This is a genomic window from Bacillus sp. ok061, from assembly GCF_900108285.1.
Classification (GTDB): Bacteria; Bacillota; Bacilli; order Bacillales; family Bacillaceae_G; genus Bacillus_A; species Bacillus_A thuringiensis_S.
In genome coordinates this window covers 1-57,289 of sequence record NZ_FNUW01000020.1, presented here as the reverse complement: position 1 = coordinate 57,289, position 57,289 = coordinate 1, and the positions used below count along the sequence as shown (strand labels likewise).

Sequence of the window (57,289 nt, the reverse complement as noted above, 5' to 3'; positions counted from 1 at the left end):
TAACACTTCGCCTTATGTAACTGCTACCGCAAGGTGGATGGTTGCTAAAAAAGAGTTTGTTTTTTCTTAGAATCACCCTTCAAACGCTTGCCGGCATTGTGGGTGGTTCTTTTCGTTTTTCGTCGCTTTTTTTGTGTTTGTTTCCAAGACGTTGATAGGGATTTCCCTACTCGTTTTGCTACAAATACAGCGACTTCTCTAGCAATTACTTTCAAAATTTCAATTGCTATCATGAAAAGTATATCCATTCGATCACCTCCTTTCTCCATAAAATGAAAGAGAAAGGATAGCAACCGACCACCCTGAAATATTCAGTTACGTTATATTAATTATACCATATTTATAGTTGGGTTAACACCTTAAAAACCTTGATATGACAACGTTTTTAAGGTTTTTTAAGTTTTGGGATCAGAGATTTGAAATGGTAAAAACAATATTTTTTTTAGAAATGATTGACATGAAACTCTATATATCATAATATTGAAATTGTAATATTAAAGAAATCAAATCCAACATTTTCATATAGACTTTAGATTAGCTAAAAGGACACACCTAAGGCGCATTATGCCATAGGTGTGTCCTTTTTTTGCGTTTAAAGGCTACATAAGGAGGAATACAAACATTGAAGCCATCTAAGTTTCAAAAGAAGCAGATTGCTGCGGTAGGTTTAGCCGCTGCAACAGTAGCGGGTATCTATGGATACAATCATTTTGCAGTCGAAAATGCAGTAAAACCAACAAAGATCGTTGTAGCCGCAAAGGATATACCTGCACATACAGAGATTAAAGAAGACATGCTAGTGGAACGAACATTACCTGGTGATGCCATTCCACCAAATGCATTACGTGTAAATAAAAAAGAGGTTGTAGGTAAGTGGACAAATGATGGGCAGCCCATTACAGAAAATAGCTATCTCTTTAAAAACAAAGTAGTAAAGAAAGAAGAGTTACCGGACTCTGCTATTTTAAATTTGAAAGATGGAGAGGTTGCTTTCCCGTTACTCGTTGATTTGGAAACAAGTTCAGGGAATAGTATTATCCCAAATACGTATGTGGACTTGTATTTCAAACAAGTTGTTAAAGAAGGAGACAATGAGAAGGTTGTTTTTGGTGGTCTGTTCCAACGTGTACGTGTTACGGCTGCAAAAGATAGCAATACAGAAGATGCATTTGTGTTAGAAAAGAAAGAATCAAAAGAGGAACAAGAAGGAAAACAAAAGCCAAAAGTAACGCGATTATATACACTGGCTGTTTCACCTGAACAACTTCAATATCTAAACCGTGCGAAAACGCTTGGAGATGTCATTCCAGTTGCAGTTGGACAAAAAGTAGAACAAACAGGGAAAGAACTAGAACCTGCTGAAGGATTCTCGCAAATATCTGATCAAAAGAACATTTTAGACTATGTAGAGAAGCATTCGACCAATCCCATATCTAAAAACGTAAAAGAGTATGTAGCGCAGTATCTGAACGAATCTAAGTAAGAAAGGAGTTTTTAAGATGGATCGGCAAGTAAGAATCATTGCCTTTTATGCCACAAACGAAAACGTAGGAAAAAGTACGTTAAGTATTACGATGGCAAATGAGTTAGCTCATCTAGGGAAAAAGGTGCTTTATGTAGAAGCGGACCAGGTAAGACCAAGTTTTGCGGTTGGAACTGGTCTTAGCCATGAGAGTAAAAACATGTTAGAGCTTGTAAGAAAAGAAAATGAATACAATCTCTTGCAGTATATTTGTACGAAGCAAGATTTACTAGAGAAAAAAGTAAATCCAAGGTTGATACAAAAATTACACGATAAGATGGATTTTCTTGTATTTCCATCAGGATATAACCTAGCTCAATTCCCTGAGATTCAAAACAAAGAATTGTTTGTAACGACATTTATTGAATCACTTGTAGACACTGAATACGATTATATCATTCTATCGGTGCCGACTGAACTATCGGAGGTGTTGAGTTATCCAATCCTATACCAGGCAGACCTTGTTGTTCATGTGCTAAATGGCAATCCTCGTGGTGCATTAGCTATCAAACGTGAATTACAACTAATAGAAGATGCAAAGTTAACATTACCTCAAATGATTCATGTGCTAAATATGGCAGATGAGAATTATGTAGAAGATATTGAAAAGCTTTCTTCCCAAAAAATTGCGGTGACAATTCCGTATGACAGGGATCGTACGAGTTATGAATGGGGGATGCAATTTGGTTCCCCGCAAATTAATACAAAGGTCCATCACATTATGGAAGTAGCTGGTCTTAATAGTCCATCTCAGCATACATCCTCTATGAAAAAGGGTCTCTTTGGTTTACGAAGTTAAAAGGGGGGACAAGGAGTATGTGGGGCTATGTACAGGAAAAACAAGTCGCCTTAAAGCGCAATCGAGTGGATTTATATCATTTTGGTTATAGAATTCGTGCCAAAACAGCTCGAAAGTTAGGTACAACTACAGCTCAGCAAATAAAAGATATAACGGATGAAATTCGTGCATTTTTGGTAAAAGACCATCGTGATATCTTAAGTGAATCTTTTATGAATAAAGAAAAGAGAACAGCTGTAGAACAAATTATTAAAAGCTTTCTATTAAGCAATCAAGTCGTCATTTCAGAGGTACCTTCTGAACAGTTACTAAATATGGTGTGTGACGATATTGTGGGGTTTGGGATTATAGAACCTTTAAAAGAAGATCAGGATGTCACCGATATTTATATCAATGGCACAAAAGAAATCATTTACGAAAAAATTGGAGAGGGAGAATGTACCTTCCCTTACCGATTTGAGACGGAAGAAGAAGTGAAAGCTCTGGCTTATAAGATGGTAAACAGTACATCAGAGTCATTAAATACAGCAAAGCCATATGTTGACTGCGTGTTTCCGTATATCCGTATCAATATTGCGTTAGATGAACTTGGGGGACTCGGAACAACAATAACGATTCGTAAGAATGCAGATCACCTCCGTGCCTCTGAAGAACGTATGTTAACTACCAATCAAGCATCGAAAGAAATGCTGAACTTTTTGGCCGCAGCTGTGAAAGCCAAAATGAATATTCTAGTTGCTGGAGCTACAGGTACCGGAAAATCAGAGTTTATGAAATATCTTGCCTCTCACATTCCGAAAGGAAAGAAAAAAGAACGTACTCTTGTAGTAGAAGATAACCCTGAATTATATTTGCATCGCATTTTTCCGGAACATCATTTTGTTCCGATGCAGTGTAGGGCATCCGAGGTTGAAGAAAATGCAATCGATTTTGATAGGTTGTTAACAAATGCTTTACGTCAAGGACCAAAACGTTTAATCGTAGGGGAATCGAGGGGGAAAGAAGCATTGAAAATGATTAACTTCTTCCAAACAGGACATCCTGGCTTTACCTCTGTCCATGCAAGAAGTGCAAAAGAAGCAGTTAGACGTTTAATGCTCATGTGTCTGCAGAGTGGTGCGAATATCGATGCTCAGTATTTATATGAATTAATTTCTCAGACATTTGATGTGATTGTCTTTTTAGAAAAGAAAGATGATGGTAATCGCTATATTACAGAGATGATTGAATTGTTAGATTATCAAGATGATATACAGTTCAATCAGCTTTCTCAATTTATTCCTTCAGGTGAGGAATTCGATGAAATGGATGAGAGAGTAGGAAAGATTCATGGGGATCATATCGTTACAGCAAAAATGTCAGCCGAAATGGAGAAGAAATTCCGTTCTTCTACTGTAAATCCAGCTCTTTATGCGCCATTCCTTTCACAACAGGAGGTGCAGTATGCATAGTTTGTTAGCCTATGGATGCATATTTTTAATCTTTATTAGTGTAGGATTGCTTGTTTTACTTTTTGCAAAATCGAAGGGTTCTGCTCTTTCTCAATTTGTACAAGAAAATGAGAAGGAAGAAAGACGCTTGGAATTAAGGAATATTAAAGGGATACGAATGTATCTACCGCAATCCGTTATCCAAGAAGCTCAAAAGTACGAATGGAAATTGACGAAGAGTATGTACTGGATATATACGATTCTTTCTGGGATGAGTGTTGCAGCGGTGTTCTATTTTTCATTTGGACAAGATCCTTATACACTGATTACCGTTTTATGCGGCTTTTTAGTTCCAAGATTTCTTCTTTATCGAAGAAAAAAACGTTACTACTTGGTTGTCATAGACCGTCTTTCTATTTATATGAAGGCAGTTGCAAATGCACTTCAAATTAGTAACAATGCAAAACGGGTGTTAGTTCAGGTGAAGCCAATGATGCATGAAAGCATTCAAGAAGAAATAGAGAAAGTTTCTCTTTTATTAGAAGGTGGAACCACAATGCATCGTGCATTTAGAGGATTCAATGAAACGTTTAACTTTAGAGAATTGGTATTCTTTCATGAAATGTTGGAAGTGTGTAGCCGAGAAGGTGGTGCAAATTCGGTGCAAGTCTTACTGGATATTGCAGAAGATTTCGAAAAACAAAAGCTATACCTGGCAAGGTTACGTTCTAGTTTGTCGCAAGCACAACGTGCTTTTGTACAGAACTGCTTAATCGTTATTGCCATGCCGATTGTGATTATGTTGATGTCAAAAGAAGCATATGGATTTTTAGCAGGTTCTATGATGGGTAAAATCGCATTAGCGGTAAATATGTTCATTGTCTTTTTCTTAGCAACCCGTGTAGAAAAGATTGCAAATTATAATCCAACAGAAAGAGGGGAATAAAGTGGCTGCGATTTTAGGTGTAGTGGTATTCGTTGTCATGTACTGGGTATTCTCTACCTTTCTACAAAGTAAAAAAGATAGTGGTAGCCTACTTACAAACTATGTAGAAAATGCAAAACGAATTGAAAAGAAGAATTTAAATCAAATGATGCTCGCGCCCTTCCAGTCGTTATCACATAAGTACCTGACAGAAGAAAAGAAAGAGCAGATCCAGAAAAAATTAGAAGAGGCTGGTTTGGATACGAAACCAGAAGAATATTTGAAAATGAAGGTTGCATATCCGATCATTTTCACCTCTGTTTTCTTGATATGTACGGTGTTCCATGATTACTACTTATTTAAAGTGGGCGTTTTGATTTCACCACTGCTTTATTTCTATCCTGATTATTTATTAAGGAAAAGAATCAAGCAGGCGATAGAAGCAAGGAAGTTCGAGTTACCAGAGTATCTAATTCCGATGCTGCAGTTGTTAAAAACACATACAACATTAGAAGCAGTAAAAAAGGCACAGATATATGCCGGGAGACACCTTCGTCCGTATGTATCTACACTTACTGCGGAGTTAGAAATGTATGCGGGATCGGATCAACCATTTCGAAACTTTGCAGCAGCCTTAAATAGTCCAGAAGTAAATACTTTTACGATTGCATTGCAACAAGCGCAAAAAACGGACAAGGTACAGAGTCTTCGTATTATGGATGCACAGATTAAAATGATGCGTGAGTTAAAACATGAGAACTATAACCGTCTCATTCAAAATAAACCAATGGAAATGAATAAATTTAACGTCGCAGTTATTGGATGTATTGTGATTTATCCAATGGTGATTGTTATTCAATCCTTAATGCAAGGATTTGCAAGTTTATAGAAGATGTTATCAAAAATGGAATAGGAAAAGGAGTAATACACATGTTAACAAAAATGAAGAATTGGTTAAAAAACGAAGACTCACAATTATCATCAGAAAACGGTATGTTAATCGCGTTAGCGGTGATTATCGTATTAGTAATTGGCCCGTTTGTATGGAAAGCAATTCAAGGCGGGTATGATACAATTCTAGCTCGATTTACAAAAGCATCAAACAATGCAGATGTGAATTCTTGGAACAAGTAATAGAAGTTTTAAATGAATGATGTTTATTACGTATAGCTCAAATAAATGGATAAGGGAGATTCAATCATGTTAGCAAAAATGAAAAATTGGTTAAAAAATGAGGATTCGCAACTATCATCAGAAAACGGTATGTTAATTGCATTGGCGGTGATTATCGTATTAGTGATTGGCCCGTTTGTATGGAAAGCAATCCAAGGTGGTTATGATACGATCCTGGCACGATTCACAAAAGCATCAAGCAATGCAGACGTAAATTCTTGGAATAAGTAATTAAAGATTTAAATAGATAGGTTCTAATTTTAATAGATTCTTAAAATCGATATATAAAGGAGACGAAATGAAATGTTAGCAAAGATGAAAAGTTGGTTAAAAAATGAGGATTCACAGTTATCATCAGAAAACGGTATGTTAATCGCTCTGGCGGTAATTATCGTATTAGTAATTGGCCCATTTGTATGGAAGGCAATCCAAGGTGGCTATGATACGATCCTGGCACGATTCACAAAAGCATCAAGCAATGCAGATATTGATTCTTGGAATAAAAAATAAATGTAAAAATAAACGAGGGGGCTACTCTAAAAGTGGTTCCCTTTTTTACACAGCATTTTTTATGAAATTAAGAGGGGAGTAAAGAAAATGGGTCTGTATATTGTGGGATTATTACTAAGTTATATGTTCCTAAATGTATTTACTGATTTGAAATATAGAAAAACAAAGAATATGTGGCATCTACTATTCTTAATAGTAGGGATAGGAATCACGTACCTTGCCGGAATAAGAACAGGGAAAGAGATTGCAATTGTACTAGTCATGGCCTTAGTGTGTGGTTTATTGTTAGAGGCATTTAAATTTTCTTCACCCGGTGATACCAAAATGCTTGTGGTGGTAGGTTTATATGTTAGCAATGTAGTAGAAGAATCGGCTATGCTTACTGCCATTACATTAACAGCTTTCCATTTGCTATTCTTTTGGATTGCTAGTGTGTATCGATTAATTAAAATTTTAGGGTTTGTGGGAGCGATTAAAGACCAATTGGAGCATGCTGCTTCTATATTTGGGGCAAAACTACCAAAGAAAGAAATAAAGCTGATACAGAGCTTTCCTGGGGCTTGTTCTATTTTACTAGGGGCAATGGTGTATATTTCGTTCACTATCTATCAAAACGGAGGTATGTTAGCTTGAATAGTAGAATTATTCATCAAAGAGAAACATATATTTATTTCACGATATTCGTACTAGTAGGGGTGCTTATTGCAAATATGTTTATTCATATGGTGTTTGTATTAGCGTATCCGTTACTTATCGGATTAATTGTGCAGGTTATCTTGTTGCAGAAGATAAAGAAGCCATTTTATCGGAGCGGAAAAGAATTAACGGAACAATTAAAACTAAAAAATATATTTCTAGTAGAATCAAATATTTTAGGAGATGAAGAAGGAGCTGTTTATGAGGTGCATCAAATGCCTTTTGGATTCTCTAATGGATTAATTAATAAAGATAAGAGTTATAAAGTCATAAAACAAGAGTATGATAGAAAAGTCAAAGAGGATTTAACGAAAATTGCAAAATGGCAAGTTACAACAAAAGCTAGACTTGTTACGACAACACACTTTCGTTTATATACAATTTGGCAGAAAAATAGTACAGGTTATCAATTGAAAAAATTAGAGGATTGTGTTGATCCGTATGCAAAAATGAATCTCATACAATGGATGATTGCATCATTCTGTACGACTGGTCGTATCAAATATGATAAGAAACCAAAAGAGTGGGAAAGCTACGAATGGATTGCGTTAAAATAAAAAGACAAAAGTACATGACTTTTGTCTTTTTATTAATTTATACAGCTCAATGAACTATGCATTTTTTTTAGCTAGTTCTAAATATGCTTCATGTTTAGTTATTTCACTGATATCAAGTCCGAAATCAAAATCATCCTTTTTTGATTGGTAACCATAAGATACTAAACCGGAATCTTTATGATTCTCAGGGAAGTAAATTAGTACTTTTGCATTTTTATAGTCTTTTAAATGCAATAATTCGTACAGTTTTTCAATTAGATATTCGCTAATTAGGTTAATAGCACTTGTTCCGCCAACAATAGTATAAAGGTCATCATAAATGTGCAATGCATGATTTTTTCTATCAACGAATAGTAAAAAGTGATTGTAACCTACGTGGAAGTTTTCTATTACTAAATGGTATTGCTCCTCATGGCTAGTAGGAAATAAGAAAATATCAAATGAATCTTTAGTTACCAAAATAGCTGTTTCTTCATTTTTTGGGTCCTTTTTGAACATTTTAAACATGAAAATCCTCCTCTAAAGAACGTGTGTTTGTTCTGATTGTAACACGAATTGGATTTAGTTAATAGTAAATAAAGGAAGAATAAAAAATAAGGCCTTATTTTATATATAGGCCTTATTAAATGACGAATGAGATATGACTCAATATCTCGTGTAGGGTAATTTTATTATACATAATTTTCGAAAAAAAACTAAAATAAATAAGTTCATTTCTGTGATAAAATATAAAGTTATTGAAATTTAGATACGAATTGATTAATATAAATATATATTTAATGTTTAATTGATTCCGTTTATTCCCACACCTTATTGTGTTGTGGTTGAGTTGTAGAAGCAAGTTGCGTCTTGTTTCATTTATGAAAGGGCTTCTTTGAGCCGATTAGTGTATATATAGCTTATTTTGCTATGCACATTATTAATCGACTTGAAGAGGCCCTTTTTGTGTTGTCTTCAAGTTAGGAATCACTTGTAAAAAGGTCTTTGAATTTAAGTATACAAATAAAAAACACTGTGAGAAAAACACAAGATTTGTGCTTTTTTGCTTTGGAAGGGGATCATTATAATGAAATACGAACATGCTATTACACTTGATAAACCATTACTACCATTAGAGACAATAATAAAAATCTTTCAGAGGAATGAAGTTACTCAACCAATTCGAGGGCGTGATTCTAGCATTTTTCGTGATACAGAAGATTATATTTCAGAAAAAATGACAGCCTTACACATCAACTCAGATGAGTATTACAATACGATTTTTTTACCAATTTTACGCCATGATTGTGAAGAAGATTGTTATTTTCCATTTGAAAGGAAGTACTGTTTAGAGGTGTATGGCTATCCATGTACGTTAGAAGATGCGTTTAAGGAATGGGGTCTTTATATTATTAACAAAATGGATTGTACATTAGAAACAGTAATGTCTGAGTATGTAGAGGTTACAAATCCTTTATTTGATCCGACTGTAGAAGAATTGGCCAGAATTATTAAATATAACAAAGAGCGTACTAAGGAGTGTAGTAGATTATTTAATATTTCTCTTGAACCATTGAAGAAATTATTAAAGGAGTCCCCCCATACCGTTATTGAGATCATTCAAAACATTGAAATGGAGGACATATCAAAACTTCCTACACACTTAGGTGTTCAATTTGCTTATAGAAGGGAAACGAAAGAACTTTACATGTATTATGGAGGAAAACATTTGCCGTGGCTTTATCGAGTATTACTTTTTCTTCATATTTTTGAGTTATCTATTCTAATTGTAAAGTAATCAATTGTTGTGAAGTAGAAAAATAATAAATATATAACCAGGGGGAAATTCAAATGAAAATGAGTTATGAAGTATCTATATTTTGTTCTGCACATCCAGAAGATTTTATGCCAAATTTGCGTGCATTACGAATGAGAGTAACAAAAGAAGGAGCATTCTGGGAACGCGATTGTTATCAGTTTTCCATTAAACCATCAAACTTGTCACAGCAAGCAGCCAAACAAGCAGGGGAAATCTATTTGTATCATGTCTATTTCAATGGATGTATACGAGATTTCCTTTTTTTATTGGAGCGATGTTTCAGGGGGACAAGTTATCGCTTTACTGCGATCCGCGGTTTCTTAGAAATAGAAGGGTATTCCCTAAAGAAATGGAAGCCAATTTTACGTAGTCATCATATAAACTCTACTGATGAAGATTGTATTTTCAAGAAAAATGATCTTACAATGATTGTACATCACCATGGAGGTTTAGAGGTGGTTAAGCGTGCGGAGAAAGGCGAGCAATTAAAAAAAGTAAACTTTCTAACGGTAGATAGTTGGTTACAGGCACTTAACCCCACAAAAGAAGATCTATTCTCTTTAACGGGTGTGAGTGTATCTTAATGAGTAATTTGCAAAAACGTATGAAAGTATACAGGCAGAGGAAAAGACAGAAATCCGTAGTTAAAACGACTATGAATTTCTGTCTTTTTATTTTAATAAGGAGGATTTTAGCATGGATTTATTTGAACTTTTTGATTTAGAGGTAAGAGAAAACATAATAGTACAAGATGTGAGGACAGATAAACAAGTTCGCAATCGATACAGCTATGATGTTGGTGAGAAATTAGTAGGAGCTAAGAAAGAGCTACGAGCCTTAAAAGAATCATTTTTAGCATCATTTTTAGCATCATTTTCTTTAGATATTTTAGCGGAAATTGAAAAAGAATCTCCAGTAGAAGCGCTCAATACATTGGATCGAAACGCATTAATTACATTCTCTTTTGAACATGAAAAAGAAAATGATGTCCCGCCACGTGTTGCAAAGTTAAAGCAACTGCTAGTGGGCAGAATTAATAAGAAGCCAATTGTAGATACACCGACTGCAAGGAAACTATATGTTCAGGCATGTAGAAGAATATGGCATAATTTACAGTCGATACATACCTCAGAACAATGGGTAGATCTTGTTGTCTCTTATGGTATGGAAATGAGCAATGGCTGGTCTGCATTTAGAAAAAATAAGAATGTAACATACACATTTAAAAGAATGGTAGAGGAATATTTTGATGAGTTTGTTGATGCAGATGGTATGGAATTATTAATATTAGGTAAGAAATTCATATCACTTTGCACAAATTCCAAAAGTATTAATTCTACGTACCTTCGTGTATCACATGAACTAACATGGAATGATTTACTTACGAAAAAGGTTACGACTCGTAAGAAATCCACAGCTGCTTGGAGTAGGAAACTGCCAGATACCCTCCAAAGAAAAGGACCAGAAATAGAATTTGCAACCAAACCTGAAGACGTAGTTACTATGTTTGGATTGAAGGGGATGCAATTTGGTCATTATTGCACCGAACAATATGCAAAAGAGCATATTAGTCATGTATCTGAAGCGTTACATGATGTAGCCCGTATATTGGGAATTCCACCTGAGTATATAGGGCTAGGGGGACGCTTAGGTCTGGCAATTGGTGCGAGAGGAAGCGGCAATGCATTAGCACATTATGAACCTTCTACCCAAGTCATTAATTTAACTCGTGATAATGGAGTCGGGGCATTGTGTCATGAATGGGGACATTCACTGGATCATTTCTTATATGATTGTAGTCATGATTTTAAAAATGGTAGCCTTGCTTTCCTATCAAGTGGGAAGAGTATCGGAAATGTCTTGCCTGCTATTATCAAAGATAGGGTGCAAGCTGTGCTAGATGCTTGTAAACAAGGAAAAGTGGCCAGAGTAATTAATGTGGAAAATGCCCATGCTAGAAAGTGGTATTTCTATGGTAGCGTCATTAATAGTTATGATGTATATAAGGGGAATGTGTCAGGTATTCTAGAATCCTATCACTTAAGTTCGTACAGAAAGCTGGATACCTTATCAGGGGCAGCTAAGACGCGTATGGAACGTAAAGTTGAAAAAGAATTTGAGAAAACCGCACAAATGTTGGCTGCTTATCACTATAAAAAAACAGGCGAGAAACTTAATGAAATATCGTATCAAGCGAAAGGGTCTGTATACTTTGATACAGCCATTCAGTTAGATAAGAAGAGAACCAAAAAGTATTGGTCTACGAATCATGAGATGTTTGCTAGAGCATTTGAAGCATATGTAGAATCAGCTTTGCTAGATCAAGAACATAGAAATGATTATTTAGTTTGTGATACATATTCTTTTGTATATCCGTTAGGAGAACAAAGAGAATATCTGAATAGGAGTATAAAGAGTTTAATGGAAGTAGTAATTCCATATATAATAAACAGTATACAAGGAGTGGGGAATAATGAATTATAACATTCAAAAAGGTCAATTTCGTTTAACAAGTGCTTATCCAAGAGGTAGCTGGTGGGAATTTTACCGTGTTACGTGTCCGATTTGTCATGATACAGGTAATTGCATGCTTCATATTTCGCAAGAGAAGGTAGCATGTACGCGTGTAGAAAGTAAATGGATTTATGGAAAAAATACGGGAAATCCAAGCTACATTCACTACATAAATGAAAAAGATAAGTATCAATTGCCTGAGGCGGATGAAGTTCAGATTCATGATAAGAAAAGCAATGAGAAATTAGATGTGTTTAATCGTAAGTTAATGGATTTCATACCATTACAGGAGCATCATCATACACATTTATTACGAGATAGAAAAATGACTGAAGAACAAATACAAGTACGTCAATATCGATCTTTCTTAAAACAACAAATTGTGCTAGAGGAGGATAATACGTATACGACTGTTTGGGAGCAGCTATTTAAACAGATGGGGAATAAAAACTGTTGGCAGGGGGTTCCGGGTTTTTATGAGATGAGGAAAGGTCAACTTTCTCTTCGTTTGATGTCAGGATCTCCTGGTATATTGATTCCTTTTCGAAACCAGTGCAATCAAATTGTTGGGTGGCAGGTTCGTGTGGATGAAGTGAAAAACTCCGTTCATGTGAAATCGGCACCTACTGGAGTTCAAGCGGAATTAATCGAGCAGCCTAACGTTGTAAAGATAACTAAAGATGGTGATTGTATCTTTGAAGGCGAACTAGAAGTGAGCAAAAAGGTAGAGATTCCATTTCAAGAGGGACAAATTGTTGTAAAGATTCATAAAGGACAAAAGTATCTATGGCTCTCATCAGCAAACAAAAATCAAGGGACTGGGGCAGGCGGTAGTGAAAATCCACTTCCAGTGCATGTTGCGGTACCAAGTTCTCATTTAAAACATTGGAAGTCTGGTACATTGCATCAAACGAAATCAGTAATGATCACAGAAGGACCCATGAAAGCTGATTTGATTGCTGATTTAATTCCAAAGCGATTTAATAAAGCAGAACTTATTGAAGTAGGAACGACAGTTCTTGCGATTCCTGGTGTAAACGCTTGGCGAATTACTATGCCTGTATTAAAGGATATGGGTGTAGAGAATGTCTATTTAGCGTTTGATGCCGATTTAGTAGAGAATCAAAAAGTAAGAAAAGCTCTTATAGACTTTGCAACAGAGTTAAAGCGAGTAGGCTATAACGTAATCATAGCTGCATGGAACCCAACGCAAGGTAAAGGGCTGGATGATACAATGCAAGCGGGATTTAAACCTGTATTTCAGAGATTGTGAAAGTCATATAGTAGGTTGATATTTTCATAAATAGATAGATTAAAAAAGATAGAGTTTGTAATTCTATCTTTTTCTTATATCCAATTACAAAGAGGATTTAAATTAACTAAAAGAAAGGTAGAAGAGAATATGAATACATCTATGAAAAAAAATCTAGTAAATTTACGAGTTGATTATGCTTTTAAGCGTTTGTTTGGAGTAGAAGGAAATGAAGATATATTAATTGGGTTTCTTAACGCGGTACTACAATCATCTATTAATGAAGAAATTACATCTTTGCATTTAGACGATCCGCATCTTCCAAGAGAGCAGAAGGATGATAAATTGTCTATTTTAGATTTGCGAGCTACACTAAATAATGGTATAAAAATTAATATAGAGATTCAAGTTCGAGACAAAAAAGATATGATAGAGCGCTCTTTGTTCTATTGGTCAGGCATGTATTATTCCCAAATGACTCAAGGGATGAAGTACACAGAATTAAGACCAACCATATGTATTAATATAGTGGATTTCATTTTGTTTCCAGAAGAGCATGAGTTTCATAGTGTTAATACAGTGATGAACAAAAAATCTAAGCGTATCATTACAGAAAATATGCAGTTGCATTTTCTTGAAATTCCAAAAGTGATTCAAGAATGGCAAAGAGAACGAATGAATCCATGGGAAGACTCTTTAGCGCGTTGGTTATTATTATTTCCCGCGCATGAAGATGAGAGATTAACAACAATCCTGGAGGCGATAGCAATGGAAAAAGATCCAGTTTTGAAAAAGGCAATAGAAGATTGGGAGCGTTTAAGTAGCGATAAGGATTTTTTACGCTTATATGAGGCTAGAGAAAAAGCAATAAAAGATAGAATATCAGAAATAGAAACGGCGGAAGAAAAAGCTGCGAAAAAAGCTGCAGAGATAGCCACCAAAAAAGCTACAGAAGAGACTAGAATTGCAACTAAGATAGAGATGATTCACAATTTAATTAATGTCGGCGTACCTATTGAGAAAGTAGCGGAAGCCACTGAATTAAGTGTGGAAGAGGTTAATGAAATTTTAAAAAATTAATAGTAAATATATATGATAAAAAATAGGTAATTGTGATTACAAACAATTACCTATTTTTTATTATTTTTAATTGATGCCCATTTTGTGATTACAACTATATTTTTTCTTGCTTTAGGATTCCCTCTAATTCATAACGAAATTCATTAGTCTTCTTAACATCCTTTAAGATTGCCTCAAGATCCTCTTTTTTAACAAATTCTCTAATGGAATGGTTAAATACCATTAATCTACCGTATCTTTGTTCAATCTCTTTAAACCACGTTTCTTTTTTCAATAATTTAAAGTTTTTACGAATCATTTTTTCCTTTTTTGAAGGAATGGACATAATGAGCCCTCCAAATACATCACTGATTAAGTCACCCATGAAGAAGTCTCCTTTTTCCTTTATTGTACCATTCAGAAAAAAAGATATGTCGTAAAAAATTGAATATAGCTAGTTATTTAGAATACATTTTAATGAACTATTTTGATTTTTGGTGTAAATAAGGGGTTGTATTTTCAAAATCGTATTGCTATAATATAAACGTAATAAGATTTTACAATAAAATATAAAATGAATCAGTTCGCATATAAGAGAAGACCTCAATATGCGCCATGTCCTTAGGGGACGTGTGCGTGTATTGGGGTCTTTTTGCGTTTTGCGAGCAAAAACATCCGGAGGTGCAGGAATTATGTTGAATTGGTTGTCTGCAAAACTTATGACAACATCAGTAGGAGATTTCTTACTGGCAAAAAATAGTTTTTCGAAAGGGCTTGGTGGTAATGGTGGTGGCGGTAATGCTGAAACCGTTCAAAAAAGCATGAACACTTTGGTGAAAACCTTAATTGGTTTTGGGGGAATTTGGGTAGCAGCTTGCGTTGTATTTGCAGCTATTAAACTATCTGGAGCACAAGGGAAGAACCCTGAAAACCGTACACAAGCTATGATTGGTTTAGCTTGCGCGGCAATTGGAGGCTTTGTCATGATCAAAGCGTACGACATCGCTGCTTGGGTTACAACAATCTAATATAAGAGTTTGTACAAGCTCTCCTCCATTTGGGGAGAGCTTCTCTTATACAAGGGAGGAAACAAAATGAGAAAAGTAACTGTTCCTGTTGATATGACTTCGGAACAAAAAACGCTGTTAGGTGTATTAAGTAAGCGCCAATTGATTTATCTATTAGGTGGCGGGGCCGCCCTTTATTTATATGTTCCATTTTTATGGCGGTTGTTTGCACCTATTGATGCGGTAGTAGCATTTTTTATTTGCTTAATTTTGGCACTACCAACGGTAATAGGTGTAATAGCATTTGCGTTTATTTATAAAGAAAAACAACACATGTATCTAGATAGATTTTTACTTATCAAAATGCGTAGCCGCTCCGAAAAAGGAAAGTGGAGAAAAGGGTACGAGCCAACTACATGGGCAAAGGAGAATTTATAAATGTTGGAAATGATATATTTTGCGGCGATAGCCATTGTAGGGTTTTTCTTTTATCGGAAAATGAATGGAAAACCGCTGTTTGGTTCTAAGAAAAAGGGGAAAAAGCAAGGTGGAGTAGAGAAACATACTGCTGAAAAATCTGGAAAGAAAAACAAAAAGAATACGCCTGCTGAATCAGAGATTGATGAGGATAATGTTGATTTTTTTCGGGATTTTGTAGAAGACATTAAGGAAATTGATAATCACATGATTCGGTATCATGATGACACATTTGTCCTAATTGCGGAAGCACATCCGGTTAACTATTACTTACTTTCCAATATGGAACAAGAAGCGATTGATATCAAAATTGAATCCTGGTTAACCACATTAGAGTTTAATACGAAAGTATATATTCAAAGTAAGTTCGTAGATTTAACAGATCCTGTACGAAAAATGACAGAAACGATGAAAGGTGCGAAGGACCTTACACCAGAGACGGTTCTATATGGACAAGAAGTTATCGATAACTTAGAGTACTGGCAGCGTTCACAACCTCGATATGAACAAAAACGTTATTTAATTTATCCATACAAGGTTGATATTAGTACGATTACGGCTGATACAGAGGACGAATTAGAAGAAAAGATTGTAGATAAGGCATTTAACGAACTATATCGTCGTTATAATGCATCCCGAAATCTACTATCGAAAGCAAAAATTAATGTAGAAATGTTAACGAAAGATAAATTAATAGAACTTTTATACGTAGCATTTAACCGTCGGAAAGCCGTAAAAGCTCGTTTCCAGGATTTAATTGAAAACGAGAATTTCTCGCTCTATTCAACAGGGGAAACAAATGAAAGAAAACTAGAGTTAATGAAGAAATTGCTAGCAGAAGAAAAAGCAGAAAAATCAAATAATGGGGTGGCGTAAACATGAAGTTATTCGGAAAAAAGAAAAAGGAAAAGAAAAAAGAAAAGAAAAAAGTAGAAGCCGAAGAGAAGGATGAATTGGAGCTAGAGGAGGAAGAGCTGGAAGAAGAAGTACCGACGCAATTAGACAATCAAACAACAGTGTTTGATGTTATTGCGCCAGAAGGAATGAAAATTGACGCAGAAGATTATGGAGTAATTAAGCAGTCTTTAGGAAGTAATACGTTCTTCCGTCCATTTTATATTCCACGTGATGGATATCCGCGTATGATGCAAACCAATTGGCTCAACATGTTAACTTCGGCTGGGGAAGTGGATGTCATGATCGACATTCATAAAGAGCCTAAAGCAAAAGCAATGCGATCGTTAGATATGCAGCTGACGATGTTACGTTCCAATCTTTCTTTCCAACGTACACGAGGAAACATTGACCAAGAAAAAGACTTAGATGCAAAAATTCAAGATACAAACAATTTAATGGATGAAATCCAGTTCAATGAAAACGACTCCTATATGGTGAGTACGATGGCTGTTGCGTATGCCGAATCAAAGAAAGAATTAGACGTTTTATGTGAATATCTTGAAGATGAAATGCAAGCATCTCACTTTAAGATAGCGAGTACTTGGAACCGTGTGAAGAGTGGTTTGAAAGCGGTTATGCCATTAGGTGCACCAAATACCTTACAAGATACCTATCGAAATATCGATAGACGTGCTCTATGTACATTTGCACCCTTTGTATCAGGATCCGGGAGATTTAACGGTGGTATACCAATAGGAAAGAACAAAATTACTGGCCAAGTAGAATTTTTAAATTCATTCGGTAATGCAGATTATCGCCCGCCAAACTATAACATTGGTGTGACAGGAATTTCAGGTTCAGGGAAAAGTTTACTTTTAAAAATGAAGCTCGCTCGTGAAACATCACTTGCAGATACACATGCAATGATTATCGATCCAGAGGGAGAGTTTGTAAAAATTACAAAACGTTTAGGTGGTATTAACCTAAACATTTCTCCTGAAAGTAATATTATTATCAATCCTTGTGCAATTGCAGTAACAGAACTGCAAATTACAGATAAAGATGAAGAACTAGAAGCGCTGGAACAATACGATAAGAAAGAACTGGTAGAGCGTGATGGCGTGAAGTATGTAAGATTTGTACCGATTCTAGAGAAAATCAATGAAATACTCGGATTCTTTGACATTATTATACGCGGACAAGATTTTGATCAACCAGGATTAAATGTATTCCAACGTACAATGCTAGAAGATGCAATCCGTGAAGTGTTTGATAAACATGGTATTACTTCACATCCTTCTTCTTTATATACAGATGAAGTGAAGAAGGTGGATGGACAATTAATTCAGTCTCAAGTAAGAAAGCCAGAGCCAGAGTTAAAAGAAATTTACGATGTCATAGTAGAACATCATGGAGACGATGTAAAAGCAGAAGAGTTAATCGCAGCGATTCGTCCGTTCTTACGTGATGGTTCAAAACCATTATTTGATGGACAAAGTCATTTTGGTCGTGGTGTAGAAACACAATTAAATGAATCACGTGTTGTTAACTTTAACATTAGTCATTTAGAAGAAGGGTTCTTAAAACCAATCGCCTTCCACGTTATCTTGAACTATATCTGGGAGCATTGGATCAAGAGTCCAGAACACGCTATCAAACGAAAAGTACTGTATGTGGATGAGATGTGGCAGTTTATCGATTATGAACAAACGGTTAACTTCTTAGAAAAAGTAGCACGTCGTTCACGTAAAAGAAATGCTGGTATGTGTTGGGCGAGTCAGGACTTTGTTCGTATTTTAGAAAATGTGAAAGCGCGTGGTATCTTGCAATCTACTTTCTCTTATTTCTTCTTAGAACAAAATAAGATTGATAAGAAAAAGATCCAGGAGAACTTTAACTTAACTGCTGGGGAGCTTGATATTATTCTCAACAATCCAGGAAAAGGAGAAGGGATTTTCCGTGTCGGAGATAGTTCGGTTTGGATTCAAACAGATCCATCAGATAAAGAAATGATGTTTATTGAATCGAATGAAGCGGTACTTCAAGAGCTTCTAAACAATATGAAGAAAGTACAAGGGTACGCAGGATAGTAGCGTACCTTTGTAAAGGAAGGTGAAATTATGCTTGAGAAAATAATAGATTGGGTCGGTGGCCTTGTTATCCATATGGTAAAGGCCCTACTAGCGCCTATTTATGGATTTATGGATACTATTCCAGTTCTAGTCTTTGGTGGAGATAAATCTAATCTAGATTTTTTATATGCAAAGAATGCAGTTACGAATGTATTAGATACCGGTATGCCTGTCATGTTTAAACTTGTTGCTTTTTGTGTCCTCATCAGTGTAGTGATTACAGCAGCAAAATATTCAGCAACGACTCTGAATCCAAATAATCGCACGGCATTAATTGAATATGCAAAAGACTTAATGATTATCTCGATTTGCCTCTGGCATTTAGATTTCTTTTATAATTTTATTTTTGATCTAAATTCTTGGATTATATTAGAGTTTAAAGAGGCGTTAGGGAATTTTAACCCAGATCAGCAAATACCTCTATTAAAAAATGGACTGGCAGACAATAAGACGATTACAGAACTTTCAATGAAAGACCATAAAAATGATTATATGTTTATCATATTCGGACTATTTATTGAAGCTGGATTAATGATATGGGCAAACTTTTATTATTTAATGCGTGCTGTGACACTATACGTATTAATGTTACTAGGCCCTGTAATGGTAGGAATGTGGATGTTCCCACAAAAGAAACAACAGACGTTATATTGGATTCGTGAACTTATGGGTGCAGTATTAATTCAAGCGATTCACGCAATTACCCTATGGTTAGTTATTACACTTATTGGGGGTGCGCAAAATCCTATTATAAAATTAATATTACTTGCGATGTTTATCCCAGTTGGTGAAATCGTGAAAAGCTTTATTGGACTTAGCACCAATGCATCTGCGGGTATTCATAGAGCGGGTACGATGATGGGTATGGGTGCTTTAGCAAGTGTGGCTGGACTGGTTAAAGGTGTTCGTGATGACTACCGTAATTCAAAAGCAAAACCTGACGATAAAGGGGATAAAGAAAAGACAAAAGAAGATGCTGATAACCCGAAAGATGCACTAGGAGCGAATTTAGGGACAGATGTTGGTACAACATCTCGTGCAGCTCGTATGTTAAAAGCTGGTCAAATTGGAAGTTCAATTGGTAAAGCAGCGACAGGACTTGCAGGTATGGCAGCGGGAGCTGGTCTTGGACCGGGAGCGATGGTAGCAGGATCTCAAGTGGGAAGTGCATTAGGTAGTGCTCCAGGTGCAGTGGCTGGTAGAAGTGTTGCTGCAGTTGGTGAAGGGGCTGTAGCCTTAGGAAAACATATTGGTTCGAGTGTCAAGAAGGGTGCGGATACCTATTCAAATCTAAATGGCGAACCGTATCCGGAATTAACCGATGAAGATATCGCACAGGATTTAGCTACAAAAGACTTTGAAAATTGGAAAGCAGATAATCCTGATTCTGCAGTTGCAAGTCGTTTAAAACAAGCATTCCCTGGTGCTTCCGATGCAGAGATTGCTAAAAAAGTAGCGAAAACAAATAGTGATCAAATGTCTCGTTTCTCAAATCAGCGGAAACAAGATTTACAAAATATGAAGAAAACCGCTACACCATATGGAAATGCTAGAGATTTAGTTAACGCTGCAACGAATGCATTCCAAAAGGGATATGAGGGAGACCATAAAGATACGTTTATGAGTCAGTTACCAGAAAATATGTCAGCGGAAGAGAAAGAGAAACACTGGAACGACCATCTGAACACAAAAGTACAAGGATTTAGAAACCACGCAGAACAAGCGGCAACAAAAGCAGGAGCCATGCCAGTTGATGCGAAGGACAAACAAGGGAACAATCTGTTTGATAAGTCCTATGTGAATAAAGATGCGTTTGCTTCCCGGCTTGCATTAGGAAAAGTCGGAAAAGCAGTCGAGGATGTAAAAGGAGAAACGTTAGAAAGTGGCCATCAAAATATGGGACAAGTAGGTGCTCTTGTCGGTGCTTCTACTGCTGCATTTAAGAAAGCATATAGTGCAGACCATAAGGCAGGATTTATGAAACAATTCCCTGCAGATATGCCGCAACAAGAAAAAGAAGCCGCATGGAATAAGCATTTGGATCAAAAAGTACAAGGATTTCAAAATCATGCGCAACAAGCGGCGGAATCAGCTGGTATTGTACAGCAAAAAGACGGTATAAACTATGCGAATAAAAAAGCTTTCGCTTCTCATTTATCACAACAGTTACAAAAAAATCCTGGCTTAAATGCAATGGGGATATCCAGTACAGCAGGCATTCAGCAGGCAGTCAACGGTGTGAAAACGCACGGTTTGACAAGTGGAACAGGAAGTCAGCAAGCAAAACAAGTAAGTAATGTTGGGAACCTGGTACAAGCCTCTACAGAATCCTTTAAACAAGGCTATGCAGCAGAACAACAGGCAAGCTTTATGAAAAACTTGTCCCCAACTATGTCTCAACCACAAAAAGAGCAAGCTTGGCAGTCTCACCTGAATGAAAAAGGAAATGAATTTAAAGCAGTCGCACAACAAGCGGCAGTACAAGCGGGAGCGATGCCTGTACAGGCAAAAGATACGAGTGGTAAGAGTCTACATAATCAATCGTATATTAATAAAGATGCGTTTGCTTCGCAATTAACGAAAGGTTTACAAAGCCATGCAAGTCTTGGAACGGTGAGCCAACAAGTAGATTCTGGAATTACTAGTGCGATTCAAGGTGTTCGTTCACATGGTGTTGCGACAGGTGGCGCAATCAATAAAGCTGTATATGCTGCGACACAAACGCAAGCGAGTATCGCACGTGCGGGAGATCTTTCCGTTGCGGAAATTGAACGCTCTTATGCCGATGCATCAACAAGTGTAGCAAATATTGCACAAAGCGCTGGTAAAATGTCTATCCCAACTTCAGCAGTGGGACGTATGACGCAGCAAAGTACAAAACTTGGCATGAGTGTAATGGAAGGTGCGAAACACCTTATGCTTGCGGATCGCATTGATACGGTATCAAATGCATACTTTAGTGCTGCGAGTGCTGTACAACAATCCGGAGGAAATGCAGTACAAAGAGTGATAAGTGGGACTACTGCTGCTGTTAATACGTCATTAGGTGGGAATGCAGCAGAGCGTCACTATAATGTGACAAAAGGCTTAAGTTACGCCGCAGGTGTGATTGGTGGTGCGGGTGCTTATCAAGCGACTGCACGTATGGTAAGTAAACATAATCCTTATAACAAAGCTGTTCAAACAGAGGCAAAAGAAATTCAAGAGATTCAGAGAATGGTACCAACAACAACGGATGCTATCGGAAAACAATCGGTTGTTCAAGGTGCAGTACGTCTTGTGACGACAAATAATAAATCGTGGATTGAAGCAAAAGATTCGAGTGGTATGACGCAAGTGGTATCTCGTTATGGTAGTGGAGATAGTAGTATACGCTCTGGACAAGTGGTATATCAGGACTTAAATATTTCAGACGGACAATTAACGCAGTATCGTAATGGTACGAAAGCATCTCCAGCCTATATACAAGATTCAAGTGGTGGCAAAATCAATATCAATCGCTCGATCAATGTAAATCCAAATCAATTAGTAGGAAACCAAAATCAAAGACCGTTACAACAGAAACCGGTATTTAATGAACCACCACTTACGGTCAATCACAAGGTAGACAATGGTCACTTCTATATGTCTGATTTAGACCAAGGTGGTTATAAAAATGTACAAATGGTGGTAGAAAGAGATCGTAGTTATATGGTTGCGACAACAACAGACGGTACAGTGTCACGTATTTCGCCGTTTGGAAAAGGAGATACGCGCTTACAAGCAAACCAAAGGATTGAAAGAGCTTGTGAAGTGAAAGATAGTAGTATTAAGCCAAGAGAAGAAACCTTAGTAACACATACACAGGATGAAGTTGTTCGTACAGAGACGCATCTGAATTTATCAGAACATGACCCACAAAATCTGATTCCATTTGCGCCAAATCCTCGCTTGGCACAGCGAAGAGGAAGAAATTCTCAAAATGGAAAATATGGTGTGATAAGTCTATGAGTCAAAATCCTAACGATCCAAATGAACAGAAAAAAAGTAACCCTTTAAAAGATATAGCTTCCCACTTTATTAAGAAAAAAGGGATGCAAGCGCGTGGGAAGATGGCAAAATTGGCAGGAAAAGCAGGAAAGGCGGCAGCGAAAGCTGCTGCCAAAATGCTAAAAGCAGGTATACTAAAAATTGTGGGTGCTGTTGTGGCAGTGGTTGGAGTACCTGCTGCTTTGGTAATGGGAGTAATTATTGCTGTGTGTGTGATTTTAGTCTCTTTTGTACCTTTTACCGATGATGAAGATAAGACAGAAGAACAAGTAAAAAAATATATGGAAGTTTCAATGGTGCTAAATGTGGATTGGAAAGAGGTTGTCGCTTTTGACATGGCGCGATATGATAATGATTTGACTGGTAAAGATCCACATGATTCTATATCATATTTCTTGGATATCCAATATGAAGAATATACGGAAAAAGAGGTATGTGAGGCAGGACCGAATGGTCCTTGTGAAAAAAAGAAAAAAGAGATGCAAAAAACCAAATCTGAAAGTTACTCCGGACCAGATGTAAAAAAGATATTAGGAGATACAGATTTTAAGAAAAAAATAGATGAGATTAATGCAAGTGGAAGTAAAAAAGTGACAACATCTTCTCATGGGCTAGAGAAAGCCATGGAACTCGCAAAGTTTAGTAAAAGTCAAAAAGAGCGTGCTCGTGAGATATTAGAAGCCGGGATGTTAGAAGGAATGTATGGACATCTTGCTCCTACTACTGGTGGATTTATTGGTGGTATGTGTGTAGGTAATGTGAGTCCTGGCGGGGAGCCTGTTAACCTTAATGCAAAAGTTACAGGATACCTTCCTAAAATTAAAGAAATGGCAGAAAAACATGGTGTTGCTCAATATGTTGGTATTTTGGCTGCCCAAATGATGCAGGAATCAGGTGGAGCAGGAAATGACCCGATGCAGGCTTCAGAGGGGCATTATGGAGACATGAGCCCATCTTGTGTAGGTGTCAAGGGGAACGCACGTGTAGGATGTATTAAAGATCCCAACATTTCTATTGAAGCAGGCGTACAAGAATTTAAAGATGTGTTAGCAAAGGCGAATGGAGATATAGCCCTAGCCTTACAATCTTATAATTGTGCGACACGTTCCTAACTGAAAAGGTTAGGCGCTGATTCAATATTCAGCAGAACTATTATTTCGAGAAGTCAAATGATAGGGTAACGCCTTGAAGGGCTTCCTCTGATACTCCGACATGCAGCATACAAAAGATAAGCCTGTAGTTGTGTGAAGCTCGGTGAAGTCGGCTGAGAGCTACCGTTAAAGTATCTCGATACTACGAAAACTGTCCAGCGGTGGATGGTGTAGCCTATAGGCCGGGAGTCTAAAAAGCACTCATGGGTAGAATGGATTCAACAAAACCAACGGGTAGGCAGAATCTGACGAATCTTCGAATGTACGGGTCTAGAACGATGACACATAGAAATGTGTGTGCCACGAGCGTGGTGCTGATGTGGATGAGTAAAAATAGTTGTTATGAAAGTCCATATGTCGTTATAGGCGACATCAAGTCAGTAGGCTTAAAGGAGAACCCTAAAAGTGTTATGCATAGATAGAAATAATGGAACGTGGAAAGCCACCAACATGGAGAACTTATCTTCGAGGAAGTGTTTGAAGGGAAGGTGTTTGTGAGATTAGCAAACGTATAACCTTCATTTATGGTGGTGAGAGTGATGGCATAGTACCGGTGAAGCAATGGAAACATTGCAGAGGGATAGCCATTAGTCTGATGAAAGATTGACCAACCGTTTCAAAAAGCTACGCAGTCGAATTATAAGGTTCTTGTGAGACTAAAAAAGGTAAACTCTGAAAGGAGATCCGACTTATAAAGAAAACTGAAAAGCTTAGACACGCTGAATATTATGATATGCAGTCTACACTAGATGACTTGTATCAGCAAAGTCAAAACGGTAACAACTTTTATAAATTAATAGAGCTTATGAAGATGGATGAAAACATACGTTTAGCATATCGAAATATAAAAAGAAATATGGGAAGTCTGACAGCTGGAACAGATGGAATGACAATTAATGATATTAAAATGCTTTCAACGGATGAAGTGATAGAAAAAGTAAGAACGATGTTTGGTTGGTATGAACCACAATCTGTAAGACGCGTATTTATACCAAAACCAAATGGGGACCGTAGACCTTTAGGGATACCAACCATATGGGACAGATTATTTCAGCAATGTGTATTGCAAATATTGGAACCAATATGTGAAGCGAAATTTCATAACCATAGTTACGGTTTTCGCCCTAACCGAAGTACACATCATGCACTAGCGAGAATGAAATCTTTAGTGAATAGAAAAGGAAACGGATTTCACTACTGTGTGGATATAGACATTAAAGGTTTCTTTGACAATGTGCATCATGGAAAACTTCTAAAGCAATTGTGGACGATAGGTATACGAGATAAGAAATTACTTTCTATCATTTCAAGACTACTGAAAGCAGAAATTGTAAATGAGGGTGTTCCTCAAAAAGGTACTCCGCAAGGAGGAATACTAAGTCCGCTTCTATCTAATATCGTACTCAACGAATTAGATTGGTGGGTAAGTAACCAATGGGAAACGATAAAGACCTCACATCCATATAAGGGAAATAGTGAAAAATATCGAGCGCTAAAGAAAAGCAAATTAAAGGAATGTTTCTTAATTCGATATGCAGACGATGCAAAAATATTATGTCGTGATTATGTAACGGCTTTAAAAATGTTTGAAGCAACAAAAGACTTTCTTAGAACACGCCTACATCTGGATATTAGCCTTGAAAAATCAAAGATTATAAATTTGAGGAAAAAAGCGAGTCACTTTTTAGGCTTTACAGTTAAGGCAAATAAGAAAGGAAACAAACATGTGGCTCATAGCAGAATGTGTGTAAAATCCAGAAGACATGCGTATAGCAAGCTGAAAAAGGCTGTTAAAGATATAAGCAGAGAACAAACACCGGAATCAGTATGGCGATTTAACACGACTGTAATGGGAATACAAAATTATTATTCAGCCGCCACACATATAAATCACGATCTAGATCACATGAGTTGCCATCTCATAAGAACACTCTATAATCGACTGAGGCGAGATTGGAAAAAAGCCACTAAGAGTGACATGTCGACTGTATTAAGGAAAAAATATAAACGATACAATCCTAAATTGTATAAAATCAAAGACATCGTATTACTACCTATCCATGCGCAGAAGCACAAACCGGCTAGAAATTTTACTCAGTCTATCTCAAATTATACAAAAGAAGGTAGAGAGAAAATACATGATACGCTAAAAGCCGTAGATAGGGAGACACTCCGACATGTACAGCGTTTTTATATGAAGCATCGAACAGTAGAATACAACGATAACAGAATTGCAAAGTTTATTGCACAGTATGGAAAATGTGCCATTACGAAACAAGAAGTTGGATTAGTAGGTTGGCACTGTCATCATAAAATTCCGTTGGAATTTGGGGGACAGGACAATTATGAGAATCTGGTAATTGTACTAGAAGACATACACTTAGCAATTCATAGCGATGATTCAGATAAGGCAAAATCAATCTTAAATAAGTACGACATTATTGAAGATAAGAAAGTGATGTTTGACAAGCTGAGAATATCAGCGCGTCGACATCCTATCTTTTCTTCAATACAAAAGTTGGTCAATTGAATTAGATGGAGCGCCGTATGAGGTGAAAGTCTCACGTACGGTGTGAAGTGGGGGAAAAGGTGGAGATGATGTCAAAACCTTACCTATCACTATTTGGATCAGGATTCATTATCTATGCATTAGCAAAGGGTGGCTATTCAGAGGAAACAGCCATTGAGTTCTCGAGAAGTAAGAATCATTTAAACCCAGCAGGTTGCTCCGATCCGAATAATTTCAGGACAAAGGTTAATGCGTGCTATGGGGATTACACGTACGTTTCCAAAGTTTTGAAATATTACAAAGATTTGGGGTGTGTGGCGGATGTATCTGGAGAATGGATTTCTGATAAAGGTTGGAAATGGCCAACGAAATCAGGGCGTATTACAGATACGTTTGATGCAGTTCGTGGTGGAAAACAACATAATGCTGTAGATATTGGGGCCATGACCGCCGGAAAAGCTGGGGACCCCGTATGGTCGATGGAAGCGGGTATTGTAACAAACCAAACAGGAAATGTAAACGGTGGCGGTCTAGGTGTCTATGTAGACCATGGAAATGGTATTGTATCTCGTTACTTACATTTGAGTAAAATATCAGTTGCACCAGGAACTATGGTGACAAAAGGACAGGTTATTGGGGAAATGGGCGGTTCTAACTTTGATAGAGATTCAGGTTTCCTTAATATGAATGGATACGCTGTCCATTTAGATTTCCAAATTCGTATTAATGACCAACCAACAGATCCAATGAAATTCTTTAAGAAAAATGATGATCCAGGGTTATCATCTGGTGGCTCTCCTACAATGACAAATGCTAAACGACAAAAGGTACTGGAAGAAGCGAAAAAATGGCTTGGGCAAGGGAAAGTAAGCTATGTATCCGGTGCTAGAAATCCAGCTGCAGGTAGTGCAGATTGTTCTGGATTCACACAATATGTGTTTAAAACTAGTATAGGTGTCCAGCTTGGAGATTGGACAGGTGCTCAAATTGGACAAGGAAAACAGGTGCCAGATATCGGACGTGCACAACCAGGAGATTTAATTTTCTATGAAAATCCTAATCATGTATCTATTTATTTAGGGAATCAGAAAATGATTCATATTGGTGATAATAAGGGTGTACAAATTACAGGTCTAAACTATACGGCAAGAGGACAACATATGTCGCAAATCCGTAATGTTATAGACTGATTTGGGATGTGAAGAAATGAAGAAAGTCATGAATGTGTTAGCGAATCTGCCTCGTAAGTACTTTGTTATATTGGGAATTATAGTGTTAGTAGTCGGCGTTGCTACCTATAATACTATTCATCGTTACATGATGAAATCTCAAGTACAAGAGGAAGAACAAGTAAATCAAGATGAAATCGAGATACTTGGAGATAAGCCTAAGGGATTTGATACAAAAGAAGAGGAATATATCGCAAAGACAAAAACTGTAGAGGATTTACTACGAAAAATTTCTAATAGTAGTTATGATGTACCGTACTTGTTTACAAAGGCTGGATTTGGTATTGAACCGATGAAAATGACCAGTAATGAGCGTATGCTGGCTACAGAAGCTGTTCAACGATATTTCCTAAATGGGGATCAGTTTTACAATGCGCGAATTACAAAAATTGACCGTGGGAAAAAAGTTGATACGTTTCATATTGAAGTTTTAATTCAACAGGTAAACTTTTTGGAACCACGACAATTTAAAGTGCAGGTAAACAAATATGCACAAATTGTAACACCAATTGCACAAATTCCACATGGACAAGAAGAAGTACCTGTGGATTAAAAAGAAAATGAGGGTTGTGGAAGAAAAAACACAACCCTTTTAAAAAAAGTAAAGAGTACCCAAAATTATTTATTGAATATTCATAATTTTCTGATATAATAAAACCATGGTTAAAAGAAATTTGTATATAACGCTAAAATGAGATGGATATGGAGGAATACAAATGAGAATGTTAATTGGAACAGCTGCGAATTTTTTTTCGGGGTATTATATAGGACGAAATTCTGGATTATTAGGAACGTTGCTTGGATGGGCTTTTTTGTTGGGTGGTGGCTATCTGTTAATAGAAAATTGGGATAGCATCACAGCATGGATGCATAGTTTGAATATTGTACAAGGGCTAGATGGTTACGAAGACATGAGCAATGGCTTCATTTTCATCTGTTTGGTAGTAAGTGGCTTTATTTTTATCTTGTTGTCCCCGATTTTCATTATTTTAATAATAGTTTGTTTCGTTTTAATGAATATTGTAGCTTGTACACTTGTGTTATTAACATCACCAAGTACATACATAAAGAAGAAAGATAAGGAGAGTGAATGGGAATGAGTACAATTCTAGTTTTAGGTGGATCAAATGGAAGAACGTTAGAGAAGTTGGCCAAAAAAAGAGACTGCCAGGTTATTTTCCATGATGGGAAAAATCACGGAGGCGTAAAGAAAACCTTTCGAAGTGTTATAAAAAAATGCGATGTTATTGTCATTCAAAAAGGTGCATGTGGCCATGTATCAATTGATGTAGCAAAAGAGTACGCAAAGAAGTATGATGTCCCACTATTATTTAATCCGGGATTTGGTGGAACTGGTGCGCTTGAAATGGGATTAAAGCATCGGCAAGCGGCTTGATTTTAGTAGGTAGTCTGAGATAACTGTATGGGTACCTAATTATATAATTAATATATATAATTTTTATTCTTTATTTGTAATTTCTTAATGTAATAAAATATGAATTTTGTAGAGAAGTAGGTGGGTTTATGAAAGAAAAGATTGATTCAATTAAAAATAAACTCTCTAATGGAAAATCTCGTTTTGAGAATAGTAAGACCGTGGTAGAGGTTAGTTTATCTGAATTAAATGAATTACTGAGCATGGCTTATGACATTAATAATTATCGTTTAAATGCTTTGTGGAATTTAGAGCAAACATCAAAGGCATATAAAGAGTACAAAATGCGTAACGAAAAATACCAAGAATCGTTAAAACTAATAAAAGGAATAACAAATGGAGTAGATAATGCAATTGTTAAAGATGTGAATCGAATAGCAAAAGAATCATTATCATAATTAACCAAAGCGTTGTTTGAAAATAAAGGAGCTGGGGAAATGGACGATAAGAAATTGGAATTGAATGAAGATCAAAAATCTGTATTACTGAAGGTGTTAAAGGATATACACTTTGCTAATGCTCAATTACGTGAATGGGTGAGTAAAGATTTACTTTCAATCGAAATGTCAAAAACACTTCCATCATTGATAGAAAGCTATTTTAGTGAAGCAGCAAAAGTACTAAATTACGAATCATATCTGTTGGAAGAAAAAGAAAAACGTTATGCGGAGATTAAAAAGGCGAATCAAAAGATACATGAATTACAGGGTAAATTAGGTTCCGATAAACCAGTTGACGGTTTAAAAGAACAGTTGAAACATCTTTCTGAAGTTGTTAGTGAATGGTGGAATACAGAAGGTTTTAATCATGTGCATGATACGAAGTATTATCCCTATGGTGGAATGAGAGTGAAACTTAGCTTTATGTTAGAACATTGTCGTTCTTTCAGTAAAACTCCTGTAACAGATAAAAGGAGCCGAGAGGAACACATTCAATATTTACGTGAAATGGGATTTGAATTTGCCGACTTTGAAAAAGGACGGAGTGAAAAATTGGATTTAATCGACAATCATCAAAATCGTTCATTACTTATAAAGATGCTTACAGAGCGTTTTCCTTCTCTTGAGGTTCATAGTTTTAGCAACCATAGTAGTTACTCTAAAAAAGAGATTTTTATTATTAAGCATATAGATGCTTCAATTTATAATTTATCTGATATTTAAAATCGATGAAATAAAACAAAATAATTATTTAAGAGAAAAGGGGAATATATATGGATGATACTCTAGATCTTTTACAGGATTCAATTGATTTACTAATAAATCTTAGAGATTGGATGTACGTCGTACCAAAAGCCAATTTAAGAGGATTCAGTATTGATAAAGAATATTGGTTTAACTATGAAGATTTCAAGATGTTTAGAACACCAGAGGATGTAGGTATAGCTGTTAAAAGTGACACGGGAGAATTTGAACTTTTTAGCTACAGCGAATTTTTATCTTTCTTCGATCGTAAATAAAAAGGAAGTTAGCAAAAAGCTGACTGCAAGAACTAAACAAAATTTTTATTTGAGAGGGGAATGAAATCGTGAAATATGATAAACGAAAATGCCCAAAATGCAGCAAGCCAGTTAAAACTTTATATAGACCATCAATGAATCATAAAGGTCCCAATCTTTGCTACTGGTGTAATAGAAAACGTGTTAAAAAAGAAAATGAAATGGCCTTACAAAAATAACATGAAAATTTTATAAAAAAGACGAATGAAAAACATCACTGGATCCAATGAAAGTTCGTTATTAAAAACAAAATCGTTAATTAAATAAAAAAATGAAAGGCGAATACATTAACATGAATAATAGTAATATACATAAATCAGGTTATATCATACTCATTTATTTTGTAATGACTCAATTTGTTGGGATTATAGGTGTACAATTGCTAGCGAAGACGGGCTGGTATGATATTCAGGGAAACCAACAGCAAGCAATCCAACAACTTCTTGTGCATTGGGAACTAATTGGATTTTCACTTACATTAATAATCTTTTTTCTTATATATAGTAAAGAACTAATGAATGATCCCAAGTTATCGATTAAATTATCAAGAAATTCATTTGTATGGATTTTAGTTGGGATCATAGTAGTATTTCTTGCGCAGATGGTTGGTAGTGTTTTAGATAAGAGTGTATTTCAGCTAACTACGCAATCAGCAAATACGTCTAGTACAGTCGCTGCAGCAGCAATATCTCCTGTGGCACTAGTTTCAATTGTTCTTCTTGCACCTTTAGTAGAAGAGTTTGTTTTTCGTTATGCGGCCATAAATATTTTAACTGGAAAGTTTAAACAAACCTGGAGTATACTAATAAGCTCATTGTTCTTTTCTATTATGCATTTTGACTTTCCTTTTATATTTGGATATTTTTTAATTGGGCTTGTACTTGCTGTAGTATATGTGCGTACTAATAGGTTACTAGTATCATTTGTTGTTCATGCTAGTATGAACTTAATTGTTGTTATACTCCAGATTTCTTGATAAAAAAGAAGCGGATTCGCGCAACTGACTAGTGATTTATTTTTTTGTTTATGAATTTAAAAATTATGGTAAAATTAATAAGACTACATTTGAAAATGTGGGTTCAAGTTGCTGTATTGACTGAATTACACACAAAAAAACCAATTCCATTACACGGGAATTGGTTTTTTTGGTGTGTGTTTTGTTAGCATAATGTTTGACGGCCTAAAGGAGATTTGTTTCTTTGTAGTTTAGTATAACTTAAATAAAAAGAAAATTCAAAAAGAAAATGAAGAATCTTTACATATTATTAAATTACAACACAAAAATGTAAAGATATGGTTTATAATAAGTGGTGAAACACTCTCCTATGTTTCTAGTGATTGTATTTTTAATCTGTTTTTGGTGCAAAATCTGTTGATAGATTTTGCACTTTTTTATTTAATGTTTAATAGGATCAGAATCCCGCCAGCATTTTGGAAACCCCCCACGCTAAGAGCCATACAAGATTTAATGCGAAAAATCGGAAAACATAGGGAACTATAGGGAAGCCAAAAGACGCGCCATAATAGGAATGTATAAAAAGATGTATAGATTCATAGAAAAAGAAAAAGGTGAATGCCTTGTGAGAGTAAGGGGATGTCTTTTTCCTTGCTACTGATAATAGGACGTTATGTTAACTTTACATGCATGTTTATTAATTACCTGATTAGAGATATGTGATCTAAACTTAGCTTATTCGAGGTACTAAATTTTTTAATAAGAATAGTCATTTATTGTTATGATTAAATTTATAATATTTTTTATGGAGGAACTCAATTTGAAGAAAACATTAATTGTTGGAGCATTATCCTTATCGATCACTGCTTTAACTGCATGTAGTAATGGGGGTGAGGAGGCATCCACTGAAGCGAACAAAAATGAGATTATTATACATATACCTAAAGAAAAATCTAGAAACCTAGAACGATTTGAAACATTTTCTCAAAATGTAAAAGATAAGAAAAATGACGAAATACAAATTAAAAATTATTTAACTGACGAGGAAGCAAAAGTACCAACTTTACAAACTGTAACTTATAAAGATGAAAAATTCACTTTTACTTACAAGTACAAAAACGACTATAGAAAGGATATATGTAATAAGCTTGTTACTCCTCAAGAAACACATGGTATAGCATATATGCTAAGAGATTGTGAACAGTCAGAAGAGGGTATTATACTTCATAATACAGCAAAGGACGGTGAAGGAGTACACTCCATAAAAGATAAGTCTATTGAATTTATTAAAGTTGAGGGGGATAAAACCTACATATTCGTAAAACAATTTGATGTTGGAGCATTCGTGAACGCTATTACTCATATCGGGCATACACATTCAAATATATCCAGTACACACAAGCCAAATTTCAAAGTAAATGTTCACTTTTTAAGTGGAACAACTCAAACATACTATTTGTGGATTGACAAAGAGAAATCACAAGGAATAATTATGGATTCAGAACAAACGAACCAAGGACATGAAATCGATAAAATATTTGTAGATGACATCATAAAAGCGTTAAATTAAAACGATATATTTTAATGCGCCTTGTTAAGATGCACTTTTAAGATGATTACATTAACTCCATTACTATGTTAAAAATTGACGGCCATCACAGGTGATTTTCTTATACCCTCCTATACTTTCGCTAACGATAATTATGTAAATGAGCTGTCCATATGGACAGCTCATTGTAATTTTTGCTTAGCGTGGTTTTTTTCCGAAATGCTGACGATACCCCTTGTAAACCCCTTTTCTCCATACCCACTCAATAAGACCATAGCGAAAATATTTACTCCAAATTTTGCTGAATATAATTTGTACAAAGACAATTAAAATCCCGAAGATACATAGTTGCCAGTAATATACGTGTGAGACATCTTTAAAGCACCACGAAAGAATGACAAGAGTTAGTATACTTTGGCTAATGTAATTCGTTAAAGCATACTGGCCAACGTTCATAAAGGGGTGCAGACATTCTATATATTTTTTATTCTCACAAACTCTCAGTAGAGTACAAATATAGAATATAGCTAGCATTTTCCCTCCAAATAGAATCCATAGTTGTACATCCTGAGAGTAATAGACATCTGTTTTTATAAAGTAGTAGATAATAGGACAAGAGAGAAGACATGAGATACATAACGAACTCCACTGTAAAAATCTAATTTTCTTTATTAATTCCGGTACCCTTTTAAAAATATTTTTCTTACCAGCCCATAACCCTATTAAAAATAAGCCTATATATTCCGGAATTCCTATTAGTAGTTGCTGGAATTCCTGAGTCATTAGAAAGAAAATACGTGCTTTTACTTGATGAGAATAATGTATAAATAGATTTACAGTGTGATTGGTAGTGTTACCTGTAAACATATATTGATAGTAATTTGGTACTTCAGTAATAGAAGAACTTGCTCGTAAAAATACAATAATATGTAATACATAGCTAACCGTTAGGAAACTAGAACCAGCTATAAAAATAAGCTTAGTAGATCGCTTATAAAAGAACAATAGAATAAATCCAGCTATAGCATACGCATGTAGAATATCTCCATACCATAGAAAGGTGAAGTGGAGTAAACCGAAGACTAGTAAAATACACAGTCTCCGGGTAAATAGCTTATACATAGGATATCCTTTTGCTTCTGTATTTTTCATAAAGATATAAAATCCTACTCCAAATAAGAATGCGAAAATAGTGTAGAACTTTGCTTGTATAAACAAATCTACTAAAAAACGAATCGTTTTATCTGTACTGGTGTAACCTGCCTGATTAAAGGGATCTAGTCCCGTCATAGTGGGTAGATTCGCAAATAGGATACATAGTATGGCGATACCTCTTATTATGTCTAAAGAATGAATACGGGCATTTTGTTGCATGTTAATTCTCCTTTCTTACAAAGAAAAACGAGCACTATACTAGCTAGCGCTCGAATTACGTCTTGCAAAGAATCCATCATATGTAGCAGCTGAAACGGCCCCTTCTAGACGTTCAACTTCTTCACCTCTGTTATAAGCTACAACAACTGGAGTACCTGGAATGTCGAACTCTTGAAAGGCGCTTTGATTTTCTGGTGTAGAAATATCAATACGATAGATGGTTCTATCGTGCTTTTTTGACATACTATTAATATCTGGTGCAGCCTTTTTACAATAATGACAGGTAGGTTGATAATAATACGCAATGAACTCTTCATGGGATTGTATTTTTTCCTTTAATTCTTCTTTTGAAATATCTTTTATATTTTCAGGTGCTTCTTTTACATTTGCAGCAGATACAATTGTTTTTTCAGGTGTTATAGTTTCTGTTTTAACTGATTCATTCTTAGTTAAAGTAAAGATCGCGATACAAGCAACGCATAAAGTTGTGATAACCGCTCCAATTTTGTAGACCTTTTTCATAGTAAATTCCTCCTTAAAATAAAAAAAAGGACAAACCTCGCCCGAGTTAACAGGGCGTAAGGTTTGTCCTTCACGCTACGTACAATAGAGTATAAACAATGGTAACAAATTTTCTATCTATATAATACCATAAGATTTATATAGAATACTATAAGAATTTTAAAAGAAAAAGGCGTACCGCCAACATTTTAACGAAAATATACGCTAAGCAAAATTCGACAAGAGAAAACGTTGATTTTACTACTCTAAGCGATATCGTCAATCTCAAAAACGTTATGTTTATGAACAGATGTTAAAACTCAATAATATCAACATTTTCTAGCCATAATCATGTTCATAAAGTGTGTAAATAAATCAATGTTCAATTAATCTTAGTTTTTTATCTTTTTGAACATGTAATTGTTTCTAAAAAGGTTGTAACACCAAGGGTTAGTATCTCTTAGCGTACAATTTTCCCAGAATGATATGGTGACCCCTAAAGGGGAAGGGTACACTTCATGAAAGTGGCGAAGTTACAGCGGAAACTCCATATTACGGTGGGATTTCCGATTATGTAGATTTAAGCTGTATTGAAGTTAGATTTAAATTACATGATTGGGTGATAGATAAACAGAGCCAAAGAACATCTAAAATATCGGCTATCGATACTTGGAATGGCTTGATATATTATCCGGACTATTGTATTGATGTTGGAGATTTTGAATTAATAGAAGACTGTCGCCGTGCTACAGATGATGAGATAGAAAAAGAGAAATTAGAAAGAGAGAAGGCGTTTATTCAAATAATTATTGAACAAGTGCAAATTGAGGGTGAATATTCTACCCCTTCACTTGAAGAAGTAGAACTTGTATTACAAGAAGCTAAAAAACAAGGATTGAGTTTTGACTACGGCCATTCTGCTAATCCTTATGGATATCTTTATTATTACGTGAAACGAAAGTAACTTATTTTTAAATCATTATTATTTACACACATCGACTACTTCTTTTTATAATGTTTCAGCCCCTTGGCGTGCGCTCCAAGGGGCTGATTTTCGAGAACTCTTATTTTGAATATATAAATGAAATACTGGAGTATATGACTAAAATATTTTATAACAATTAATTAAAATTTTCAATTGCTTCTTTTTCCTCGTTAATAAGTGTGTAGATACACCTCGTTTTTATATCCAAAAATCATTTTCATCTACATGTTTTCCTAACTTTTTTAGCCCTTTGATTATTTGAGTTATCGTTGAAAATTTAGGCTTATATCTTTTGTCATTACAAAGTTTAGAAATAGTACCTGTACTTAACTTAGATGTTCTTTCTAGTTCGATTTGTGCTATTCCATTTCGATCAAGAAAACGGCCAAATTTTGTGCGTTTTTTCCCCAGCCCGTACACTTGTATCACCTCATCAACATCTTGGCCTATTTCTCATTTTTTTAAACTCAGGAAAAATTTTTAAAACTAAGAAAAAAAGTAAGAAAATGTACAAGCTGTACGCAATATGATGTACCAAAGTAACTATCAAAGTATTTATAAAGTTAGTTATTAAAGTTACCCTATCAAGGTTTTTGGTTCATAAATCCATTTGTAATTAGTAGTTTGAAATTTGTTTATAAAGGGGGATAAGGTATGAGCGGCAGGATGAGAGTTGAAGAAACTTGTGAGTATTGTAAATGTCTTTTATCAGATTGGTTGTTTTGGAGATGGGAAGGAAAGAAGTGTTGTTCAGAATTTTGTGTAGAATGCGATAAATAGTAAAGGGGATAGGGTTATGTTTACAAGAAAACAAGTAATTCCATTTCGCTCTTTTGTAGATGAATCGTATAAGAATGGTGAACGACAAGTAAAAAAATACAATTCAATAAGTCCATTTGCTTTTCTTCATATGTCAGATCAAATGATAGGCACCTATATTGCAGTTGGTGCAATAGGTAGTGTATTGATTGGTGCAGTTTTATTGGAGAAGTACCTGGTACGAAAAGATTATATAACGGAAGCTAAATTTATCAGCGATGTGATTTTTCATGGAACCCGTATAAGTGGAATTTGTTTAATTAGTTATTTGTTTATTAGAACAATAATAATGTTTTAGGAGGACTATATGGGGATTATAAAAGACTGGATATATAAACGAAGTTTAAAGAATCGGCTTATAGAGGTATTTGATAAGAGTGGTTTATATATTGAGCATCAAACACGAGGGGGAAAATTTATTATATATCCTCAAATCCATGATGTTATTTGTTCAAATGAAAAGACACGGTATGTATTTACAATTCCAAATGGATTAGACCCAGCGATGATTAAGAAAAAGTGGTTTTGTTTTCAACAAGTATTTGGGGCAAATACTGAGATTGAAGGTAATATTAAAAGGTTTGTATTGAATGTATTTCATACAAATACAGGAATGCAGCCATATAATTATAGTTATAAAATGTGGGAACCATTATTAAAAAAATATAGTCTTCCTATAGTAGTAGGCCGCGATCAATCGGGAAACCTGGTTGTATATGATATGGCAGGCGCGAATACACCTCATCTTTTAATTGCAGGGGAAACGGGAAGCGGTAAGAGTAGTATGGTGCGTGTCGTTTTATCTACGCTCATACATTATATGTCTCCGGATAAATTACATTTGTATTTGGGCGATTTAAAGAATTCTGAATTTCATTTCTTGCGAAGAGTGCAACATGTAAAACAGCTTTGTATGGAAGAAGTTGAAATGAATATTATGATCCGAAAAGTTTGGAAGGAGATAAGAGAAAGAAGAAAGATCATGGAAGAATATGAAGTTGATCATATCGATGAGTATAATAGGTTGTCTCCTGGTAATCAAAAGCCATATATACTAATTGGAATTGATGAAGTGGCTATGTTACAAAATCAAAAAGATTGTATGAATACAATTGAAAAGATAGCAGCTGTCGGACGATCACTCGGAGTGTTTCTTTTGCTAAGTATGCAGAGGCCAGACGCAAAAGTATTAGATGGTAAATTGAAGCTTAATATGACGGTTAGAGCCGGATTTAAATGTGCTGATTCAATTAACAGTAATATTATGGGGACACCTGGATCGGAGCAATTAGAACAATCCGGCCAATTAATTTTAAAATTAAACGGATTAAAGAAAGTGCAAGCTCCGTATTTGGAATTGAGTAAGGCGAAATTAATCGTTGAACCGTATCGAGTTTCTAAGGAGAATATGAAGCTTCAAGAGCCTTTACAAGAAGAGACTCCTATATTCGGGGTGTTAAGTTATGAAGAATAGAGATAAGGCAATTTTAAATGATTTAAAACGATTTAGATGTATGTCCAGGGATGATATTATTGATTTGCATTTTCAAGGGATAAAAAACGGCGTGACTTGCTGTAATACAGTAATGAAGCGTTTAAGAAGGGATGGTTATGTAGATGTGAATGTGTCGCAACAGCCGTACATATACTTCCCACAACCCAACACTATTCGAAAAACGAGTCAAAAGTTGTCGCACTTCTTAGGTATTGTAGATATTTACAAACAACTTACTTACTATGAAAAGCCAAAAACATTTGAAGTAGAGCCGAAATACGGAAAAGATTTTATGGAACCAGATGCTTTTGCAATATGGCATAGAGCCCCTTTCTTTATTGAATTTCAAAATTCAGTTTACAGTAATAAAGTTATGGAAAAGAAAATAGGAAGGTATGAAATGTATTTTCATAGTGATGAATGGAAAAAACAATCGTGGCAGCCTAAAGATACAAAAATTTTCCCATCGATCTTGCTTGTAACCAATAAAAAATATCACATTTCAAGTGAGAACTTTCGTATTTTTCAAATTGATTCTATTATTAATTTTTATAATCAAATGCAACTAAATGAACCTAAAAGAAACATCAAGATACAAGTTGGTACAAAAGTGATGTCTAAATGATCTATATTGTGTCGCCGAGATTGCGATTTTAAGGCGATTATCTTTTCTTTCATGGGTAAGCCATCGTTAAATTGCTCCTATGCTTCAATTGGGAAACACGCAAAATAGAAAGAATATTCTAATATTTATTTATCAATTTACTTCGGAAACGTTCTTCTCATGCAATTTGTAGAATTATGGTAATATTTAGAGAAATAGAGATATTTGAGGAGGACGTATTGAAATGAGCACAGGTGTTTTTGTGTATGAAGTAGTTATGCAGCAACTCAATGATTTTTATCAACTAATGTTATCACAACAACTGCTAAAAGCATCGGAATTAAAAAAGGAAATTGATGAGAAAATCGAACAGATTAAAGATGCAAAAGAAGAAGAAAAACAACATCAAAACTTATTATTATATTATTCTTTACTAGATTTTAAATATAGAATGCTAACGGACAGAGTAAGTATTCGAAAAGATAGTTTCGATGCAATTAATGATTCAATTGATCAAACAACAGATACGTTAATATCCTACTATTATCATTCTTTCAAAGCGGAACATGCTTTGATGTTTAGTAACTATAACGAAGCGAGAAGACAATATGAAGAGGCTGAAAGCCTCTTAGGGCATATCTCTGATGAATTAGAGCATGCAGAGTTTTATCAAAAGTATGCAGTGTTGCATCATCATATTTCTCATATGTTAACATCGATTGAATACACAAATAAAGCAAAAGTAATTTTTGAAAAACATCCTGGATACGAAGTGAAAGTAGCTTCTTGCGAAAACACGTTAGGGACAGCTTGTATTTTCTTAAAACAATTTGAAAAAGCAGAAGAGCATTTAAATCGTTCGATTGATCTTCTGAAAAAACATAATGAAGACAAGCTTATTTTAGTAGTCAGACATAATTTAGGATTGTTATATGCAACGCAAAACCTTTCTACATTAGCAATTCGTCATTTATCAGAAGTAACAGAAAAAATCCCAACACACTTTAAAGCACTATTCTTACAAGCACGCGAACATTATAAATTAAAAGAAACAGTTACTGCAAGGGAATTTATTACAAAAGGACTAAAGGTGTGTCAGGAAGTAGGGAATGAAGAATATATGTACCATTTCAATATTCTACGTTCTTTAAATGAAGATGCAGCAGTTGAATTATTAGAAGAAGAAGTGAAAAAGGGTATTACTTACTTCAAGAATCAAGGTTTATGGGACTATGTAGAAGAATATAGTGAGGTATTAGCAGTTCGCTTCCGTAAATTGAAAAATCATGAAAAAGTAAGTGATTATTTCGATGTATGTTACGAAGCGAAACAAAAACTATTAAGTAAAGGAGCATTAAAATGATGAAGAAACTTGTGTTAGTGACGTTAGGTGTAGTAATAACATTGTCAATTGGTTTAAGTAATACAGGTGATACACAACATGCTCTGAAAAAAGAAGAAATTATCCAATATTCACATGCAGATCATTTTTAATTGATACAAACAAGAGAGACCTCATTTTTGAGGTCTCTTTTGCTATAGGGTAATGACTCGTTTCCCTTTTATTGTAACAAGATAAATAACATATTGCTATTTTGGATGTTGGTGTTATCGGGGTATGGGAAAAGATACCCCTTTTGGATGTTTTTGCCCACCCCCTAAAAAGGAGGGCTGTTACAAATGTGGAGAAATATAGAAATTCACTGAAAATCATTGCACTTTGGGTTAACATAGTATTAAGGTAACTTTCCTAAGTAAGTATTTAAGGGGTGAATAATTTGAGTTTCACATATAAGAGACCGTTAATTTTTATAGTCCTACTGTATATTGTATTGGTAGCTTTTAACTACGCAAATCATAATCAATTTAATTGGTTTGAAAACCTTATAAAAACACTATTTATAGTAACGTTCTTTGAAATTATGATGTGGTTATTTTCTTCAAAAAAAACAACCTCTAGAAAATAAGAGGTTGTTTTTTATCAATCACCATGTTTTTCCTGTCCAGCCTTCTTCTTCATAAATACACGTACCTAGATACCAAGCAAGCTGACCAGCTAAACCAATTAAATTACCTTTGACGCCTAATCTAATCATTTTTCTAGCTGCTAATTCATATTCTTTGTTAGTAATATTAGCAATAATAGAACCTATAAAGCCTACTGATAGAAATTCTTTATAATTTGCTATAAGTTTTCTTTCTATACAGTTATCTACAGCTTCCGTTTCTTGTTTGAATGGATCTTCATAGCCAGGTGGTGTATTTACACGTTGGATTTCTTGTCTCAATTGTTCTAATTCTTCAGTTTTACCATATTTGTTTTCTATCATATCAATATCAATATCTACTACTCTTCCATGTTTATCTTTAATTGCAGCTTCTTCAACAACAAATTTCAATTGTGCAGCTACTTCTTGCACTAATTTTTCTTCTTCACTATTAATCTCTTGAGCTTTGGAGATTCCAGCGAAAGAAGTTGTAAACAAAGCGAGTACAAGAGCCAGCGATACAATATTTCTTAATAAAGTCTTCATTTTTAATTCCATCCCTTTTCCTTATTTATTCTTTTTTACCGGTATTTTCTAGCGTAACTCTATCTTAATACATAAAGCTATAAAAATATATACCCTTCAGAAAGCGGAAAAATGATGAAATCCAACGATTATAACCTTTAAAACTGTGGTTTCAAGATAATTCCAATTAAATTATTTAAATATTCTGAGTTTTATTTATCAATTTAATTGTGGATACAGATATAATGTTAGATGGTAGATTAACTGTCTGTAAGAGTACGATTCGGGAGGACTGCTTAAAGTTTTATTGTTATCTAATCGTATGAAATTCGTAAAATGTCTGGTGCTATCTCTTATAGGGGTGCCGTCAGGAAAATGCGGATTTACAACGTTAAGGAAATTTAATGTGAAAAAGCCGGATTCCAATAGGTATGGAATCCGACTTTCATGACGGTTTTTAATAAGACTTGTTATTCAACTATCGCGTGTTCGTTAGCTTAAGGTACTTCCGCGATATTAGTAAACCAAGCAAACGATGTCATTATTTACTTTCCTTTAAAGGAACGACTAATTCTAATTCCTTTATTTCTTCACTAAATCCTTCACTATTTGTTCGACTTGGCTTGAGTGTAAATGATTTTGGTATGGTATCCATTGAAGGCAAAGTCAGTACCATATGATGACCATAGTTCCCAACAGCCATACCATCCTGTAGTTTTAGTTTATCATATATATGACCATTATCATCGACTACAGAGAAATTAAACCATGGCCAACTATCATTTAAAAGAAGCATATATTATTTGTAGGGTGATAATTAGTTAATCCATTGAACGACTTTATCTTTATTTTGTCTTGATTTTTCAAATTCTGGCTCTTGAGCCCGGTATCCAAATGTGGCCATAACGGATACCCCAAATTTTTCACTATCTAATAATCTTTCGTTCACAAGAACCTCAGTTACTTTATCCATATTGAAACCTTCCATCGGACAAGAATCGATTCCAATTAATGCTGCTGAAGTTAGCATGTTTCCAAGTGCAATATACGTTTGTTTACTAGCCCAGTCAAATAGTGCTCGGTCATTTTCATATAATTTAAGATCGAATTCTTGGAAGTTTTTATAAGCCTTTGTCATATTTTCCACAATAGGTTCAGGGATTTTTTTGACGTTTTTTAATAAATTTTGTACATAGTCAGATTCAGCTTTCACATCCTTACGAGCAAGAATTACCACAAGATGACTAGCAGTAGGCAACTGACCTTGTCCTCCAAAACTGAATTCTTTTAATTTTTCTCTAATCTCCATGTCTTGGATAACCAAAAACTTCCATGGCTCATATCCTACCGAACTTGGTGATAGTCTTCCTGTTTCTAAAATGAATTCAAAATCTTCATCTGTTATTTTTTTTGTTGGATCAAATGCCTTCGTAGCATGTCGAAACGCATAAGCATCCAAAATATCTTGTTTTTTTTCTATATTGTTGTTCATCGTTATAACCACCTTAAAATTTTTTATGTTTGTTGTTAGCAACTTTATTATTGCTTACAAGTTATAGTATAATTGTATCGATTGGTTTAGTAAAATTGAAATAACAGAATTAAACGTTCATAAAAAATGAATTGATGAAAGGAAAATATAATATGGAACTTCGCCATCTGGTAACATTTAAAACGATTGTGGAGAAAGGAACCTTTAAAAAGGCGGCTGATCAACTTGGATACGCGCAATCTTCTGTTACAAATCATATTAAAGAATTAGAAGGAGAATTAAATCAACCTTTATTCGATCGCTTAGGAAAGCAAGTAACACTAACTACTTTCGGTAAGCAGTTTTTTCCATATGCAATCAAAATTATGGATCTTTATACAGAAATAATAGAAAAAGCAAATAGAAATGATGTACCAACAGGTAGTCTGACTATTGGAGCATCAGAGGCCTTAACAAGTTGTCGATTGCCTCAGATTTTACTGGAATATAAGCAGATGTATCCTGAAGTTAATTTATCCATCATTTCTATTGATAATAAGAATGTAACAACAGAACTGCAACAGGGAAATATAGATTTGGCATTAGTTTTAAAGAAGAATAATTGGGCGACGAAAGATTTGAAAGTTGAAAAAATTAAACAGGAACAAATGGTATTAATCACTCCTTTAAAAGATAAACAAAAAGGTATTAGCAATACGGTTCTCTATATAGAGAGAACTTGCGCCTATAAAAGTATTTTTGATGATTATATTAAAGACCATTATATTGAGGTAGAGGGAAGCGTAGATTTTGGAAGTTTAGAGCCTATTAAGCAATGTGTGATGAATGGATTAGGGATTTCTATGTTGCCTTACTTTACTGTGAAAAAGGAATTAGAGAATGAACAGTTTACTGGGAAGGTAGTTAAAGATGAACAATATGGAGTATCAACCTTTGTAACTTACCATAAAGATAAATGGGTTTCTCCTGCTATGGAGAGTATGATTTCATTAATTCACACTTGTTCTAAAGAGTGGGACTGATAGATTTAATGGTCAGCTAGTATACGTATTCGTAGAATAAAAAGTTGTCTTCCATAGAAAGGGAGACAACTTTCTGTAATTTTTATTTTAGCGAGTTAACTTTGTGGTATCTGAGATAAGTATTGTTCGATAGAATTGAAACCACCGGTGGCGTTTGATTCAAGAGAATTAATACTTTTTGCTATTTTTGTAAAAAGGAGCAGACGAAGTAAAAATCCCTAAAATATCTTCCTTTTGTACCAATAGTGGTATCTAGTTAAACAAGAAAAGGTGCCTTGTATAGCACCTTTCATATTTATTCCCACGTTATTGCATGTTTTTGTACAAGTTCAATCATACTTGTAATAGATGGAGATAACCATTTATTCTTGTGAAATGTTAAGTAAGTCGACAGGGATTTTTGTTCTTTTGAAGCTTCTTTCCCTTTAAATATGCCTTTTTTTAGTTCTTCTTTTACAGAAAAAAATGGAACAAGAGATACTCCTAAACCAGTTTTAACACAGTGTTTTATGGCTTCTATGCTCTGGAACTCAATACTATCATTAATATCTAATTGATTTAAAGCGATGTAATCATCAAATACCGATTTATAACTGCATCTCAAATCAGAGTATAAGGCGGTATTTAATGTTCCTGCTTTACTGTTTGGACTAATTAAGACCATTTTCTCCCTTACTAATTCTTCAATATGCAACCCCTCCTGTGCCCACTCCTCCTTTTCTAGAACCAGAGCTAAATCAATGTCACCACTCTGTAGGCTCTTTGTTACATCATAATTTTCTAATGACTTAACGTATAGGGTTACTTTGGGATACTTTTGCTTGAATTCGAGGAGAATAATAGGAATACGGCAAATAGTAAGCGATTCTGAAATTCCTAAAGTTAGTTCTCCTTGAGGTTCCTGTTCAATAGTTAGTGACTGATTGTAAAGCTCAATTATTTGATTGGCATAAGGAAGGTATTGCTTACCGAATTGAGTCAATACAACTCTCTTTCCTAGTCGGTCAAAAAGAGGTCTACCTAATTCTTTTTCTAACTCTTTAACATGGGTAGTAATAGAAGATTGAGCGTAACCCAAGTATTCTGCTGCTTTATTAAAACCATTTTTATCAACGATTGCCTTGAATGTAATTAGATGGCGAAGTTCCAAATTAACAACTCCTTTTAAAACGTTCAATTTTTTTGAATCATCTTATCAAATATATTCATTTTACTAAACAACATTATTCATTTAACCTAATAACTAAGAGGTTGTCAATCACTAGTTACAGGAGGAAAGAGACATGAATACAAATATTTTGTTTGACTCTGTTAGAATTAACAAAACGGTACTAAATAATAGAGTTGGAGTAGCCCCAATGACAAGAATTAGTGCTACAGAAGAAGGATATATTACAGACAAGATGGTTAAGTACTACCGTTCCTTTGCAAAAGGTGGCTTCGGCTTAATTATTACAGAAGGTACCTATATTGATGATAAAAATAGCCAAACATATTTCTACCAACCAGGTATTGCCTTTGATGAACAGGCACAAGAATGGAAAAAGGTCGTAAATGCTGTTCATGAAGAAGGAGGAAAAATCTTTATGCAATTACAGCACACTGGTCCTCTTTCACAAGGAAATCGGTTTACCGATGAAATAATTGCCCCATCCAGTGTTAAACCAAAAGGAGAACAACTCAAATTTTACCTTGGAGAAGGGGAATTTAAAGTTCCGAAAGAAATTACAAAAGAAGAAATGAATGATATAAAGAAAAGTTTTGTAGAATCTGCTAAGAGAGCCGAGTCTGTTGGGTTTGATGGGGTTGAACTGCATGGAGCTAATGGTTATCTTTTAGATTCTTTTCTTACTGAGTATACAAATCTACGTACTGATGAATATGGAGGAAGTACGGAAAATCGCGTAAGATTTTTAGTGGAAGTTGCGACAGAAGTGTCTAAAGCCGTAAGTGATAATTTTACAGTAGGTATGAGGATATCTCAATCACAAGTAAACGATTATTTTTATAAATGGTCAGGAAAAGAAGAAGATGCAAAGATCATTTTTACTTCTCTAGGTCAATCTGGGTTAGACTACATTCACGTAACGGAGTTTGAAGCGTGGCAACCTGCATTTGATGGGGTGAAAGAATCATTAGTTTCTTTAGCAAAAAAATATAGTCATTTACCTATCATTGCTAATGGCCAATTAGAGAAAGTGGAAAGAGCAACCGAAATTATAAGTAACGGTGATGCCGATATTGTAACTTTGGGAAAAGGTGCTTTAGCTAATCACGACTGGGTTAAAAAAGTAGCAAAAAATGAACATTTGTCAGATTTTAATCCAGATGAAGTCCTTCATCCGATAGCGAATATTAAAGATTTTGAGATTAATTAAAGTAAAAAGCTAACTCAATTGAGTTAGCTTTTTCAGGCTGTGGAGAAAGCCTTCTCCACAGCCTATTTTTGTGTCTGAACCTCTTTTTATGTGTCAACACTGATAAAAAAGAGGAAAAAGAGAGATTTCTTATGATGGGTGCTTTAAAAAATCATCGCGACGAGCGTGTATCTGTTTCTGTAGAAGAATTGGTTCCACAAGATCATTTCCTTCGTGCGATTGAAGCGACAATTAGTTTTGATTTTATTGAGGAGAAGTTACGCCCTTATTATTGTGAAAACAATGGCCGGCCGTCAATCCATCCTATCGTTTTATTTAAGATGATGTTTATTAGATATTTTTATGATATTCGTTCTGAGCGTCAATTGGAAAAGGAGATTAAAACGAACATTGCCTACCGTTGGTTTTAGGGTTCTCTCTATCAGATACAATTCCAGATCATTCTACAATCAGTTGGAATCGCTGTACTCGTTTCGTTCATACAAATATTTTTGAAGAAATTTTTGATGAGATCGTGAGGCAAGCGACAGAGCACCGGATGGTGGGAGGACGTGCGCTGATGACAGATTCTACGCACATTAAGGCCAATGCTAATAAAAATAAGTTTGTACATAAATATAAAAAAGAAAAGGCAAAGTTTTATATGGGGTCACTATACATGTCCAGAGACGGTACAAATTCTTCGTCAGACGGAATGAGAATGCAGCTAGGTGTTCATCACTATATACAGATGCAAACCAACATTACGGAACTGGAAAAGGAGCCACCATCTATCGATTTACGAGTGATCAATTCTCTTCTTACTACACAAAAATTATTCATACTAATTCAAGGGATGCAATTCATGTTTTGGATGGTTTATTACACCATGAGACGGATCTAAACATCGAGGAACATTATACAGACACAGCTGGTTACACAGACCAAATTTTCGGGTTAACCCATTTATTAGGATTTAAATTTGCTCCAAGGATAAGAGATCTATCGGACTCAAAATTATTTACAATAGATAAAGTAAGTGAATATCCAAAACTAGAAGCTATTTTACGTAGACAAATAAATACAAAGGTCATTGAAGAAAATTATGACGATGTTTTGCGATTAGCTCATTCAATAAGAGAAGGAACAGTCTCAGCATCCCTTATTATGGGGAAATTAGGTTCTTATTCAAGACAAAACAGCTTAGCTACAGCCTTACGTGAAATGAGGCGAATAGAAAAAACAATCTTTATTCTTAATTACATTTCGGATGAATCTCTAAGAAGAAAAATACAAAGAGGATTGAAGAAAGGAGAAGCCATGAATGGACTGGCAAGAGCTATTATTTTTGGAAAACAAGGAGAACTTAGGGAACGAACCATGCAGCATCAATTGCAAAGAGCCAGTGCTTTAAACATAATTATCAATGCCATCAGTATTTGGAATACCTTACATCTAACAAAAGCAGTTGAATATCAAAAACGGTCAGATAGTTTTAATGAAGGGGTAGCACGCACATTTTAACGTTTTTATACTCTAAGGGATTCTCAAAACTCAATAACACAATCTGAATTGAGATTTTGATTTAAAGATGAGTTTTGAGACACTATTCAAGCTATTTTCAGCATATTTAAAGTTGAAGTTCCTTTGTCTCAAATACCTACGTTTTTGAGATTGACGATATCGCTTAGAGTAGTAAAATCAACGTTTTCTCTTGTCGAATTTTGCTTAGCGTATATTTTCGTTAAAATGTTGGCGGTACGCCTACATAACTAACCGTTAGGAAACTACAACCAGTTATAAAAATAAGCTTAGTAGATCGCTTATAAAAGAACAATAGAATAAATCCAGCTATAGCATACGCATGTAGAATATCTCCATACCATAGAAAGGTGAAGTGGAGTAAACCGAAGACTAGTAAAATACACAGTCTCCGGGTAAATAGCTTATACATAGGATATCCTTTTGCTTCTGTATTTTTCATAAAGATATAAAATCCTACTCCAAATAAGAATGTGAAAATAGTGTAGAACTTTGCTTGTATAAACAAATCTACTAAAAATCGAATCGCTTTATCTGTACCGGTGTAACCTGCTTGATTAAAGGGATCTAGTCCTGTCATAGTGGGTAGATTCGCAAAAAGGATACATAGTATGGCGATACCTCTTATTATATCTAAAGAATGAATACGGGCGTTTTGTTGCATGTTAATTCTCCTTTCTTACAAAGAAAAACGAGCACTAAACTAGATAGCGCTCGAATTACGTCTTGCAAAGAATCCATCATATGTAGCAGCTGAAACAGCTCCTTCTAAACGTTCAACTTCTTCACCTCTGTTATAAGCTACAACAACTGGAGTACCTGGAATGTCGAACTCTTGAAAGGCACTTTGATTTTCTGGTGTAGAGATATCAATACGATAAATGGTTCTATCATGCTTTTTTGACATACGATTGATATCTGGTGCAGCTTTTTTACAAAAATGACAGGTAGGTTGATAGTAATACGCAATGAACTCTTCATGGGATTGTATTTTTTCCTTTAATTCTTCTTTTGAAATATCTTTTATATTTTCAGGTAATCCTTTTACATCTGCAGCAGATACAATTGTTTTTTCTGGTGCTATAGTTTCTGTTTTGACTGATTCATTCTTAGTTAAAGTAAAGATCGCGATACATGCAACGCATAAAGTTGTGATAACTGCTCCAATTTTGTAGACTTTTTTCATAGTAAATTCCTCCTTAAAGTAAAAAAAAGGACAAACCTCGCCCGAGTTAACTGGGCGTAAGGTTTGTCCTTCACGCTACGTACAATAGAGTATAAACAATGGAAACAAATTTTCTATCTCTATAATACCATAATATTTATATAGAATGCTATAATAATTTTAAAAGACCAGTAAAGTAATAAACTAGTAGTTTATAATTTCACGTACCAAATATTAATTAAAAAAATCATACCCCACAACAATAAAGGGATTCTTAGTATTTCTTTCAACTTATAGAAGGCACTATATCATTCTGGGAAAACTGTACGCTAAAGGATACCAAACCTTAGCGTTACAGCCTTTTTTAGAGATAACTACATGTTCAGAAAGATAGAAGCCTAAGTTTAAATCTTCTTACGAACGTTTTGTAAAACTTTTAGCTAAGATTTTAAAAGATAGAGAAATTCATCCAAGCAAAGGTTTATGGAAACATAAAGATATTACTTATAAATTAGGTGGAATCGACCACGAAGATCCGCTTGATTATCTTCGCAATCACGGTGTATCGGAATTCCAATTCAGAACGGACGTACAAAAGGCGTATGAGGGCGCAACGGTTACAGTTAAACAAAAACCACAAGAACCTTCTCAAAACGTTGTAGGAGCAACAGGGATAGTTTATATCAATGGATATAATGTAAACCTTAGAAGTGGACCATCAACAAATTATGGCGTTATCCATCAATTAAGTAAAGATGAATGGTATCAAGTATGGGGAAAACAAGGTGATTGGTTAAATCTTGGACTTAAAGTCAATAAATCTTGCATCTTTTTGAATACGTTCGTACAGCTGTGGGTCAATCTCAACATATTGTTCTTGCATGAGATCATATAAAAATTTCGCTGTTTGAGGATATAAAAACGGATACAACATGAAGTCATTAACATTTGCGGTGACAATTTCATAATCATTTTAATACGCAGTTAATAAAATCCGGGCATCCCCAACGCCTGGATATTTTCTCATCGGTTTGCTACTTGGCATGACAATTTCGTAATTATGACTCAACAAAGCAGAAGCTTGTCTTACTAAATGTTCGACTTCAGCGTCATATAAATAATCTAATACATTAATTTGTGGTAAGTAAATTTCTTTAAGAATTTTTACTTCTTTTGGATGTTTCAACAATGGAAACATCCAAAATCACAATAATATCTAAAACAACAATGTGTTCATCCTGGATATACGGAACAAAAAACATCAGTTTTCTGGACCCATTTTCTATAATTTTTAGTACATACTAAAAGGAATCTTATTTTCAAAACAGAATAGTTATATTTTAAAATTACTTTTGTATTTTTTTAGAGGAGGTGAATTAATGTTAAAATTTATTTGGGCAATTGCATTCGCTCTAATTATATTCTTTTTAGTGCGCGGTACGTTTATACCATATATAGCTTCTAATGAAAATATTGTAGCTTTATTTGTAATTTTTACTGTAGTTATTATTAATTCATGGATTATTGACTTAATAAATCGTTTATATAAAAAAAGAACCGAACTAGATAAATAGTCTAGTTCGGTTTTCTTTTTATTTTGTATATTTCATAACTTTTGTATCAGTGTATACTTTCTTACCGTTTTTAATTGTATCTGTTACTGTTTTAACATAATGGTTAACGGCATCGATATCTCTGTATGCTTCAGTGTGATAATACGTAATAGAAGGTTGATTAAAATACATTAATCCGCTTGCAACTACTTGTGCTGTAACCTGTACTGGTTTCCAAGGAATATAAGAAGATAATCCATTTACTAAAATAAGTCCTACATTATAACTGTCTTTATTAATTCTATTGCTTGAATCTTTACTACTAGCGTGTTTCCAGTTGAAACTACCATCAGCAATAATTACTCCCTGTGTATTACTTGTACGAGTTTCAGTGCCTGAAACTTCTCTATTAATAACGTTTTCATTCTCATCAAATTTTACTGTTTCACTGTATAACACTTCAAAGTCTGCACTTGAAGTATCCAAAGGTGATGTTACACCTGCAAATTTTGCTGGTGAATTAGCAGCTTCAGTTGCTGTAGGCGAATCTGCATACGCATTACCTGCACCCCATCCAGTACTAGCTAACATTCCACCAACTAGTAACATTGGGATTGTTTTTTTCTTTAATAAATTTTTATAACCCATAATAACATCTCCATTCTTTTGAAAAATTTATGCTAATTTACCGGTATTTACTAGCACAATCCCGATAATAGACTATAAAATTCAAAAAATAAATAATATTCAGATTAAAATTTTCGCAAAACAATTCGACAAACCTTCTTAAAACCATGTCATTACTGGAGTTATAATGATTTTTATATAAATAATTTTATCTTTACAATCTAACGATTTACCGATACCTTTTACGTCAATTGATAAAAATTAAATTAAATATTCTGAATATTTTTTATAAAATTGTTTTTTACAACTTATTACAATTAAACTTTGTTATGATTGTTTTTATATAAACTGAATAAAGGAGATTATGATATGATAATTCTGAATAATGAAAAATTTACTAAGCTATTAAATGAATGGTATAAGGTTATTTTATCTAAGCAAATAACAAAAGCGACAAGAATGAAAGAAGAAGTTGATGAAAAGATTAGTGTCTTAATGGTCGAACAAAACCGAGATCTACAAGATCAAAATCTTTTATTGTATTATTCTCTATTGGATTATAGTTATAAAGTGTTAATAAATAAATCATATGTAACTCGTAGTGATTTTGATGCAGTTGAAAAACTTACAACAAAAACTATTGATGAGTATTTAAAATACTACTACCATTTCTATAAAGCTGTGCATAACACCATGATCGCTAACTATATGGAAGCTATGGAGCAATTTGAAGAAGCGGAACGACTTTTAGAGTATATTCCTAATGACATTGAAAAAGCTGAATTTAATTATAAACTTGGTGAACTATATTACCATCTTCAACAACCTTTATTAACAATTAAGCATGTAATGAAAGCAAAAGACATATACAAAAAGTATGAAGATTATGTAATAAATCAAATTGAATGTGATACAATCCTGGGATTAGCAAGTGTCACTTTAAGTCAGTTTGAACAAGGAGAAGAACTTTTTGTTAAGTGTTTGGATATGTCTAAAAAACATAACTGCACTCGACTAATTACCTTAATTCAATACAACTTAGGTTTTCTTTATGCAAAACAAGGTATATCCGCAACTGCAATTCGACATTTACTGGATGTGTATAAATCTGAAAAACCATATCATAAAACTGTATTCTTACTGGCTCGAGAACATTTCAAAGTAAATGAAATTGAAAAAGCACAAGAATTTTTGACTCAAGGCTTTGAATTAGCTGATGTTGAATATACACATCATTTACGAATACTTCGAGCACAATACGATGAAAATTATAAACAGAATCTAGAAACAACGATTGCAGATGGACTAGATTACTTTGAATACCAAAAACTTTATGGATTTATGGAAGAGTACTCTGGAATTTTAGCGAAAAAACTTTATCAAGAAGGTAATCATGAGAAGGCTAGCCAATACTTTAATATATCTTATGATGCTAAAGAATTACTTCAGAAGGGAAGTGCGTTAAAATGAAAAAAGTACTAATAGGATTTTTTAGTTTTGCTGCTGTTTTAACTATTGGAAGTTTTGCAGAATCTTATACATCACAAGCTGATCATGGTAGACCGCCTGCACCGCAACGACCAGATTATGTTTCTAGTTATGAAAATAAGGCACATGGAAATACTGGAGTGGTTGCTCTTGACCATGGTAGACCGCCTGCACCAGCATACGAATACAGTGATGTTTATACTGATCATGGGGAACATATTTAAATACCTAAAAAAGAGGACGCGTGGCGCCCTCTTTTTTTGTAATATCATACATTACGACCATATTAATTTAGAAATAACATAAGTAGCAACAGGGAGAAAAAACATAAGAGAAAGTGTTCCATGATTCTACGGGCATCGTACATACCTTGCCTAAGTTTCGTTAATAACATCGAATGCAAACAAAAAGGAATATATCTATAATTGATGAGAGGTCTCCTGAATAAACTGACCTTTTCCTTTGAATTCCGCAAAAAATTTGGTGTCTATAATTCCAAAAGCGACTTTACACGGAAATGGGTTTTTATCTTCTGAAGCAGCATGCATACAAGAAAGTACCCAATGTTCTAATTCTAAGGGTAAGCGATACACTTGGATACTACTATCATTGTTTTTCACTGTCACGATCGATGCATTTATCCTGGTTGCAGCAAAATCATCCGTTGTTATCATTGGTACTGCATCATTAGCTTGAAAACCAGCACTTAATACCTCGTAAATTACTCCGTCTTTCTCATTAATAATCATAGGTATATTTAGAAAGGAATAGCTATTAATATTATTATGAATAATTGCTCCTGCGGCGTTCTTTCTTATCTGATTACCTTGCATTTTTACACTCCTTTAAATGATCTAAACTTAATAACATCAATTTATGCTATTTAACATCTATTATATTAGAGAATTGCAGTTTCATCTTGTTATAAAAAGCATCTGTACATACAACAGCACTATTTGAAGGGTCAATATCAACAACGGTCATATAACTAGAGAGCAAATAGCCATCCTCATAATATGTGATCATTATTTCTTCTTCAGATACTAAGGAATATAATAACATATTTTCAATTCGTTCTTTTTCTTCAGCTGTTAAAATCGGACGGGTAACTTTGTGCTGTTCCCTAATGATTTCACGTATCCCATCAAATTGGGGTGTTAATGCTGCGAACGGAGCCCATTTCACCATTCCGCGCCCTTTTGGCATATTAGCGTTGCTCATTTTTTGTGTCCTCCAATCAGTGTGTTTCTATATCTAGCTGTGGCGCTATGCGTGTAGGAAATTCCCTGCAATATGCTGTTCTTTCCAAACCTTGTGCGTATTTCATCCATTACTTTTGTTAATTTTACTTCTTGTTCTCGCTGCGTTATGTTATCAAAAAGAGAAATTTGTTCCTCTCCTTCTTGGATTAGGTTCGTTAGAGAAATACTTATGCTGCGAATGGGTTCTCCAGTATATTGTTGATGTAAAAAGTATGTACAGATCTTATAAATATCCATTGTTAGGTTAGTTGGACGACTTAAAGTATGTGTTTTTCTAATACCACCGTTATAAATCTTGCTATAACCGACTGAAAAATGAACGGTTTGAGCAAGTTTATTTTGTCTTCTAAGCCGATAACAAACTTCTTCAATATGTTCCAGTAGAATAATCGGAAATTCCTCTATTGTGTAATCGCGCATGAGTATTTGGCTTTTCCCAACAGAAGTGGTGGCAGGAACATATTTTTCTGAAATGCGACTAAAGTCAATTCCGTAGCTATGTAAGTGTAATTCTTCTCCAATCTTACCGAAGCTCTGTTTTAAGTATTTAAGAGGGTAATTGGCTAAATCTCCTATAGAATGTATTCCTTTTCGATTCAACTTTTCTTCCGTTTTGTACGAAATGCCCCAAAATGTATTAAGCGGTCGTATGCTCCATAATTTTGTTGGGACATCTTCATATTTCCAATAAGCAATGCCATTTTGATTCTTCTTTGCTTCAATATCTAAAGCTACTTTGCTCATTAAAGGGTTAGGGCCAATCCCTATTGTGCATTCGATTCGTGTTTTCGCATATATTTCACTTTTAAATTTCAATGCGAATTCATAGGGATCGTTAGCAAACAAATGAATACTATCCGTAATATCCATGAAGAACTCGTCGATGGAATATTGGTGAAAATCCTCAATAGGAACGTACTGCAAAGCTAACTTTGTTATGTAATTAGAGCATTTAATATATGTTCCCATAATCGGATTTACAACAAGAATGTCTTTTCTGCGAGGAATCTCGTATAATCTGGCCATCTTCTTTACACCCAATGCTTTTAATGGTGGAGTGGCAGCTAGAACGATTGAACCATTTCTATTTACATCACCGACTACTGCTAATTTTGTATACATAGGATCTAACCCCATTTTGATGCAACTTACTGAAGCGTAAAAGCTACGTAAATCCACACATAAGATGATTCTATTCGGTAAGATAGAATAGTCATACACTGTTATTCCTCCCTAAATTAAAAGAACGTTTGTTCTTATTGTATACGAACTTGCGTTCCTTTATAAGGTTTTTTTGTTTGAAAATATTTTTTTCATAAAGAAAAGACACTCGTATACGAGTGTCTTTCAGATATTCTGCTTGTGGGAGCAGCAATACTAATACAAATCAGCAATAAGAGGGCATAGATATATATCCTCTTACTATTGATTAAAGGCGCGAAACATAAAAGAAGAGACACTAAACAGTGTCTTTTCTTGTTGATATTAATTTAAGGAAAATGTAGTGATTAATCAAAGAATCTTGGATGCTTCTTGGTTAATCTTAGTATAACATTAATTTCAGTGTTTATATATGAAAATTTACATATATTCAGATATAAGTTTATATTGATGCTTTTTATTTTATGAGTAAAAAGGCTATTAAAAAAAGGGGGGGATATAAATATCTAACCCTTTTCACAATTTGAAATTATTTCACTGCATCTTTTAATTCTTTTCCAGCTTTAAAAGCAGGTGCCTTTGAAGCTGCGATTTTCATTTCTTCACCTGTTTGTGGGTTACGTCCTGTACGTGCAGATCTTTCACGTACTTCAAATGTACCAAAACCAAGAATCTGTACTTTTTCTCCATTCGCTAACGCATTTGTTATTGTATCTAATACAGCTTGTGTTGCTGCAGCTGCATCTTTTTGTGTAAGTTCTGTTTTTTCCGCTACTACTTTTGTTAATTCTGTCTTATTCATTTTTGCACCTCTTCATATGTAATTAGGTGACTATTATAACTTGTGTATACTTATGATGCAATTAATACTGTATACAAAAGTTGTCCCCTAGCAAGAGCCAGGGGGGGAATTTTGTGTGGTAGTAAGAAAGAAAATTATGTTCATCGTACAATTTATATTGTAACATCTCCATTAAATGATAAAAATTGTTTATTCTAAAATGAAAAATATCCCTCTGATTCATTTCATCTTAGAAGGATATTTCCAATCTTTTTCTTTTCTATTATTTAAAGCGGGTTTAGATAAATTTGTTGGAAGTGTTTGCTTTTCTATTTTAGCTATTCTCTCATCAAGTTTTTCAATAGCTTCTTTTGTTTCTTTCAGTTCTAATTTAATTTCTGTCAGTAAGCGAAGTATTGCATCTCCTTTTGTCATTTTCAACAGTAATCGCTCCTTTACTTAATAAAACGGAAATAACGTATTCATAGATATATAATAGCATTACTATTGAATCCCTAACAATTTAATTATAAAAAGGAATATATATACAGGAAGAAAAAACGTTATACCACAGATTATAATGCGTACAAAGTGAGCTAGAAAAAATAATGACTTACGCTAAATTCTAAAGAAAGAGAAAACAAGATAAAAGACGACAAAGCAATTTAGAGATATAATTGTAGTATTGCATGCAGAGGATACCAGAAAAACATCATTGAATTCGCTTGTTCATATGTAATTATTAGTTAGAAAAAAGAAAAGGTGGTATAAACATGAAATCAACGGGTGTTACACGAAAAATAGATGAATTAGGGCGAATTGTTCTTCCAAAAGAGTTAAGAAGAACGTTAGGAATTGCAGAAAAAGATCCTATGGAAATATTTGTAGAAGAAGAAAAGATTATTTTACAGAAATACAAAACTTATGATGCTTGTGCAATAACTGGTGATATTTCAGAAAAAAATATATCATTGGCAAATGGTCAAATCGTTTTAAGTCCTAAAGGGGCTGAAATTTTAATTAAGCAAATCCAACAACAATTAGTTAAGTAAGTTCATTCTTCCTATTGCATATAATTAAGAAAAGCCATCTATATTGAAGTGAACCCCGAAAGTTAGACAGGTCGTTTCATTAGGCAGGCTCTAGGGTATGAGCCCGGTATTGTACTGGGCTCATACCCTTTAATTTTGCCTTAATTCTTTTATGATTATAGTATTCTATATACTTTGCTAATTCTTGTTTGAAATGTGTTATACTTTCAAATTCTTTTCGATACAGAAATTCCGATTTCATGATACCGAAGAAATTTTCAATAACGGCATTGTCATAACAGTTTCCTTTGCGAGACATACTTTGAGTTATGCCACAATTCTTAAGAGAATGACGGTATTGTTTCATTTGATAGTGCCAACCTTGATCAGAGTGAATGAGGAGTTTATCCGGAT

General features: G+C 34.6%; 60 protein-coding genes and 6 pseudogenes. 46 read left to right on the top strand and 20 right to left on the bottom strand.

From position 1 onward, the window contains the following. Nucleotides 1-44: 44 nt before the first annotated feature. On the bottom strand, nucleotides 45-248 hold the full coding sequence (locus C4S65_RS22865; RefSeq protein WP_103945481.1) for a hypothetical protein: 204 nt from the start codon (nucleotides 246-248) through the stop codon (nucleotides 45-47). A 374-nt stretch (nucleotides 249-622) separates the two neighbouring features. Between C4S65_RS22865 and cpaB the strand changes: the two genes are divergently transcribed. The 10 genes from cpaB to C4S65_RS22815 all read left to right on the top strand — a co-directional run bounded on the left by cpaB (nucleotide 623) and on the right by C4S65_RS22815 (nucleotide 7,612). Next, entirely contained in the window at nucleotides 623-1,483 is an 861-nt protein-coding gene (gene cpaB, locus C4S65_RS22860; protein ID WP_103945480.1) for a Flp pilus assembly protein CpaB, read from the top strand. A 16-nt stretch (nucleotides 1,484-1,499) separates the two neighbouring features. Then, nucleotides 1,500-2,321 carry an AAA family ATPase gene (locus C4S65_RS22855; RefSeq protein ID WP_103945479.1) on the top strand — a complete coding sequence of 274 codons (822 nt, stop codon included), beginning with the start codon at nucleotides 1,500-1,502 and terminating at the stop codon, nucleotides 2,319-2,321. 17 nt (nucleotides 2,322-2,338) lie between these two features. Further along, a complete protein-coding gene (locus C4S65_RS22850) occupies nucleotides 2,339-3,772 on the top strand; it encodes a CpaF/VirB11 family protein (RefSeq protein ID WP_103945478.1) in 1,434 nt (477 codons plus the stop codon). Further along, a complete protein-coding gene (locus C4S65_RS22845; RefSeq protein ID WP_079246536.1) occupies nucleotides 3,765-4,697 on the top strand; it encodes a hypothetical protein in 933 nt (310 codons plus the stop codon). The genes C4S65_RS22850 and C4S65_RS22845 overlap by 8 nt, the downstream gene beginning before the upstream one ends. A 1-nt stretch (nucleotide 4,698) precedes the next feature. Then, nucleotides 4,699-5,565 (top strand): hypothetical protein, encoded by an 867-nt coding sequence (locus C4S65_RS22840; protein ID WP_098293373.1) that lies wholly within the window; start codon nucleotides 4,699-4,701, stop codon nucleotides 5,563-5,565. 41 nt (nucleotides 5,566-5,606) lie between these two features. Beyond that, nucleotides 5,607-5,810 (top strand): hypothetical protein, encoded by a 204-nt coding sequence (locus C4S65_RS22835; protein ID WP_000956352.1) that lies wholly within the window; start codon nucleotides 5,607-5,609, stop codon nucleotides 5,808-5,810. A 66-nt stretch (nucleotides 5,811-5,876) separates the two neighbouring features. Continuing rightward, nucleotides 5,877-6,080 (top strand): hypothetical protein, encoded by a 204-nt coding sequence (locus C4S65_RS22830; protein ID WP_000879955.1) that lies wholly within the window; start codon nucleotides 5,877-5,879, stop codon nucleotides 6,078-6,080. Nucleotides 6,081-6,152: 72 nt separating this feature from the next. Beyond that, the gene (locus C4S65_RS22825; protein ID WP_000879959.1) at nucleotides 6,153-6,359 is read left to right on the top strand and encodes a hypothetical protein; all 207 of its coding nucleotides are present in this window, start codon (nucleotides 6,153-6,155) and stop codon (nucleotides 6,357-6,359) included. Between the two features lie 87 nt (nucleotides 6,360-6,446). Then, nucleotides 6,447-6,992 (top strand): hypothetical protein, encoded by a 546-nt coding sequence (locus tag C4S65_RS22820; RefSeq protein ID WP_000525026.1) that lies wholly within the window; start codon nucleotides 6,447-6,449, stop codon nucleotides 6,990-6,992. After that, nucleotides 6,989-7,612: a hypothetical protein gene (locus C4S65_RS22815; RefSeq protein WP_001088476.1), complete on the top strand. Its 624-nt coding sequence runs from the start codon at nucleotides 6,989-6,991 to the stop codon at nucleotides 7,610-7,612. Before C4S65_RS22820 ends, C4S65_RS22815 begins: the two co-directional genes overlap by 4 nt. A 54-nt stretch (nucleotides 7,613-7,666) precedes the next feature. Here C4S65_RS22815 and C4S65_RS22810 read toward each other — a convergent pair whose 3' ends face one another. Continuing rightward, nucleotides 7,667-8,119: a hypothetical protein gene (locus C4S65_RS22810; RefSeq protein WP_000475631.1), complete on the bottom strand. Its 453-nt coding sequence runs from the start codon at nucleotides 8,117-8,119 to the stop codon at nucleotides 7,667-7,669. 559 nt (nucleotides 8,120-8,678) lie between these two features. On the opposite strand from C4S65_RS22810, the gene C4S65_RS22805 reads away from it, so the two are divergent. The 5 genes from C4S65_RS22805 to C4S65_RS22785 all read left to right on the top strand — a co-directional run bounded on the left by C4S65_RS22805 (nucleotide 8,679) and on the right by C4S65_RS22785 (nucleotide 14,256). Continuing rightward, complete coding sequence (locus C4S65_RS22805; RefSeq protein WP_098902346.1) at nucleotides 8,679-9,389, top strand: hypothetical protein; 711 nt, start codon at nucleotides 8,679-8,681, stop codon at nucleotides 9,387-9,389. A 53-nt stretch (nucleotides 9,390-9,442) separates the two neighbouring features. Continuing rightward, the gene (locus tag C4S65_RS22800) at nucleotides 9,443-9,994 is read left to right on the top strand and encodes a hypothetical protein (RefSeq protein WP_000784222.1); all 552 of its coding nucleotides are present in this window, start codon (nucleotides 9,443-9,445) and stop codon (nucleotides 9,992-9,994) included. Nucleotides 9,995-10,106: 112 nt separating this feature from the next. Then, entirely contained in the window at nucleotides 10,107-11,894 is a 1,788-nt protein-coding gene (locus C4S65_RS22795) for an LPD1 domain-containing protein (RefSeq protein ID WP_103945477.1), read from the top strand. After that, nucleotides 11,884-13,197, top strand: a complete 1,314-nt coding sequence (locus C4S65_RS22790) for a DUF3854 domain-containing protein (protein ID WP_103945476.1) — start codon at nucleotides 11,884-11,886, stop codon at nucleotides 13,195-13,197. Before C4S65_RS22795 ends, C4S65_RS22790 begins: the two co-directional genes overlap by 11 nt. A gap of 129 nt (nucleotides 13,198-13,326) precedes the next feature. Then, on the top strand, nucleotides 13,327-14,256 hold the full coding sequence (locus tag C4S65_RS22785) for an Rpn family recombination-promoting nuclease/putative transposase (protein WP_103945475.1): 930 nt from the start codon (nucleotides 13,327-13,329) through the stop codon (nucleotides 14,254-14,256). 94 nt (nucleotides 14,257-14,350) lie between these two features. On the opposite strand, the gene C4S65_RS22780 is transcribed toward C4S65_RS22785, so the two are convergent. Then, on the bottom strand, nucleotides 14,351-14,620 hold the full coding sequence (locus C4S65_RS22780; protein WP_000502632.1) for a hypothetical protein: 270 nt from the start codon (nucleotides 14,618-14,620) through the stop codon (nucleotides 14,351-14,353). Between the two features lie 223 nt (nucleotides 14,621-14,843). Here C4S65_RS22780 and C4S65_RS22775 point away from each other — a divergent pair, with 223 nt between their 5' ends. From C4S65_RS22775 to C4S65_RS22695, 16 genes and pseudogenes are all read left to right on the top strand, one after another. Further along, on the top strand, nucleotides 14,844-15,263 hold the full coding sequence (locus C4S65_RS22775) for a hypothetical protein (RefSeq protein WP_001216651.1): 420 nt from the start codon (nucleotides 14,844-14,846) through the stop codon (nucleotides 15,261-15,263). Nucleotides 15,264-15,329: 66 nt separating this feature from the next. Continuing rightward, a complete protein-coding gene (locus C4S65_RS22770; RefSeq protein ID WP_001233520.1) occupies nucleotides 15,330-15,680 on the top strand; it encodes a PrgI family protein in 351 nt (116 codons plus the stop codon). Then, on the top strand, nucleotides 15,681-16,595 hold the full coding sequence (locus C4S65_RS22765; protein WP_103945474.1) for a hypothetical protein: 915 nt from the start codon (nucleotides 15,681-15,683) through the stop codon (nucleotides 16,593-16,595). 2 nt (nucleotides 16,596-16,597) lie between these two features. Continuing rightward, the gene (locus C4S65_RS22760) at nucleotides 16,598-18,706 is read left to right on the top strand and encodes a DUF87 domain-containing protein (RefSeq protein WP_103945473.1); all 2,109 of its coding nucleotides are present in this window, start codon (nucleotides 16,598-16,600) and stop codon (nucleotides 18,704-18,706) included. Between the two features lie 30 nt (nucleotides 18,707-18,736). Continuing rightward, a complete protein-coding gene (locus C4S65_RS22755; protein WP_103945472.1) occupies nucleotides 18,737-22,738 on the top strand; it encodes a hypothetical protein in 4,002 nt (1,333 codons plus the stop codon). Then, nucleotides 22,735-23,871, top strand: a pseudogene (locus tag C4S65_RS22750) (lysozyme family protein); the annotation flags it as partial. The gene C4S65_RS22755 and the pseudogene C4S65_RS22750, both read left to right, overlap by 4 nt. 790 nt (nucleotides 23,872-24,661) lie before the next feature. Further along, nucleotides 24,662-26,458, top strand: coding sequence for a group II intron reverse transcriptase/maturase (gene ltrA, locus C4S65_RS22740; RefSeq protein ID WP_103945471.1), 1,797 nt, complete (start codon nucleotides 24,662-24,664; stop codon nucleotides 26,456-26,458). Between the two features lie 92 nt (nucleotides 26,459-26,550). Then, nucleotides 26,551-27,627: pseudogene (locus C4S65_RS22735) on the top strand (NlpC/P60 family protein); the annotation flags it as partial. Nucleotides 27,628-27,643: 16 nt separating this feature from the next. Further along, entirely contained in the window at nucleotides 27,644-28,219 is a 576-nt protein-coding gene (locus tag C4S65_RS22730) for a hypothetical protein (RefSeq protein WP_103945469.1), read from the top strand. A gap of 163 nt (nucleotides 28,220-28,382) precedes the next feature. Next, nucleotides 28,383-28,766, top strand: coding sequence for a hypothetical protein (locus tag C4S65_RS22725; protein WP_098323950.1), 384 nt, complete (start codon nucleotides 28,383-28,385; stop codon nucleotides 28,764-28,766). Then, nucleotides 28,757-29,062 carry a DUF2325 domain-containing protein gene (locus C4S65_RS22720; RefSeq protein ID WP_103945468.1) on the top strand — a complete coding sequence of 102 codons (306 nt, stop codon included), beginning with the start codon at nucleotides 28,757-28,759 and terminating at the stop codon, nucleotides 29,060-29,062. The genes C4S65_RS22725 and C4S65_RS22720 overlap by 10 nt, the downstream gene beginning before the upstream one ends. A gap of 128 nt (nucleotides 29,063-29,190) precedes the next feature. Further along, nucleotides 29,191-29,499, top strand: coding sequence for a hypothetical protein (locus tag C4S65_RS22715; protein WP_098277252.1), 309 nt, complete (start codon nucleotides 29,191-29,193; stop codon nucleotides 29,497-29,499). A 39-nt stretch (nucleotides 29,500-29,538) separates the two neighbouring features. Continuing rightward, complete coding sequence (locus C4S65_RS22710) at nucleotides 29,539-30,264, top strand: hypothetical protein (protein WP_000341108.1); 726 nt, start codon at nucleotides 29,539-29,541, stop codon at nucleotides 30,262-30,264. A gap of 50 nt (nucleotides 30,265-30,314) precedes the next feature. Continuing rightward, complete coding sequence (locus C4S65_RS22705; protein WP_000342851.1) at nucleotides 30,315-30,560, top strand: hypothetical protein; 246 nt, start codon at nucleotides 30,315-30,317, stop codon at nucleotides 30,558-30,560. A gap of 331 nt (nucleotides 30,561-30,891) precedes the next feature. Further along, nucleotides 30,892-31,575, top strand: a complete 684-nt coding sequence (locus tag C4S65_RS22700) for a type II CAAX endopeptidase family protein (protein WP_098323952.1) — start codon at nucleotides 30,892-30,894, stop codon at nucleotides 31,573-31,575. Between the two features lie 799 nt (nucleotides 31,576-32,374). Beyond that, nucleotides 32,375-33,124 carry a DUF4362 domain-containing protein gene (locus C4S65_RS22695; protein ID WP_097861556.1) on the top strand — a complete coding sequence of 250 codons (750 nt, stop codon included), beginning with the start codon at nucleotides 32,375-32,377 and terminating at the stop codon, nucleotides 33,122-33,124. A gap of 177 nt (nucleotides 33,125-33,301) precedes the next feature. On the opposite strand, the gene C4S65_RS22690 is transcribed toward C4S65_RS22695, so the two are convergent. Continuing rightward, on the bottom strand, nucleotides 33,302-34,477 hold the full coding sequence (locus C4S65_RS22690) for a DUF418 domain-containing protein (RefSeq protein WP_103945467.1): 1,176 nt from the start codon (nucleotides 34,475-34,477) through the stop codon (nucleotides 33,302-33,304). A gap of 39 nt (nucleotides 34,478-34,516) precedes the next feature. Then, nucleotides 34,517-34,999, bottom strand: a complete 483-nt coding sequence (locus tag C4S65_RS22685) for a thioredoxin family protein (protein WP_103945466.1) — start codon at nucleotides 34,997-34,999, stop codon at nucleotides 34,517-34,519. Between the two features lie 598 nt (nucleotides 35,000-35,597). On the opposite strand from C4S65_RS22685, the gene C4S65_RS22680 reads away from it, so the two are divergent. Continuing rightward, on the top strand, nucleotides 35,598-35,942 hold the full coding sequence (locus C4S65_RS22680; protein ID WP_258043882.1) for a hypothetical protein: 345 nt from the start codon (nucleotides 35,598-35,600) through the stop codon (nucleotides 35,940-35,942). A gap of 219 nt (nucleotides 35,943-36,161) precedes the next feature. Here the strand turns inward: C4S65_RS22680 and C4S65_RS22675 are convergent, their stop codons facing one another. After that, on the bottom strand, nucleotides 36,162-36,383 hold the full coding sequence (locus C4S65_RS22675) for a hypothetical protein (protein ID WP_000274287.1): 222 nt from the start codon (nucleotides 36,381-36,383) through the stop codon (nucleotides 36,162-36,164). Nucleotides 36,384-36,759: 376 nt separating this feature from the next. Between C4S65_RS22675 and C4S65_RS22670 the strand changes: the two genes are divergently transcribed. The 5 genes from C4S65_RS22670 to C4S65_RS35340 all read left to right on the top strand — a co-directional run bounded on the left by C4S65_RS22670 (nucleotide 36,760) and on the right by C4S65_RS35340 (nucleotide 40,375). Then, complete coding sequence (locus tag C4S65_RS22670) at nucleotides 36,760-37,080, top strand: hypothetical protein (protein ID WP_103945465.1); 321 nt, start codon at nucleotides 36,760-36,762, stop codon at nucleotides 37,078-37,080. Nucleotides 37,081-37,089: 9 nt separating this feature from the next. After that, a complete protein-coding gene (locus C4S65_RS22665) occupies nucleotides 37,090-38,256 on the top strand; it encodes an FtsK/SpoIIIE domain-containing protein (protein WP_103945464.1) in 1,167 nt (388 codons plus the stop codon). Next, nucleotides 38,246-38,902: a replication-relaxation family protein gene (locus tag C4S65_RS22660; RefSeq protein WP_088294481.1), complete on the top strand. Its 657-nt coding sequence runs from the start codon at nucleotides 38,246-38,248 to the stop codon at nucleotides 38,900-38,902. The genes C4S65_RS22665 and C4S65_RS22660 overlap by 11 nt, the downstream gene beginning before the upstream one ends. Before the next feature lie 223 nt (nucleotides 38,903-39,125). After that, a complete protein-coding gene (locus C4S65_RS22655) occupies nucleotides 39,126-40,244 on the top strand; it encodes a tetratricopeptide repeat protein (protein ID WP_000103495.1) in 1,119 nt (372 codons plus the stop codon). Then, the gene (locus C4S65_RS35340) at nucleotides 40,241-40,375 is read left to right on the top strand and encodes a hypothetical protein (protein ID WP_256943099.1); all 135 of its coding nucleotides are present in this window, start codon (nucleotides 40,241-40,243) and stop codon (nucleotides 40,373-40,375) included. The genes C4S65_RS22655 and C4S65_RS35340 overlap by 4 nt, the downstream gene beginning before the upstream one ends. Nucleotides 40,376-40,866: 491 nt before the next feature. On the opposite strand, the gene C4S65_RS22645 is transcribed toward C4S65_RS35340, so the two are convergent. The 3 genes from C4S65_RS22645 to C4S65_RS22635 all read right to left on the bottom strand — a co-directional run bounded on the left by C4S65_RS22645 (nucleotide 40,867) and on the right by C4S65_RS22635 (nucleotide 42,886). Then, a complete protein-coding gene (locus tag C4S65_RS22645) occupies nucleotides 40,867-41,427 on the bottom strand; it encodes a hypothetical protein (protein WP_103945463.1) in 561 nt (186 codons plus the stop codon). A gap of 508 nt (nucleotides 41,428-41,935) precedes the next feature. Beyond that, nucleotides 41,936-42,190, bottom strand: coding sequence for a DUF5643 domain-containing protein (locus tag C4S65_RS22640; RefSeq protein WP_258043881.1), 255 nt, complete (start codon nucleotides 42,188-42,190; stop codon nucleotides 41,936-41,938). Nucleotides 42,191-42,211: 21 nt separating this feature from the next. Further along, nucleotides 42,212-42,886, bottom strand: coding sequence for an NAD(P)H-dependent oxidoreductase (locus tag C4S65_RS22635; RefSeq protein WP_103945462.1), 675 nt, complete (start codon nucleotides 42,884-42,886; stop codon nucleotides 42,212-42,214). Between the two features lie 152 nt (nucleotides 42,887-43,038). Here C4S65_RS22635 and C4S65_RS22630 point away from each other — a divergent pair, with 152 nt between their 5' ends. Beyond that, nucleotides 43,039-43,908: a LysR family transcriptional regulator gene (locus C4S65_RS22630; RefSeq protein ID WP_103945461.1), complete on the top strand. Its 870-nt coding sequence runs from the start codon at nucleotides 43,039-43,041 to the stop codon at nucleotides 43,906-43,908. A 295-nt stretch (nucleotides 43,909-44,203) separates the two neighbouring features. Here the strand turns inward: C4S65_RS22630 and C4S65_RS22625 are convergent, their stop codons facing one another. After that, a complete protein-coding gene (locus tag C4S65_RS22625) occupies nucleotides 44,204-45,058 on the bottom strand; it encodes a LysR family transcriptional regulator (RefSeq protein WP_103945460.1) in 855 nt (284 codons plus the stop codon). Between the two features lie 133 nt (nucleotides 45,059-45,191). Here C4S65_RS22625 and C4S65_RS22620 point away from each other — a divergent pair, with 133 nt between their 5' ends. The 3 genes and pseudogenes from C4S65_RS22620 to C4S65_RS22610 all read left to right on the top strand — a co-directional run. Beyond that, a complete protein-coding gene (locus C4S65_RS22620; protein ID WP_103945459.1) occupies nucleotides 45,192-46,286 on the top strand; it encodes an NADH:flavin oxidoreductase in 1,095 nt (364 codons plus the stop codon). A 131-nt stretch (nucleotides 46,287-46,417) separates the two neighbouring features. After that, nucleotides 46,418-46,932 (top strand): annotated as a pseudogene (locus C4S65_RS22615) (transposase); the annotation flags it as partial. Nucleotides 46,933-46,953: 21 nt separating this feature from the next. Beyond that, nucleotides 46,954-47,750: pseudogene (locus tag C4S65_RS22610) on the top strand (transposase); the annotation flags it as partial. Between the two features lie 280 nt (nucleotides 47,751-48,030). On the opposite strand, the pseudogene C4S65_RS22605 reads toward C4S65_RS22610, so the two are convergent. Both C4S65_RS22605 and C4S65_RS22600 read right to left on the bottom strand, forming a co-directional pair. Then, nucleotides 48,031-48,471 (bottom strand): annotated as a pseudogene (locus C4S65_RS22605) (heparan-alpha-glucosaminide N-acetyltransferase domain-containing protein); the annotation flags it as partial. Between the two features lie 39 nt (nucleotides 48,472-48,510). Continuing rightward, nucleotides 48,511-48,993, bottom strand: a complete 483-nt coding sequence (locus C4S65_RS22600) for a thioredoxin family protein (RefSeq protein ID WP_103945458.1) — start codon at nucleotides 48,991-48,993, stop codon at nucleotides 48,511-48,513. A gap of 206 nt (nucleotides 48,994-49,199) precedes the next feature. Here C4S65_RS22600 and C4S65_RS35335 point away from each other — a divergent pair. Continuing rightward, a pseudogene (locus C4S65_RS35335) lies at nucleotides 49,200-49,777 on the top strand (SH3 domain-containing protein); the annotation flags it as partial. Nucleotides 49,778-49,945: 168 nt separating this feature from the next. Here C4S65_RS35335 and C4S65_RS22590 read toward each other — a convergent pair. Next, entirely contained in the window at nucleotides 49,946-50,161 is a 216-nt protein-coding gene (locus C4S65_RS22590; protein WP_142391575.1) for a hypothetical protein, read from the bottom strand. Nucleotides 50,162-50,351: 190 nt separating this feature from the next. Here C4S65_RS22590 and C4S65_RS22585 point away from each other — a divergent pair, with 190 nt between their 5' ends. Next, complete coding sequence (locus C4S65_RS22585; RefSeq protein WP_000911201.1) at nucleotides 50,352-50,546, top strand: hypothetical protein; 195 nt, start codon at nucleotides 50,352-50,354, stop codon at nucleotides 50,544-50,546. Nucleotides 50,547-50,564: 18 nt separating this feature from the next. Here C4S65_RS22585 and C4S65_RS22580 read toward each other — a convergent pair whose 3' ends face one another. After that, the gene (locus C4S65_RS22580; protein WP_000540834.1) at nucleotides 50,565-51,173 is read right to left on the bottom strand and encodes a hypothetical protein; all 609 of its coding nucleotides are present in this window, start codon (nucleotides 51,171-51,173) and stop codon (nucleotides 50,565-50,567) included. 348 nt (nucleotides 51,174-51,521) lie between these two features. Here C4S65_RS22580 and C4S65_RS22575 point away from each other — a divergent pair, with 348 nt between their 5' ends. Both C4S65_RS22575 and C4S65_RS22570 read left to right on the top strand, forming a co-directional pair. Then, on the top strand, nucleotides 51,522-52,622 hold the full coding sequence (locus tag C4S65_RS22575) for an aspartate phosphatase (RefSeq protein ID WP_181032141.1): 1,101 nt from the start codon (nucleotides 51,522-51,524) through the stop codon (nucleotides 52,620-52,622). Beyond that, nucleotides 52,619-52,864: a hypothetical protein gene (locus tag C4S65_RS22570; protein WP_000756627.1), complete on the top strand. Its 246-nt coding sequence runs from the start codon at nucleotides 52,619-52,621 to the stop codon at nucleotides 52,862-52,864. Before C4S65_RS22575 ends, C4S65_RS22570 begins: the two co-directional genes overlap by 4 nt. A gap of 195 nt (nucleotides 52,865-53,059) precedes the next feature. Here C4S65_RS22570 and C4S65_RS22565 read toward each other — a convergent pair whose 3' ends face one another. The 5 genes from C4S65_RS22565 to C4S65_RS22545 all read right to left on the bottom strand — a co-directional run bounded on the left by C4S65_RS22565 (nucleotide 53,060) and on the right by C4S65_RS22545 (nucleotide 56,279). Next, the gene (locus C4S65_RS22565; RefSeq protein WP_103945456.1) at nucleotides 53,060-53,473 is read right to left on the bottom strand and encodes a hypothetical protein; all 414 of its coding nucleotides are present in this window, start codon (nucleotides 53,471-53,473) and stop codon (nucleotides 53,060-53,062) included. Nucleotides 53,474-53,519: 46 nt separating this feature from the next. After that, nucleotides 53,520-53,861 (bottom strand): YolD-like family protein, encoded by a 342-nt coding sequence (locus C4S65_RS22560; protein WP_076775922.1) that lies wholly within the window; start codon nucleotides 53,859-53,861, stop codon nucleotides 53,520-53,522. Then, the gene (locus C4S65_RS22555) at nucleotides 53,858-55,123 is read right to left on the bottom strand and encodes a Y-family DNA polymerase (protein WP_103945455.1); all 1,266 of its coding nucleotides are present in this window, start codon (nucleotides 55,121-55,123) and stop codon (nucleotides 53,858-53,860) included. The genes C4S65_RS22560 and C4S65_RS22555 overlap by 4 nt, the downstream gene beginning before the upstream one ends. Nucleotides 55,124-55,592: 469 nt before the next feature. After that, nucleotides 55,593-55,865, bottom strand: a complete 273-nt coding sequence (locus C4S65_RS22550; RefSeq protein ID WP_103945454.1) for an HU family DNA-binding protein — start codon at nucleotides 55,863-55,865, stop codon at nucleotides 55,593-55,595. A gap of 219 nt (nucleotides 55,866-56,084) precedes the next feature. After that, nucleotides 56,085-56,279 carry a hypothetical protein gene (locus tag C4S65_RS22545; RefSeq protein WP_002083794.1) on the bottom strand — a complete coding sequence of 65 codons (195 nt, stop codon included), beginning with the start codon at nucleotides 56,277-56,279 and terminating at the stop codon, nucleotides 56,085-56,087. A gap of 338 nt (nucleotides 56,280-56,617) precedes the next feature. Between C4S65_RS22545 and C4S65_RS22540 the strand changes: the two genes are divergently transcribed. Continuing rightward, the gene (locus C4S65_RS22540; protein ID WP_000843051.1) at nucleotides 56,618-56,896 is read left to right on the top strand and encodes an AbrB/MazE/SpoVT family DNA-binding domain-containing protein; all 279 of its coding nucleotides are present in this window, start codon (nucleotides 56,618-56,620) and stop codon (nucleotides 56,894-56,896) included. 79 nt (nucleotides 56,897-56,975) lie between these two features. Here C4S65_RS22540 and C4S65_RS22535 read toward each other — a convergent pair. Continuing rightward, nucleotides 56,976-57,289 (bottom strand): IS3 family transposase (locus C4S65_RS22535; RefSeq protein WP_142391574.1); only part of this gene is annotated, 314 nt, incomplete at its 5' end.

What these genes read in the sequence shown, in the direction of transcription:
- C4S65_RS22865 (WP_103945481.1), bottom strand. Translation starts at nt 248, where the DNA reads ATGGATATACTTTTCATGATAGCAATTGAAATTTTGAAAGTAATTGCT.
- C4S65_RS22855 (WP_103945479.1), top strand. Translation starts at nt 1,500, where the DNA reads ATGGATCGGCAAGTAAGAATCATTGCCTTTTATGCCACAAACGAAAAC.
- C4S65_RS22850 (WP_103945478.1), top strand. Translation starts at nt 2,339, where the DNA reads ATGTGGGGCTATGTACAGGAAAAACAAGTCGCCTTAAAGCGCAATCGA.
- C4S65_RS22845 (WP_079246536.1), top strand. Translation starts at nt 3,765, where the DNA reads ATGCATAGTTTGTTAGCCTATGGATGCATATTTTTAATCTTTATTAGT.
- C4S65_RS22835 (WP_000956352.1), top strand. Translation starts at nt 5,607, where the DNA reads ATGTTAACAAAAATGAAGAATTGGTTAAAAAACGAAGACTCACAATTA.
- C4S65_RS22830 (WP_000879955.1), top strand. Translation starts at nt 5,877, where the DNA reads ATGTTAGCAAAAATGAAAAATTGGTTAAAAAATGAGGATTCGCAACTA.
- C4S65_RS22825 (WP_000879959.1), top strand. Translation starts at nt 6,153, where the DNA reads ATGTTAGCAAAGATGAAAAGTTGGTTAAAAAATGAGGATTCACAGTTA.
- C4S65_RS22820 (WP_000525026.1), top strand. Translation starts at nt 6,447, where the DNA reads ATGGGTCTGTATATTGTGGGATTATTACTAAGTTATATGTTCCTAAAT.
- C4S65_RS22810 (WP_000475631.1), bottom strand. Translation starts at nt 8,119, where the DNA reads ATGTTTAAAATGTTCAAAAAGGACCCAAAAAATGAAGAAACAGCTATT.
- C4S65_RS22805 (WP_098902346.1), top strand. Translation starts at nt 8,679, where the DNA reads ATGAAATACGAACATGCTATTACACTTGATAAACCATTACTACCATTA.
- C4S65_RS22800 (WP_000784222.1), top strand. Translation starts at nt 9,443, where the DNA reads ATGAAAATGAGTTATGAAGTATCTATATTTTGTTCTGCACATCCAGAA.
- C4S65_RS22795 (WP_103945477.1), top strand. Translation starts at nt 10,107, where the DNA reads ATGGATTTATTTGAACTTTTTGATTTAGAGGTAAGAGAAAACATAATA.
- C4S65_RS22790 (WP_103945476.1), top strand. Translation starts at nt 11,884, where the DNA reads ATGAATTATAACATTCAAAAAGGTCAATTTCGTTTAACAAGTGCTTAT.
- C4S65_RS22785 (WP_103945475.1), top strand. Translation starts at nt 13,327, where the DNA reads ATGAATACATCTATGAAAAAAAATCTAGTAAATTTACGAGTTGATTAT.
- C4S65_RS22780 (WP_000502632.1), bottom strand. Translation starts at nt 14,620, where the DNA reads ATGGGTGACTTAATCAGTGATGTATTTGGAGGGCTCATTATGTCCATT.
- C4S65_RS22775 (WP_001216651.1), top strand. Translation starts at nt 14,844, where the DNA reads ATGCGCCATGTCCTTAGGGGACGTGTGCGTGTATTGGGGTCTTTTTGC.
- C4S65_RS22770 (WP_001233520.1), top strand. Translation starts at nt 15,330, where the DNA reads ATGAGAAAAGTAACTGTTCCTGTTGATATGACTTCGGAACAAAAAACG.
- C4S65_RS22765 (WP_103945474.1), top strand. Translation starts at nt 15,681, where the DNA reads ATGTTGGAAATGATATATTTTGCGGCGATAGCCATTGTAGGGTTTTTC.
- C4S65_RS22760 (WP_103945473.1), top strand. Translation starts at nt 16,598, where the DNA reads ATGAAGTTATTCGGAAAAAAGAAAAAGGAAAAGAAAAAAGAAAAGAAA.
- C4S65_RS22755 (WP_103945472.1), top strand. Translation starts at nt 18,737, where the DNA reads ATGCTTGAGAAAATAATAGATTGGGTCGGTGGCCTTGTTATCCATATG.
- ltrA (WP_103945471.1), top strand. Translation starts at nt 24,662, where the DNA reads ATGCAGTCTACACTAGATGACTTGTATCAGCAAAGTCAAAACGGTAAC.
- C4S65_RS22730 (WP_103945469.1), top strand. Translation starts at nt 27,644, where the DNA reads ATGAAGAAAGTCATGAATGTGTTAGCGAATCTGCCTCGTAAGTACTTT.
- C4S65_RS22725 (WP_098323950.1), top strand. Translation starts at nt 28,383, where the DNA reads ATGAGAATGTTAATTGGAACAGCTGCGAATTTTTTTTCGGGGTATTAT.
- C4S65_RS22720 (WP_103945468.1), top strand. Translation starts at nt 28,757, where the DNA reads ATGGGAATGAGTACAATTCTAGTTTTAGGTGGATCAAATGGAAGAACG.
- C4S65_RS22715 (WP_098277252.1), top strand. Translation starts at nt 29,191, where the DNA reads ATGAAAGAAAAGATTGATTCAATTAAAAATAAACTCTCTAATGGAAAA.
- C4S65_RS22710 (WP_000341108.1), top strand. Translation starts at nt 29,539, where the DNA reads ATGGACGATAAGAAATTGGAATTGAATGAAGATCAAAAATCTGTATTA.
- C4S65_RS22705 (WP_000342851.1), top strand. Translation starts at nt 30,315, where the DNA reads ATGGATGATACTCTAGATCTTTTACAGGATTCAATTGATTTACTAATA.
- C4S65_RS22700 (WP_098323952.1), top strand. Translation starts at nt 30,892, where the DNA reads ATGAATAATAGTAATATACATAAATCAGGTTATATCATACTCATTTAT.
- C4S65_RS22690 (WP_103945467.1), bottom strand. Translation starts at nt 34,477, where the DNA reads ATGCAACAAAATGCCCGTATTCATTCTTTAGACATAATAAGAGGTATC.
- C4S65_RS22685 (WP_103945466.1), bottom strand. Translation starts at nt 34,999, where the DNA reads ATGAAAAAGGTCTACAAAATTGGAGCGGTTATCACAACTTTATGCGTT.
- C4S65_RS22670 (WP_103945465.1), top strand. Translation starts at nt 36,760, where the DNA reads ATGTTTACAAGAAAACAAGTAATTCCATTTCGCTCTTTTGTAGATGAA.
- C4S65_RS22665 (WP_103945464.1), top strand. Translation starts at nt 37,090, where the DNA reads ATGGGGATTATAAAAGACTGGATATATAAACGAAGTTTAAAGAATCGG.
- C4S65_RS22660 (WP_088294481.1), top strand. Translation starts at nt 38,246, where the DNA reads ATGAAGAATAGAGATAAGGCAATTTTAAATGATTTAAAACGATTTAGA.
- C4S65_RS22655 (WP_000103495.1), top strand. Translation starts at nt 39,126, where the DNA reads ATGAGCACAGGTGTTTTTGTGTATGAAGTAGTTATGCAGCAACTCAAT.
- C4S65_RS35340 (WP_256943099.1), top strand. Translation starts at nt 40,241, where the DNA reads ATGATGAAGAAACTTGTGTTAGTGACGTTAGGTGTAGTAATAACATTG.
- C4S65_RS22645 (WP_103945463.1), bottom strand. Translation starts at nt 41,427, where the DNA reads ATGGAATTAAAAATGAAGACTTTATTAAGAAATATTGTATCGCTGGCT.
- C4S65_RS22640 (WP_258043881.1), bottom strand. Translation starts at nt 42,190, where the DNA reads ATGCTTCTTTTAAATGATAGTTGGCCATGGTTTAATTTCTCTGTAGTC.
- C4S65_RS22635 (WP_103945462.1), bottom strand. Translation starts at nt 42,886, where the DNA reads ATGAACAACAATATAGAAAAAAAACAAGATATTTTGGATGCTTATGCG.
- C4S65_RS22630 (WP_103945461.1), top strand. Translation starts at nt 43,039, where the DNA reads ATGGAACTTCGCCATCTGGTAACATTTAAAACGATTGTGGAGAAAGGA.
- C4S65_RS22620 (WP_103945459.1), top strand. Translation starts at nt 45,192, where the DNA reads ATGAATACAAATATTTTGTTTGACTCTGTTAGAATTAACAAAACGGTA.
- C4S65_RS22600 (WP_103945458.1), bottom strand. Translation starts at nt 48,993, where the DNA reads ATGAAAAAAGTCTACAAAATTGGAGCAGTTATCACAACTTTATGCGTT.
- C4S65_RS22585 (WP_000911201.1), top strand. Translation starts at nt 50,352, where the DNA reads ATGTTAAAATTTATTTGGGCAATTGCATTCGCTCTAATTATATTCTTT.
- C4S65_RS22580 (WP_000540834.1), bottom strand. Translation starts at nt 51,173, where the DNA reads ATGGGTTATAAAAATTTATTAAAGAAAAAAACAATCCCAATGTTACTA.
- C4S65_RS22575 (WP_181032141.1), top strand. Translation starts at nt 51,522, where the DNA reads ATGATAATTCTGAATAATGAAAAATTTACTAAGCTATTAAATGAATGG.
- C4S65_RS22570 (WP_000756627.1), top strand. Translation starts at nt 52,619, where the DNA reads ATGAAAAAAGTACTAATAGGATTTTTTAGTTTTGCTGCTGTTTTAACT.
- C4S65_RS22565 (WP_103945456.1), bottom strand. Translation starts at nt 53,473, where the DNA reads ATGCAAGGTAATCAGATAAGAAAGAACGCCGCAGGAGCAATTATTCAT.
- C4S65_RS22560 (WP_076775922.1), bottom strand. Translation starts at nt 53,861, where the DNA reads ATGAGCAACGCTAATATGCCAAAAGGGCGCGGAATGGTGAAATGGGCT.
- C4S65_RS22550 (WP_103945454.1), bottom strand. Translation starts at nt 55,865, where the DNA reads ATGAATAAGACAGAATTAACAAAAGTAGTAGCGGAAAAAACAGAACTT.
- C4S65_RS22545 (WP_002083794.1), bottom strand. Translation starts at nt 56,279, where the DNA reads ATGACAAAAGGAGATGCAATACTTCGCTTACTGACAGAAATTAAATTA.
- C4S65_RS22540 (WP_000843051.1), top strand. Translation starts at nt 56,618, where the DNA reads ATGAAATCAACGGGTGTTACACGAAAAATAGATGAATTAGGGCGAATT.